Source organism: Marinobacterium maritimum (genome assembly GCF_039523155.1).
In the GTDB taxonomy this organism is placed as follows: Bacteria; Pseudomonadota; Gammaproteobacteria; order Pseudomonadales; family Balneatricaceae; genus Marinobacterium; species Marinobacterium maritimum.
This window is the reverse complement of record NZ_BAAAET010000002.1, coordinates 755,405-813,075: the sequence shown is the minus strand read 5'-3', so window position 1 is coordinate 813,075 and position 57,671 is coordinate 755,405. Positions and strand designations below refer to the sequence as shown.

The 57,671-nt window shown below is 59.9% G+C and carries 21 protein-coding genes (2 of these 21 running past the window's edge); 3 read left to right on the top strand and 18 right to left on the bottom strand.

The genetic code is table 11. From position 1 onward, the window contains the following. From ABD013_RS09980 to benA, 17 genes are all read right to left on the bottom strand, one after another. A protein-coding gene (locus ABD013_RS09980; RefSeq protein ID WP_343805400.1) for a two-partner secretion domain-containing protein crosses the window boundary here: on the bottom strand, positions 1 to 4,482 show its 5' end (the start). The gene continues 6,795 nt to the left of window position 1, outside the view; only the first 4,482 of its 11,277 coding nucleotides appear in the window; its start codon is at positions 4,480 to 4,482; the stop codon falls past the left edge of the window. A 14-nt stretch (positions 4,483 to 4,496) separates the two neighbouring features. After that, positions 4,497 to 6,584, bottom strand: a complete 2,088-nt coding sequence (locus ABD013_RS09975; protein WP_343805398.1) for a ShlB/FhaC/HecB family hemolysin secretion/activation protein — start codon at positions 6,582 to 6,584, stop codon at positions 4,497 to 4,499. 100 nt (positions 6,585 to 6,684) lie between these two features. Next, positions 6,685 to 39,342 carry a VCBS domain-containing protein gene (locus tag ABD013_RS09970; RefSeq protein WP_343805396.1) on the bottom strand — a complete coding sequence of 10,886 codons (32,658 nt, stop codon included), beginning with the start codon at positions 39,340 to 39,342 and terminating at the stop codon, positions 6,685 to 6,687. A gap of 29 nt (positions 39,343 to 39,371) precedes the next feature. Beyond that, positions 39,372 to 41,987, bottom strand: a complete 2,616-nt coding sequence (locus ABD013_RS09965; RefSeq protein WP_343805394.1) for a TolC family outer membrane protein — start codon at positions 41,985 to 41,987, stop codon at positions 39,372 to 39,374. 30 nt (positions 41,988 to 42,017) lie between these two features. After that, positions 42,018 to 42,521, bottom strand: coding sequence for an invasion associated locus B family protein (locus ABD013_RS09960; RefSeq protein WP_343805392.1), 504 nt, complete (start codon positions 42,519 to 42,521; stop codon positions 42,018 to 42,020). A gap of 257 nt (positions 42,522 to 42,778) precedes the next feature. Next, positions 42,779 to 42,994: a 2-hydroxymuconate tautomerase gene (locus ABD013_RS09955; protein WP_343805793.1), complete on the bottom strand. Its 216-nt coding sequence runs from the start codon at positions 42,992 to 42,994 to the stop codon at positions 42,779 to 42,781. Positions 42,995 to 42,996: 2 nt separating this feature from the next. Further along, complete coding sequence (gene dmpH / locus ABD013_RS09950; protein WP_343805389.1) at positions 42,997 to 43,803, bottom strand: 2-oxo-3-hexenedioate decarboxylase; 807 nt, start codon at positions 43,801 to 43,803, stop codon at positions 42,997 to 42,999. Continuing rightward, positions 43,803 to 44,831: a 4-hydroxy-2-oxovalerate aldolase gene (gene dmpG, locus ABD013_RS09945; protein WP_343805387.1), complete on the bottom strand. Its 1,029-nt coding sequence runs from the start codon at positions 44,829 to 44,831 to the stop codon at positions 43,803 to 43,805. The genes dmpH and dmpG overlap by 1 nt, the downstream gene beginning before the upstream one ends. A gap of 14 nt (positions 44,832 to 44,845) precedes the next feature. Next, positions 44,846 to 45,757 carry an acetaldehyde dehydrogenase (acetylating) gene (locus tag ABD013_RS09940; RefSeq protein WP_343805385.1) on the bottom strand — a complete coding sequence of 304 codons (912 nt, stop codon included), beginning with the start codon at positions 45,755 to 45,757 and terminating at the stop codon, positions 44,846 to 44,848. Between the two features lie 30 nt (positions 45,758 to 45,787). Beyond that, positions 45,788 to 46,573 (bottom strand): 2-oxopent-4-enoate hydratase, encoded by a 786-nt coding sequence (gene dmpE / locus ABD013_RS09935; protein ID WP_343805383.1) that lies wholly within the window; start codon positions 46,571 to 46,573, stop codon positions 45,788 to 45,790. A gap of 9 nt (positions 46,574 to 46,582) precedes the next feature. Further along, positions 46,583 to 48,043, bottom strand: a complete 1,461-nt coding sequence (locus tag ABD013_RS09930) for a 2-hydroxymuconic semialdehyde dehydrogenase (RefSeq protein ID WP_343805381.1) — start codon at positions 48,041 to 48,043, stop codon at positions 46,583 to 46,585. A 175-nt stretch (positions 48,044 to 48,218) separates the two neighbouring features. Further along, positions 48,219 to 49,430, bottom strand: a complete 1,212-nt coding sequence (locus ABD013_RS09925) for a benzoate/H(+) symporter BenE family transporter (RefSeq protein ID WP_343805379.1) — start codon at positions 49,428 to 49,430, stop codon at positions 48,219 to 48,221. Positions 49,431 to 49,442: 12 nt separating this feature from the next. Beyond that, the gene (locus ABD013_RS09920) at positions 49,443 to 49,835 is read right to left on the bottom strand and encodes a RidA family protein (protein WP_343805377.1); all 393 of its coding nucleotides are present in this window, start codon (positions 49,833 to 49,835) and stop codon (positions 49,443 to 49,445) included. 142 nt (positions 49,836 to 49,977) lie between these two features. Next, on the bottom strand, positions 49,978 to 50,763 hold the full coding sequence (locus tag ABD013_RS09915) for a 1,6-dihydroxycyclohexa-2,4-diene-1-carboxylate dehydrogenase (RefSeq protein ID WP_343805375.1): 786 nt from the start codon (positions 50,761 to 50,763) through the stop codon (positions 49,978 to 49,980). Between the two features lie 9 nt (positions 50,764 to 50,772). Beyond that, positions 50,773 to 51,786, bottom strand: coding sequence for a benzoate 1,2-dioxygenase electron transfer component BenC (benC, locus tag ABD013_RS09910; RefSeq protein ID WP_343805373.1), 1,014 nt, complete (start codon positions 51,784 to 51,786; stop codon positions 50,773 to 50,775). Positions 51,787 to 51,871: 85 nt separating this feature from the next. Beyond that, positions 51,872 to 52,366 carry an aromatic-ring-hydroxylating dioxygenase subunit beta gene (locus ABD013_RS09905; protein WP_343805370.1) on the bottom strand — a complete coding sequence of 165 codons (495 nt, stop codon included), beginning with the start codon at positions 52,364 to 52,366 and terminating at the stop codon, positions 51,872 to 51,874. Positions 52,367 to 52,369: 3 nt separating this feature from the next. Then, the gene (gene benA / locus ABD013_RS09900; protein WP_343805368.1) at positions 52,370 to 53,719 is read right to left on the bottom strand and encodes a benzoate 1,2-dioxygenase large subunit; all 1,350 of its coding nucleotides are present in this window, start codon (positions 53,717 to 53,719) and stop codon (positions 52,370 to 52,372) included. Positions 53,720 to 54,101: 382 nt separating this feature from the next. Here benA and ABD013_RS09895 point away from each other — a divergent pair, with 382 nt between their 5' ends. Both ABD013_RS09895 and ABD013_RS09890 read left to right on the top strand, forming a co-directional pair. Continuing rightward, positions 54,102 to 54,494: a MarR family winged helix-turn-helix transcriptional regulator gene (locus tag ABD013_RS09895; RefSeq protein ID WP_343805365.1), complete on the top strand. Its 393-nt coding sequence runs from the start codon at positions 54,102 to 54,104 to the stop codon at positions 54,492 to 54,494. Further along, positions 54,494 to 55,651 (top strand): FUSC family protein, encoded by a 1,158-nt coding sequence (locus ABD013_RS09890; protein WP_343805363.1) that lies wholly within the window; start codon positions 54,494 to 54,496, stop codon positions 55,649 to 55,651. Before ABD013_RS09895 ends, ABD013_RS09890 begins: the two co-directional genes overlap by 1 nt. Before the next feature lie 195 nt (positions 55,652 to 55,846). Here ABD013_RS09890 and ABD013_RS09885 read toward each other — a convergent pair whose 3' ends face one another. Beyond that, entirely contained in the window at positions 55,847 to 56,770 is a 924-nt protein-coding gene (locus ABD013_RS09885; RefSeq protein ID WP_343805361.1) for a catechol 2,3-dioxygenase, read from the bottom strand. A 272-nt stretch (positions 56,771 to 57,042) separates the two neighbouring features. On the opposite strand from ABD013_RS09885, the gene ABD013_RS09880 reads away from it, so the two are divergent. Further along, positions 57,043 to 57,671 carry the 5' portion of an ABC transporter substrate-binding protein gene (locus tag ABD013_RS09880; protein ID WP_343805359.1) on the top strand. The gene runs 544 nt beyond the window's last position, so 629 of the gene's 1,173 nt are visible here — the first part of the coding sequence; the start codon lies at positions 57,043 to 57,045; its stop codon lies off the right edge, out of view.

Genomic DNA, 57,671 nt, shown 5'->3' with positions numbered 1-57,671 from the left:
GGTCAGGGCGCCTGCCGTTTTCAGCACGATCTGCGCATTCGGGGCCTGGATGCCATCACGATTGACGGTGGTCTGGCTGATCAGGCCGAGATCACTGGCCGCATCCGCTGTTTTGCCGGACAGGGACACACGACTGATCTCCAGCGCGCGGGTGTTGTTCAGTTCCAGCCCGGAATCAGCGGTGAAGGCACCGGCAAAGGTACCTATGACATTGTCATTATGCAGCTTGGCCGTGCCCTCACCGGTACTCAGATAGAGAGCCGTCGCGGTGTTTGCATCCATATCGCCATCGGCGATAACCGCTGCGCCTGTCTGCAGGAAGGTGCCGTCTTCGACCTGGACGCTCAGGGTATTGGCGGTGATGTTCTCAGACTGAGTCACATCGGCAACAACACCCGGTGAGGTGCTGATAGCGCGCAGATCGATCTGGTCGGCAGTCAGGCCAGTGGTGGTATCGGTTACCTCAGCGGCAATGTCAACCTGACCGGTCGCCGTATCAGAGGTATAGCCCTCGACGCGTGTACTGCTAACCTGGCCGATATTCAGTGCCTGACCATTGGTCAGTACCAGATCACCCAGCACGTCGGCCGCCAGTGTACCGATACGGTTGATTGCCGTCGCTACGAAGTCACCACCGCCTTCAAGGCGCAGCTCATCAACGCTGATCACGCCCTTGGCCACCAGGCCTTCCGACGTAGTCAATCCGCTGTCCGTAATCACGGTCAGGCTGCCGGCGTCAGTGGTATTGGGCTGACGGGCCAGCGTCAGGGCCGAGTTGATGATCACCTTCGCCGCATAGGCATCGTTGTTGACGCCAGCCAAGAGGGTCAGGTCATCACGGAAGGTGGTCGGCGCGCTGACAGTGATATTGCCGCTCAGATCGGTACGACCGATGGTGATATCGGCAAAGCCGGTGCGGCCGGTATCAGCCGTCACCAGATCGCTCATCACCACCGGAGTAGCGGAGCCATCCTTGAACGTCACCAGGTAACTGCCGCTGCCCTGGTTCAGTACGGTGGTACCCTCGTAGCCCGCTATCCCCTGGATGGCCGCCTGGATATTACCGCCCAGCACGGCAGAATCGGTCGAGTAGGCAATGTCACCGGTCTGGCTGCCGCCGATATTCAGTTTAAAGTTGCCGCCGGCGTTGCCGTTAACCAGCAGATTCTGCTGCGAATCCAGGCCTCCGGCCGTAGCGGTTACCTGAGGTGCACTGAGGAAGACCGCATTGGCACTGCCGTTGAACCAGTCTTCGCCCAGGTAAAGAATCTTGTTGACGCCGTTTTCCGGGCGCGAGCCGGCGTTGCCGAACACGATCCGGGTATCGGCGCTTTCCGGACGGATCACCAGGTGGCCGTCACTGGAGACCTGCAGGCGCGAAGAGGAGCTGTTAACGAACTCCATGGAGTCGGCAACAAAGATGATATCGCCGGTGGCCGCACTCTTGTCAGCATCACGGCCGACATAGATGCTGTTACCGGTGGCGTAGATACCGAAGCTGTTCTCACCCGCGTCATCCAGACGGCCACCGGAGGTACCCTGCAGCAGAATGTCACCACTGCTGCTGAGGATACTGGTGCCGTTGTCCTGCAGGCGGATACCATGGTTCTGTTCCACTGAGTTCTGGTTGCCGCCACCACCCTGGCCACGTACCAGGATATCGCCGCTGTCACTTTGTACCAGCGCACTGTTGGCCAGCAGCACACCGATATAGCGGTTGCCACCGGTGACGCTGTCACCCACGGCACTGGCGTCACCGTCGATCAGGATATTGCCGCTGGTGGTCGTCAGCGTAGCCTGGCCGGAGACGCCTTCGCCGATAACGATCGCATCCTTGTTGCCACTGTCGGTCTGGTTCTCAACACGACCACGCACGCTGAGCTGACCGCTGTCAGTGCTCAGGTAGGTGGCGGCACCGGTGATGCGCACACCTGCACCGGAGGAGTCGGACGCCTGGGTGTTATCCGCGGCACGACCGAAGATCGACAGGTCGCCGCCCGCCGTCTCAATGCGGGTATTGTGGAGTCGTACACCGTCACTGCCATCGGTATCACCGGCCACGCCCTCGGCATAGTTGCCGGCGCTGCCCAGGCTGACATCACCGCCGGTAGAGGTAATCGCGACATCGGACATGATCACGGCACCCTGACCGGAGCCTGTGGCCACGTTCGGGTTGAACAGCAGGTTGAACGCATTGGTGCCGTCAGAATCGATGCTGACACCGGACAGCTTGATCGACTGATCGGAGTTGATGGTCAGGGTCTGCGCACCCGTCGCGGCCGCATAGATGTCGAAGCTGTCCTGCAGATAACTGGTGTAACCCGCTGTCAGCCCCGGCACGGCTCCGCCGGTGATATTGATGGTGACATCATTACTGAGCAGGTTAAGTACCGGGTTGTCGGCAAAGTTGGTGCTCGCGGTGATCACCGGACCGGCAGTGTTACTCAGGTTGATGCTCGACGCGTTGAAGTCGATGTTGGTGGCGCCGTTGAAGGTCAGGCTGCGCAGCGGGTTGGCCGCGCTGCCGATATCACCGTTGAAGATGATCTTGCCAGCAACAGAGGGATCAGCACCGGTCAGACCGGTGGTATCCAGGATCAGATTCTGCGGCGACTGGGTCTGGGCCGTGGTGTTGGTCGATGAGATCACCGGCGCGGCGCTGAGCACCTGACCGTCAAACTGGATATCGCCGCCGATATTGTTGTAAACGCCACCGGAATCGGACCCCTGGGTGTTGATGGTGACGCTGTAGCCATCATCGGCCAGGTACACATCCTTGACGAACAGGACATCACCGGACGGGGTATTGCTGCCGACGCTCTGGGTTATCTTGGTGCTGACCGGCGTTTCATGACGCAGGTGGGTGACCTTGTTGAAGGTGATATCACCACCGTTGGTCGCCAACTGGCCGAAAATGGAGATGATACCTGTGTCGCTCGGAGCGCTGCCGAACACCAGGTTGAGCGCGTTACCGTTGCCGCTGGAGGTGATATCCACGCCGGTATGCAGCGTAATATCGTTTCCGGCATCGAACGTCAGAGTCGCCTCCGCGCCAGTGGTCTTGGCGATCGATGCTTCGATGCTGATATCCTGATCCGCCTGCAGGGTGACATTGGCACCGCCGTTCAGGCTGGACTCGATGGACACGTTACTGACCGTATCCGCGGTTCCACCGGTGGTGTTGACGGTCAGGTTGGTCGGGTCAAGCAACCAGCTGCCGCCTTCACCTGACTCGGCGGAGACATCGACACTGCCACTGACACCCAAGGCACCCCGGCTGGAGGTTTCAACCCGGCCGCCTTTTCCTTCTCCGGCACCGCGTGCGGAGATGCTGCCGTCATGACGGGTCTGATCAGCTGACCAGAGCACCACTTCGCCACCATCACCCTCAACAGTAGCATCGGCGCTGATATCGGCGTCTTCAGAAACGGTAACTCGGCCTGCCTCGGCGATTTCGCTTTGATCCCCCTGCCAGCCGCCGCCGACATGGATGACGCCGCCACCGACTGTGCCCTCTGTATTCAAAGAGCCATTGATCTCGACATCACTGCCAGTAATCTGGATGCGACCGCCCATTTCACCAGCATCATCGCCCCGCGCCTCGACCGTACCCGCGATCATCGCCCGGCCCTCGCCGGCATCGATACGGATACTGCCGTCACCGGCCACCGCCAGTGTGTTGGCACGAATGATACCGGTCTGGTTAATCGCAGCGGACAAGGCCCCACCGGCATTGCGGCTTTGAATCAACACCTTGCCGCCATCGGCAATGATGGCGCCACTGTTGGCAATCGCCGCTTCAGCACTAACGCCGTCCATTTCGACGCCGATCAGGCCATCAGCAGTCAGTTCAAGGCGCGCCTTGTCACCTGACAGCAGGGCCACCTGACCGGCTTCGGCCGTGATGGTGCCGCTGTTCTCGACGGTCTTGCCCGCCAGAACCACGAAGCCGCCGGTGCGGGTCGTAATCTGCCCCTGGTTGATCACGTTACCGCCCGCTGCCAGATCTTCCAGCAACAGTTGGCCATTGATAAGTTCGTCACTGTCCGGCATCTGGCCCATTACCGCCAGGCTGCCGACATCGATACGTGCACTGCTGCCGAACAGCACACCCGCCGGGTTGGCGATGATCACGGTACCCTGAGCGTTAAGCTGTCCCAGAATCTGAGAGGGATCGCCCGACAGCACCCTGTTCAGCGCCAGGTCGGAACGCTGCTGCAGGAAGTTGACGATCGCGTCCGAGCCGATATTGAACGTATTCCAGTCGGTGACCAGCCGGGAGCTGTTCTGCTGGATGTTCATCACGTTATCGGTCTGAGTGATTACCGCCTGCCCCTGCTGAATCACGGCACCGGAAGGCAGTTCATCAACTGCAGGCGCCGCCTGCAGTTTCATGGACAGGCATATCGAAGCCACGGCCAGGGAAAGAAGTCTGGGCTTGAAGTTGGGCGCTGAGTTCACCCGATGGTTGTTCTTGGTCATTCCGGACCCCTTCCTTAAAACAGAATCTTGCCAACCAACCAGAGACGTCCCTGGTCGTTCTTGCCGTCGCTATCGGTCCCTTCAGGCGTGGGATTCGGATTATCACCAGCCTTGTGGGCGTAAACGAGCTGCAGATTGCCGCTTTCGCCGTAGGTCAGGCTCAAGCCCGCACCGTATCCCTTGAGGGTGTAACTGTTGGGTCCGTCATAGACGATGCCTGAATTCAGGTCGGCATACTGGGTAATGCCACCGGCATCGTAGAAGCCGAACGCCTCAACACGCCCCCAGTCCGGTTGCGCCAGGATCTGGCGCAGTTCCAGGTTGGCCACCCAGCCATTGTCGCCAATGCCTTCGCCCACCGGCCAGGCGCGCACGCCGTCAGGCCCGCCCAACTGGAACTTCTCGGCACTGTCCAGGTTGCCGCTGGCCCACTGGCCATTGACTGACGCGTTGAAGAACAGCCCGTCCAGCAGCAGCGACTGGTAGCGCTGCAGCGAGTAGTTGATCTTGGTAAAGCTGCCTTCGGTCTGCGGTCCGTTGGCATCGTTGAACTGGTAACTGCTGCCCTCTTCCAGCCCCACACTGCCCTGGGTCAGCGTCAGGCCCCAACGGGTCTGGCCACTGAAACGGTCGATATGGTCACCGCTGAAGCCCAAACTGGCCGAGGTGATATCACGATCGTTTTCAACCGCGCCATAGAGGATCGAGTTCTGGTAGTTCTTGAAGTCCAGGCTGGCGTACAGATCCATATTGGTCTGAGCACTGCGCTGCAGCGGATAACTGGCAAATATGGACGTGGCCGAGGAGTCGCTGGCGATATTGATCGGCACCGAGAACCCCTGCTCCAGATCGAAATCCACATTCATCGCCGCATAGGACAGGCCCAGTCTCAGCCCGGAGTGGCCGACCGGCACATGCCCGCCAATCTTGTAACTGCTGGAGTCATCCGACTCGGTCAGGTTCAGGAAGATCTGTTCACCATGACCGCTCGGGCTGTTCAGGTTGATATTGGCTCCCAGGCGCTCGGCACCTGAATAGGTGCTGCCATGGTTATCCGCTGTCAACAACACATTAACGAGGTCATCATCCTCGACCTGCGCCATAACCTGGGTCGTACCCGGCTGGGAACCCGGTTTGAGGTCGGTCTGGACGCGTTTGACACCCGGCAGGTCGTTCAACAGCCGGACCTGCTCTTCCAGTGCCGCCACATCCAGAGGCTCACCCGGCTTCACCGCCTCGGCCAGATAGGCCTGCGCCACATCGGTCTTGAGACGGGCATCTGCGCTGGCGACTGTCAGGCCGTTTTCACCGGACATTTCATCCACGACACCTTCAAGCACATCCACTTTTACGATGCCATTACGGATCTCCTGCGGCGGCAACCAGGCCTGTGCCAGCGCATAGCCGCGGTCGCGCAGCAGGCGTGCCAGCGACTCGGCGGCTTCGCCCAGCTCTTCAACGGTCAATTCGCGATCAGACCACTGCGCCATGTGCTCGGCCACTTCGGCTTCGGTCAACAGTGTCACACCGTTGATCTCGAACCCTGCCACCTGAATTTTGGGGGTCGCATCCTGGTAGGGAGCAACAGGCTTGAGCCCTTCGATCGCCACGGCCACCTGCTGGTTTTCCATGAACTGCATCTGGGAGAAGCGCAGCACCGCATCAGGATGACCGTTTTCGCGCAGGAACTTGAGCAAGTCGCTGGCGGCCAGCTGGAACTCGTCAAAGCTCAGCGCCTTGCCATGCCAGGGCTCCATCACCTGAGCCAGGTGCTCGACATTGACATCGGCCCCATCCAGTACCGGGATCGCTTCTACCGCAAAGGATCTCTGCGTCAGATCGACCGGTGGCGGCTCGATGGCCGGGGCGATCTTCGGCGCGGCCGAAGGTGCACGCAGCACCACCTTGCCCTTCATGCGCTCGGGAATGCGCATGGGGTCTGAAGCCGGATTGGTCACACTGGCGTCACCCGACTGGGCAAACAGGCTCACCAGCTGAGGTTCGGTGTCAGCCTCCTGTGCCAGAAGCAACATGGGGGCTGCGGCCAGCACGGTAGTGGTCAGGGTAACGAGCGGTTTAATGCCTGCTCTGACGGACTTCATTGCATTACCTCGCAGGCCTTGCCAAACGCTGTCTCAAGTTTCAGTTTCAAGGTGTCGTTCCTGTCTGCTTTGTACATCACATCAGCAATCATTCTTGTTTTCAGGCCTCCGCCCGCCCCCAGTTCCATCGAATCCGTCCCTTTCCGCTCACCGCTTCAGAGCGGGCAACGGCCAGACCGGATGCAAGGCTCACCCCTTCGATAGCGGCCAGGCCAGCACTTTCCGGTTGGGCGTCATCAGTTGTCGGTGTAGCGCCGTCCTCAGCCGGAGCGTCCTCAGGCGGCACCTCTGGGCTGGCATCCTGCGCTTCAGCTTCGGTCGCGTCCTCGGCAGATTCTTCTGCCGCGGCTCCGCCAGCCGCCTCTCTTACTTCCGCCTCATCTGCAGGTACGGTTTCTTCACGGGCACCCTCATCAGACTCTGCCGCCCGCTTACGCTTGTCCTCTTCGTCTTCATCCTGAGTCAGGGACATATCGAAACCGGTTGCGGTCTGAGCAGCATCGGCTGCAGCTTCAGCAGCGGCCTGACCCGATGTCTGACCTGCTGGCAGGGTATCCCCGGCAGCCTCGCTGCCACTGGCACCGTTCACGCCAGCCTCATTGCTACCGGAAGTTTCGACCGGTGCGTCTGCCGTCGGCACCGGCATACTGGCTGCAGTACCCGAGCTCAAATTCACTCCTGACTCCAGCAGCCCTGGCGCCTCGTCAACACTCTCTCCGAGACTCGACCCGGACACGACAGGAACAGAGCCTTCTGTCGGCGAGAAGAGACTATCACCTAGCGTGGCTGCACTGAATACAACTGTTTGAATTTCTGTAGAAGATTCATCCGGTGTCTCAGGCGTACCGCCACTTTGCATCTGCTCCAGCAGGCTGCCGGTTGCAGATATCGAACCGCTGCTACCCGGTGTCCCAGTAGCAAAAGTGCCGCCAGTCACTGGCGTCTGCTCCAGCTCGAAGCCGGCCTGGTTCTGGATCACGTTGAGGTAGCCGCTGATCCGAACCGAAACTACAAACTCGGAACCATCAAGCGAGGTCAGCGTGAACTGCTCCTCCACGCTTTCATCCCGTGCCAGCTCAGCCAGAGCCGTGCTGGCCGGATCCAGCTGGTAGCTCCAGTGGCCGGAGGTACTGACCGTCAGGGTGCCATAGGCCGTGGTCCGGTTCAGAGCCTGGAAGGCGGACTCGCCGGCATCGGCATCCACAATCTCAAGACGGCCGTTCTGGGACATCACCAGGCTCTCGACGAGGCTGGCGATCGGCCCGGTCATCGGATCTGGTGTTACCACCGGCGCGTCATCCCGCCCGTTGATGGTGAAACTGAACTGCTCAAGGCTGCCGTCTGCGGTTTCAACCGCGAAGCTGTCGGTCACGCTGACACCTTCGCCCAGGCCCTGAACCGCTGCCGAGGCGTTATCCAGCAGGTAACTCCAGCTGCCATCGCTGCTCAGTACGAAACGGCCGTAGGCCGACTGGCTGTCCTGAGCGACAAACTGAGACTGGCCAGCGTCGGCATCGACGATGCTCAGACTGCCGCTGGCCTGCAACTGCTGGTCTTCGCTCAACACGGCCAGCGCACCATCACCTGCATTCGGGGTGACGACCGGCTGGTCGTCGCTGCCCTGAACGGTGAAGCTGAAGGTCTTGGTGTTGCCATCAGCCGTCACGACCGTAAACTGGTCGCTGACCTGCTGGCCCGTTACCAGTCCCTGAACCGCAGCCGCCGTGTTGTCCAGCGTGTAGTTCCAGCTGCCATCGGCACTCAGTACGAAGCGGCCATACGCTGAGCTGCTGTCCTGAGCCTGGAACTGGGCTTGACCGGTATCGGCATCGCTGATCGCCAGCACACCGCTGGCCAGCAGCTGCTGGTCTTCGCTCAGCACTGCCAGCGCACCGTCACCGGCATCCGGCGTGATCACCGGCTGGTCGTCCTGGCCCTGGATGGTAAAGCTGAAGGTCTCGGGGGTGCCATCGGCCGTCACAACAGTGAACTGGTCGCTGACCTGTTGGCCTGTTACCAGCCCCTGCACGGCAGCACCGCTGTTATCCAGCGTGTAACTCCAGCTGCCGTCGGTGTTCAGCACGAAGCGACCGTAGGCGCTGTTGCTGTCCTGGGCGACAAACGCCGCCTGCCCCGCATCGACATCGCTGATCGCCAGGGTACCGCTGGCCAGCAACTGCTGGTCTTCACTCAGTACCGCCAGCGCACCGTCACCGGCATCTGGCGTGATCACCGGCTGGTCATCCTGCCCCTGAATGGTGAAGCTGAAGGTCTCGGTGGTGCCATCAGCGGTCACGACCGCGAACTGGTCGCTGACCTGCTGGCCGGATACCAGTCCCTGTACGGCAGCACCGGTGTTGTCCAGCGTATAACTCCAGCTACCGTCGGTATTCAGTACGAAGCGGCCGTACGCACTGCTGTTGTCCTGAGCCACAAACGATGACTGGCCAGCATCGGCGTCGCTGATCGCCAGCACACCGCTGGCCAGCAACTGCTGATCTTCACTCAGCACCGCAAGGGCACCATCGGCGGCCTCCGGGGTGATCACCGGCTGGTCATCAGCGCCCTGAATATCGAAGTTGAAGGTACGGCTGGAGCCGTCTGCCGTCACAACCGTGAAGCTGTCGGTCAGACGATCAGCCGAGGTCAGCTGCTGTACCGCTGCGGATGCATTCTCCAGGGTGTAGGACCAGCTGCCATCCGTCGCCAGCACGAAACGGCCGTAGGCCGAACTGCTGTCCTGAGCCACGAACAGAGACTGGCCGGCATCGGCGTCGGTCACCGTCAACACGCCATTCAGCTGTGTCTGCTGGTCCTCGACCACCTGCAGACTGCCCGGATCGGAAATCACGGCCGTGTTGTTGCGGCCTTCGATGCGGATTTCCAGGGTCCGGGTAGCACTGCCGTCGGCACTGCTTACCTGGAAGCGCTCGATACGCACCTCACCGGCATTAAGGTACTGGATATCGCCGTTGCGCACGACGTAGTTCCAGCCGCCATCCGCCGCAATGCTCAGTTCGCCCAGCGCGTCCGCAGACAGTATGTTGACCGCGCCATCAAACAAGGCCTCGCCGGCATCGGCATCGCTGATCGACAACTGACCGTTAGCCGTCAGCAGCTGATCGGCGGCGGCATTGTCCGCCTCTTCCACCACTGTTGCCTGAGTCGGCTCGGCACCCGAGATGACGGCGCCATCATTGGTACCGATCAGCTCGACGGCAACGGTTGCCGTACTGCCGTCCAGGGTGGTAACCACCAGAGTATCGGTGACGCGCTCACCGGCACGCAGCGCCTGCACTGCCGCAGCGCTGTTGTTGATCAGATACTGCCACTGGCCATCCGCCGTCAGCGTGAAGCGGCCAAAGGCGGTCTGGGTATCCATATCGAAGTAGCGCGTGTTCAGCTCTACATCCGCCGCGTCCACCAGACGACCGGACGCCGCATCCATCAGCACATCATCTTCGGTCAGCGTGGCGGTGACGTCCGCCGGCGCATCAGTACTGCCGAACACATCGATCGTAATCGTCGTGGTGCTACCGTCGGTGGTGGTCACGGTGAAGTACTCCACCCGCTGATCGCCATCCTTCAGGGCCTGAACCTGCGCATTGACGGCTTCGCTGAAACCGCTGGCATCCTGGCCCAGGTCATAACGCCAGCCACCGTTCTCGAACAGGGTCAGGTAACCATACTGCCCCTGCTGGCTGTTACTGGCCGGGTTGAAGGTAGCAAAGCCGCCGGTCAGAGCCGGATAGGCGATACGACCGGACACACTGTCGGCGCGATCCTCGGTTACGCTGCCTACTCCATAATAGGTGTAGCTGTCGCCACCGCCGGAACCACCGCCGGTATCGCCCTGAACCAGGGTTGCGCCGGAAATGAGCAGTTCGTCACTGGCGCCGGAGGCATATTCGCGGTCAGCGAAGATGCCCATTTCACCGGCTTCACCCAGCACCACTACGCTCACGACCTTGCTCAGCAGGTTGATGGAGCCGGTACCCGGCAGCAGACGATGGCTGTCACCAATGCTGCCAACCAGGGTATCGATCGACAGACCGCCGATCAGGAAATTGGTGCCGGCATCCGGCAGGATGAACTGGTTGCCCGGCAAACCGGTCGCCACGGCGCTGCTGTCGGTGCTTTGCATCAGCACCGGAACGCCCAGATCGTAGTTAACCTGTGCTTCATCACCGGCGACCAGACGGCGGTTATCATCGGTCGAGCTGATGCGGATCTGATCAGCCCCGCCGCCGCCAAAGACGGCGGCATCGCCACTGCCCAGCACGACGCTGTCAGCATCGCCGGACAGGGCCGAGGTGGTCATCAGCTGCTGCAGGCGGGTCCGCTCGAAGCCATTGCCATCCAGGTACTGCTCGTAAACCGCATCACCGGCATCACCGAACACGACGGACGCATCGGCAGAGCCGGTAAAGGCGGTCAGGCTGTCGCTGCCGGCACCGCCAAAGATCAGCTTGTTGCCACCTGCCGTGACGATCTGATCAGCACCGCCCAGCGTCGGCTGGATCACACCGGCAAACAGATGCTGACGCTCGCCGTCGGCGGCGATCAGGCGACGGTAATCCAGGTTATCGCCGGAGATCACGTCTTCGGTTCTGACACCGGACTGCACCCGGATGTTATCATCGGCCACACCTCCGGCAATGACCTGGTACTCGGCGATCCCGCCCGCATTCTGGTCATCACCGGACAGTGTCAGCGTGATGCTGTCGTTGCCGCCGGTTGAGAGATCGCCATCCAGCGTGGCAAAGCTGAGCAGGCGCCCCTGAACATCAAAGGCGATGTTGGCGTTATCACCGGCCAGGGTGCGCTCACGCGTTTCGCCTGCGTTCGCCACGTCGGCACTCAGCGTAATGGTGTCGGCACCGAAACCGCCGATGACCACCTTGTCGCCATCGTCGAGGGTCAGATCACCGCCACCGATCTGGATGCTGTCGTTGCCGCCGATGCTGGTCCCCAGGCTGGTGATCAGCTCAGCGGCACCGGTCGCACCGAACAGCATGCGCGCGTGATCACCGGCCACCAGGGTATTGCCGCGCCCTGCCCGGATCTCATCACTGCCGCTGCCACCGATGATGACGGCATCACCCGCCACGGTGGTCAGGATGTCATCGGCCCCCAGTGTGAAGTCATAACTGCTGACGGATTCGCGCTGCGCACCGCCGTTTTCGGCAAGGCCCGCCTGGCGAAGGATCTCGCCATTGTCACCCACCAGCGTGGTACGTGCACGGGCACCATTGATATTGATGCGGTCGGCGCCAATTCCGCCAATCGCGACAACCTCGCCCATGACGCCAGTGATCGAGCCGGCCAGGCCGACACGAATCTGATCATCCCCGCCGGTCGCTGCCTGCAGGTCGGTCGAGACCATGCGCGTCAGGCTTTCAACCTGATCAGTGGCCTGGTCGGTCGGCGCAAACTCGAAGCGAGCGTTATCACCGGCCAGCGCCCGGAAGGCGGTGCTGTTGGCATTGATACTGATCAGATCGCGACCGAAACCGCCGATCAGCGCCAGATCACCTTCCAGCACGGTCAGGGTGTCATCGCCACCACTGTTGTTGGCCAGGCTGGCCATGCTGACCAGCGCATCAGAGCTGAATATCATCTCGGCCGAGTCGCCAGCCACCAGCAGGCGGTTGCTGCCACCATCCTGGGCCGCACGGGCATCGCTGGAGCGAATATCGACCGTGTCAGCGCCGTGGCCGGCGATAACCAGATGCTCACCGGATCCCAACAGGATGGAATCGCTGCCACCGGAGCCGGTCACTGTCGACTGAACCTTGCTGAGCAGATAGCTCTGTGGCTGCCGGATGTATTCACCGTTATCACCCAGCACCACGCTCTCGCTCAGAGAACCGGTTTCCACGGTTACAGAATCGGCGCCCATGCCCGCCATCACCAGGTTGAAGCCCAGGCTGGCGGTGGTGTTGTCGGCACCGATGACGATGCTGTCATCACCACCGGTCGCGGCGATCTGATCCAGCGTACGCTGGGTAGTCAGGCCACCGCGGTTGTCGAACAGGAACTCGGCGTTGTCACCGGCGATGAAGCGACCGCTACGTCCCCGATTTTCGATCTGGGCCGATGTTGTGGTCGGAGACGGCAGTACCGCTGCGATACCGACCACACCCGCCAGATAGCTGGTACCACCGACATATTCGCCACCGGTGCTCCAGCCTTCACCACTGGCATCAGCCGTAGTGGTGGCATCGATGCTGATGGTATCGGCACCGATACCGCCGGCAACCAGCTTGTAGCCTTCCCGCAGGGTGATGCTGTCCGCACCACCCAGCACGGTGCTGATAGTCGTGGCTGAGCGCAACACGCCGTTTTCAGCCACAGCGTCGAATGCGAAGCTGGCGTTGTCCCCCATCACCAGATGAGTACCGTCGAACAGGTTGACGGTATCGGCACCGAAACCGCCAATGACCAGCTTGTTGCCGTTGGCGGATACGATCTGGTCGTTGCCGCCCTTGTCAGTCTCGGTGCTGTTGACCGCCAGCATGACGTTAGGACGCGTGGCGGTAGAGTCAGCACGCAGAATCTCGCCATTGTCGCCCAGAATCACGTCTTCGCTGGTTGCTTCACCGCGAACCAGGCGGCCATCGGTATCCACATGAGCCGCGACCAGAATGCGGTCGTTGCCCAGACCACCGATGATGAAGTTGCGTCCCAGGTTACGCGCCAGAACGTCATTGCCACTGCCAATACTGATCTGATCGGCACCGGTCGTCACGGCGGTTGTGTCGGTAGAACGGAACGACGTCATCAGACCGTAGCTATCGAACAGGATATCGGCATGGTCTCCGGCGATCAGGCGCTCGGAATTGCCGGTTGTGCTGCTGCCGGTAGCGGCCAGGGTGATGCTGTCTGCACCACGGCCGCCAATCACTACCGCATCGCCGGTGCCCAGGGTGATGATATCGTCACCGCCGGTCGCTACATCGGTTTGCGACGTCAGGCTGCTGAGACGGTGATCGTCCACCTCGGCCAGCGAGAACTGGATGCGGCCGTGATCGCCGATCACGATGTTACGCTCGCCGTCGCCATCGGTCGCGGTGATGCTGTCGCCACCGGCACCACCCAGCACGATGTTGCTGCCGCTGCCCAGGGTGACCGTATCACCGGCACCATAGCCGCTGGTCAGGGTGCGTACATCCAGCACACGACCGGTGACCGGATCCAGTGCCAGATAGCCTTCATCGGCCAGCACCAGGTTGTCACCGTTACCCAGCCGGATATCATCGGCGCCAGCACCACCGATCACCACGTGATCGCCGTTGAGGCCTTCGATATAGTCGGCATCACCGAAACCGGCATCGAGGGTTTCATCCACCTCGGCACGGACCAGCGCGCCAGTGGAATCGAACGTCATCCGGGCCAGGTCACCAGCCACAGTATCGTTACCGGCACCAGTATACAGGCGGTCGAGACCCAGTGAGCCCAGAAGGACATCATCGCCCTGACCGCCGATCAGCACCTCGCCGGTACCGTTGAGGTCAGTGCTGTGAATGCTGGTATCGAACCAGGTCCATTCACGTGACGGCAATTGCGTCCAGGCCGGACGGTCGACCAGCGCCGTGCTCAGGGATTCGATGGTTTTGCCCGTATCTTCAACAATCAGCGTATCGGCGACCAGCAGATCGCCGCCCTGTGTACTGATCAGGGTATCGTTGCCCTGCATGCCGAAGATCTGGTTCTGGCGCTTGTCACCCACCAGTACGTCGTTACCCTTGCCACCGATGATGTTGTGGAAGCCACGAATGGTGACGTTGGTCGCACTGGTGTTGATGCGGCTGCCGGACGCGACCGTCGCAGCCCCTGCAACCGTGGTGAAACCAGCCGGCAGGGTATATTCACTGCCGCTGGTATTGATGCTCACCGCCGTGGTGTAGTCGGAGAAATCAATGGTGTTGCGAACTCCTTCACGCTCGAAGGTGGTATTCAGACCCACACCACTGGCGGCACCGCCATAGAGGCTGCCGGTAATGGCGGCCTTGTCCTCGAACGCGAAGATATCGCTCTTCACACCACCGATCAGGTTTTCAAAGCCGGTAAAGCGCAGCACACGATCGCCATAAGAGGAGACAGGTGCATCCTCATTGTTCACGGCCCCACTGGACAGTCCGGTGATGACACCGTCGTTCAGCGCATCAGCGTCCGTATCCGTCAGGCGCGACTGAGCCTCGCTGCTCAGTGACGCTTCAATCTGCGCCGTGGCGACATGGATATCAGCCACCTGAACATGCAACTTGTTCGACTCGTAGGACATGTCGACGGTATCGTCGCCGCTGCCGCCGGCAATCAGGCCGATCTCGGTCTTGCTGTCCCAGGACACCTTGCTGCTGCCCTGAGTGACCTTGCCGTTGTAGGTATCCAGTACCAGCGCACCGGTCTGATCGGAGAAGTCGAGGACATTGGCGCTGCCGCGCACATCCTTGTCATTGATGCTGGCCGTGCCCCAGTTGCCCAGGAAACGGTAGGTATCGGCGCCATCACTGCCCTCCATCGCCGTGGTGCCGGCACGGGCCATAAGCAGGTCATCGCCGTCGCCGCCGATCAGGCTTGAAGTGCCGCTGCCACCGATGAGCACATCGTCTTTGGCACTGCCGGTCAGGGTATCGGTGCCGTCACCGGCCAGCAGCACGACGTCGATGTCATTCAGACCCGAAGCATCGACCGTATCGTTGCCTCGACCGGTAAAGCCGACGATCTTCTTCACGCCGGTATAGGTGACGGTGTATTCGGACCCGTTCAGCGTGGCGGTAATCTCGACCTCACCGTTGCCGATCTGCTTGAGTACGAACTTCTCGTCACCATCCTCGATGTTGCGGTACTGACGATCGACGGCGCCCTTGCCTTCCATCATCGCGGCGATATTGAAGTCCACCGCGCTGTCGGACGGCAGCAGACTGTTGTCACCCATGTGCAGCACGAAGGTACCGTCGCCGTTGTCATCGGAGGCCAGAATCGGCATGCAGGGCTTGGGCTTCCAAACAATCTCGAACAGCTCGATATCAAACAGTGTCTGCTTGTAAACGCTTTTCCAGCCCGCCAGCAATGTGTTGATATCAACATAAACACGGCCATAGGCACTGGCCTTGAGGTTGGCTTCGACCAGGTTGAGCGGGTTGAACGGCTCACACAGCAGCTGGTTGTAGATCTCCAGCGCACGGAACTTGCCGTCGTTGGCGCCGGGGCCGTTCTCGTCCCAGAAGTCCAGCTCACCGGTCAGCTTGATACCACCGGCGGCACCGGCGCGCGCCAGACCGATGTTCAGCTCGGCATAGACCTCCAGGAATGCATTCAGCACGATTTCCGGGTTATCGATACCGTTGACCACGTTATCGCTGACGTAGAAACCTTCCAGAATATGCAGCGGGTTCTCACTGTCGAAGAACTTGATGATGCCGAAGGTATCGAAGCCCAGCGTCAGTGCCACATCGATCTCAACCCCCCCGCGGATACCGGCCTTGACGCCCGGATAGACGTAAGAGCCCGCATCAATCTGGACGTCCACGCCCAGGTTCGGCGGAGTGAACGTCACCAGATCCACCGGTTTGCCCATGATCAGGTCCAGCACCAGCGACAGGTCGGTCAGGATCGGGATCTTGAACGCGTTGTTCGGGTTCTTCAGCTTGTCCATGAAGGACTGGGTGCCGGAAGTTGAGCCCGAGGTGCTCTGGCTCATCGCGCTGTTGGTGGAGTTGACATTGCCACCCAGGGACGAGCTCTTGCGACTGCTGCTGTCCTGCAGGTTGCCCCCGAAGGTGAACACCCGTCCGACCGGGATGATCAGGCCATCGGCGTCGGTCGGGATCGCATTGAACAGATCCAGCATGTAGACAAACGACTTGATGAACTGGATGCGCTTGTCGCCCTTGCCCAGCTGTTCTGCCAGATCGAGCACGGAATAGTCACGACCGGCCAGCTCGGACAGCCCCGGAATCGGCATGGTCAGACCGTCGATCACCGGCTGCAGCGGCTGGGTGACTTTCTGCACTTCCGCCACGATCGGCTTGAGGAAGTCAGAGAACAGGCTGCCCACGTCAATCGCCAGATCGGTGATCCAGACCTGCGGCTGGGTGGAGAACATGTCGCCATAGCCGACCGGAATGGACGCGGTATTCAGCGCCCAGGTCATGTGGAAGTCACCGATGATGCGCGGCAACGGCGTATCGGCGATGGACAGTTCCATATGGAAGTTGGCCTGGGCCGCACCGGTGAACTGCTTGCGGAAGTTGTCGCTGAACTTGCCGGTAGTCATCTCGGCATAGGTCAGGCGACCATCTGAGTTGCGATCGGTCATGTTGATGGCAAACTCGCCGTGGAAGAAGGTGCGCGCACCGACTGCGTCACCGAACGGCGAGTAGTTGCTGACATCGTTGCCGTTCTGGTCAACGAGCACATCATTGGCGAAATAATCGGTCAGCGTACCGGCAACAAAGAAGATATTGGCCGAAACGGAAGCCGGATTACCCGCCAGATAGGCATCGAACACGATGCTCAGTTCGTTCACCGCCGGGTTGTCACTCGGCAGCTCCCAGGGGTTGTCGATCAGCGGGTTCAGGTCAGGGTCCTGAACGGCTTCAAAGCTGCCGCTCAGCGTCACGTCCTGTCCCAGCAGTGAGGTGCCGGCAAAGCTGATCAGCCAGCTGTCACCCTGTTCAGTCACGGTGATGCCGGTGTAGTCAGCCGCCACCGCCTTGTTCAGCAGCGTCTGCAGCTGAGAGGCCGTGGTGCTGTTGCTGACATCGGTCAGATCCCAGCTGTTGCCACCTGCCGAGAAGCTCAGATCGAAGGTGCCCTGAGAGGATACCGGACGGGTCACGAAGATTTCGGAGGCGACCGTGTTCGGATCGGTCGGCGTGCTCAGCGTAGTAACCGCCAGGCCTGCGGTGTTGGTCAGGGTCACGGTCTTGCCGGCAAGCGAGCTGCCACCAAAATCGATGACCCACTTGCCGCTGCTTTCAGTCACGGTAATACCGGTATAGCCCGATGCAACCGCGGCATTGAGTTCCTGCTGCAGAATGGACGCCGTCAGGGTACTGCTGTCCAGCCCCGACACCGTCCAGTTGCTGCCCCCGGCAGCAAAGGTCAGATCAAAGAGGCCGGCAGAGCTGTCCGGCTTGGCCAGACTCACCTGAGTGGTTTCCTTGAGACTGTCGGACGGCAGGGTCTTGTTCTGGGTAATCAGGTCGTAAACGCTCTGGGTCAGGGCCGCATCATCCAGACCGGCATTGCCCGGCATTTCGGACACCAGGTAGAGACCTTCCTGAACGTTCACACCGAAACCGAAGAAGAAGTCCCAGCCCAGATTCAGGCCAATGCCGCCATCCACATCCAGGTTCAGGCCCGGCAGGCCGATATCGAAGGACAGATCGACTTCACGAGACAGCAGGCTCTGGCCCAGATTCATACGGAACTGCAAGGCTCCGGCTTCACCCAGCGGGTCATAACCATCCACAGCGACGATATCACCGCCAACATACTCGCCACGCTCATCGGAGGTACGGCCCGCCAGGGTATAGCCCAAACGGGTACCGGCGGCCACGCCGGCCGGTGACAGCGAGCCGAACGCCAGGTACTCGACCACAATATCGTCGGCCGTAATCACGCCGTCGCCGTTGTAGTCCTTCAGATAGTTCAGGAAGGGGTTGTCACCGCCACGATCGGCAATCGCCACCTCATCGATTTCGGCCTCGATCCACTGATCCATGCTCAGCGGGTTGATGATGCCGTCGTTGTTGCTGTCGTTGGTAAAGACACCGTACAGCGTCATGCGCAGGGCATTTTCCATGCCACCGTATTCTTCCAGCGCGCTGTCGATGAAGTTCTGAATCTCGGTGATCACGCTGCCACGGAAATCAGCGATGAACTGGGCACCCTTGGCCAACTGGTCACCGATCAGCGGCAACGGCAGGGAGGCAATGGCATCCAGCGACTGCTGAATTCCCTTGAGCGCATAGTCGATACCATCGACGATCACGGACGGGTCACGAATCAGGCGGATCAACGGGTTGTTCAGTTTGAACAGGTCAAACATGCCGCCCAGGTCGGGCAGACGGTAGTTGATCGTATAGGCGTCATCGTAGACACCGGCCTCGCTGATCAGGATGGAGCTGACCGTGTCACCGTCCATCAGACCGGTCATCAGATCGTTCAGGCTGTTGACCTGCAACTCGAGATCGCCGATGTAGATCGGGTTTCTGAGGCTGGAATCGAGCAGTCCCAGCTCGCGTCCCAACGAGAATATTTCATTCGGCAGGGTCACATAGCCCGGTAGCAGTACGTTGGCCGTACCGTCGAAGTCGACGCTCAGATCACGGTACAGCGCCCCAAACGGAGAAGCCACCAGATTGGTGCCATCCACCGTGACCGTGACGCCCTTGCCGGTCAGGGTATTGCCATCGAAGCTGATCAGGAAACCGCCATTATCGGCATCTTCCGCCACCAGAATATCGCTATAACCGCCACCCATGGCCGTATTCAGCGCCGTTTGCAGCTCTTCGGCGGTAATATCCCAGGCCAGGTTGGTCAGGCTCTTGGTGGTCGAGCCATAACTGAAGCTGAGATCGAAGGTGCCACCGGTGGCGGCGACCAGCATCACGCGAGACTGGTTCACTACACCCGTGGAATTACTGACCACCACGGGCACCGCAACCACGGCGCCTTCATGGGTCAGAGTGCTGTCATCGGCTTCCAGCAGTGCGATGCCGCGACCGGCCAGGCTGCCGGTAAACTCGATATGCCAGCCATCCTGAGGCTTGGCATCGTTATGCAGGCTAACGCTGACATCCGCATCGGCAATCGCATGGGCACCGCTGGTCAGGGCGGCACGCAGGGCAGCGGCCACCGTCGCGGCATCCGCATTCCAGGCGATATTGGCCGTGGTATAGCGCTGGCCATCGATATCGGCGGTCAGCGTAAAGGAGCCACCGGAACCAGAGGGAATGCTGACCCACTGGATCTCGTTCAGTTCGCCCAGCGGGCCGCCATCGGCCTCGGCGCGCAGCTGCTGTACATCCAGCGCCAGCGTCTTGCCGTCGAAGCCGGCGCCGCTGACGACGATTTTCCAGCCTGCAGAGGGATCATCGGCATCGATCTGCTCGATGCTGACAGCCCCCTTGAGGGCGGCAGAACCGTGCAGCAGCGCTTCTTCCACGTACGCTTCAACGGTCGCGGCATCATAGCCTCGCGCCAGCGACTGGGTATAGTAATCCACCCCGGCCACGGTGAAGTGAAGTCGGAAGGCTTCGTCATTGTCGGCGGTGAGGGTCCAGGCATCTGCCGTGGTGCCCTGGCCACTGATGGTGAAGCCGGCCGGCACTGTGGTTTCATCCCAGATCAGGGCAACGCTTTCACCGTCCTGCAGGGTCTGCACAGAGATGGCAGAACCCAGATAGTGACGACCATCGCCCTGCCCGGCCGCGCCATCGGGATCATCGCCGAGATAGAGTCCGGCCTGGCCGACGATATCAGCCGTACCGTCTTTCACGTCGAGCGAGAACAGCCCCAGGGAGGCGTTAAAGGCCAGGTTGGTACCATTGACCACCATGCCCAGGCGGGCAAAGGTGCCGGTATCGTCATCCAGATTATCGGCGGTGCCACCATCAAAGTAGTCGTAGACGAACATGGCGCCGGATGCGAGATCCAGACCCAGAGCGATATTGAGCATCGCGGTGGACTGCAGGTTGACCAGCGCGCTGCCGCCCACATCGACGATGCTGCCAACGGAACCCATCAGATCTTCCAGCGTCGAGCCCCCGATCAGCTCACCCAGGGTCGCCAGGTCCAGCGAGATCGGGTAGCTCTTGTCGAGCAGATCGATCTCGTACGGAATGTTCAGCATTACCGCATTGGACGCCGCATCGTAGTCGAGGCTGACCCCGAACACATCGGGGCGTGCCGGATCATAGATCGGCAGACCAAAGCTGTCGGCCAGCACTTCCTGCAACTGCCCCACCCCGGTGGCCGGGTTGTTGCCCACCTCTTCGACCGCTCTAGCCAGCTCGACGGCAATGTCGAACATGTCATTGACGCTGAGGTCGATGACCGGGATATCCTGATCCAGGAAGCTGAACGTCTCGAACTGGCTCAGCAGGTTGGAGGCCATGCGCAGACCTTCGATGACCTGTACCCAGGACAGATCGCCGAAGCCGGTCAGCGCATCGGCCCCGATGACACGGACATCGACCGCCTCGGCCAGCGAGACGGCGCCCTTCCATACGTCAATGATCGGTACGCTGATCTCGATCCGCGGATCCACATCCGGCGGCAGCAGGCTCAGGCCACCGGCATCCAGGTTGATGCCGTCGATAATCAGGTTGGCCATCGGCTGGCTGCCGATGGTGTAGTCGCTGTCGCTGAAGGTTACCGGACTCAGGTATTCGCCGAGCAGGCGACGGCCTTCAACGCGCACGCTGGCCACGGCCGGCGCCAGGAACTGAAGCGCACCGGCGGCAATGGTTTCCGTGGTTTTAGTCGTGACGTTGTAGAGCAGCAGATCATCCGACTGAACCCAGGTATGAGACTTGAGGTCGGCCAGCTGCGCACTGGTCAATTTGCCGCTGTTCTCGCTGTTCCACTGGTCGATAGCCGTATCGATGGCCGCATTCAGATCGGCCGCCAGATCGGCCACATCGGTGTTGGTCAGCGTGGACGACGCCAGCAGCTTCACATCCAGCTTGATGGGACGACCTTCATTGAGACTGTCGCTGTCGAGGGTGATGGTCAGGCCCACATCCTCGGACAACACCCCCGTTGCATCGCCATCGGGCGCCGCAATCAGGGTACTGCTGCCGCCAGCTGTCAGGGCAAGGTTACCACGCATGCCCAGCAAGCTGTCCTTCAGCGTAGCGGCATCGATCAGTTCATCCAGATACACCCGGCCACCCGGATTGCCATCCGGCCCGTCCAGCAGGCGTACATTTACGCCGGCATCGATCTGGGCCAGCATGTTATCCATCGACAGGTCGACGAAACCGATGGAGGCACTGCCCTCGAACTGTTCGACGCCCGCTATCAGGCGCGCGCCAATCAGGGCGTCTTCGAGATAGACGGAAACGCCACCCGCCTTGTTCAGCTCATCCGCCACAAAACCGAAATGGCGCACCAGCGGGTCGTGATCCTGGGCGGCAAACTTCAGCGAGGCGACATGCTGACCCAGCGTATTGAGGATCAGTACGGGCTTGCCATCGGCGGCGGTGCCGAGATCAAAGCTCAGCGCCTCGCCCAGATGACTGACCTTGCCCTGCAGCGGTCCCAGTGCGGTGCCGGAAATATCGGCCAGCGCCGCATTGAGCGCATCCTTCAGCGCCTGCGGGCTGTAGGTACCGGCCGCGATACCGACCGTGATGCGGTTATCCCTGGTTGCGGCAGTGGTACCACCGCTGGCCAGGTCATCCGCACCGTCAATGATCAGATCAAAGGCACTGCCATTACTCAGCGTCAGCGAGTTCGGCAGGCTCAGAGGCGACATTTCGATCGGCGTGGTCAGCGAGCCGATGCCCAACCGCGACGCGAACTCGCCGCTGGCGGACACACCGGCTTCAGTGATGGTCTTGCCGTAGAGGGTGAAGGCCAGCTGGTCGTTGTTGCTGTCATCCTGGCCAAGTGCCACATCCACCGCCTGACCCAGGTTCTGGTAGCCGAGACGGCTCAGCGCCGAGTTGGCATGCACGCTCACGCCGCTCAGCGCGGTACGGATATCGGCCAGCAAATCGTTCAGGCTGGTGTTGTCGTTCTGTGATGCGGCACTGACGGTGACGGTATAGCTGTCGCCATCGAAGGTGACCGTGAAGCTGGCGTCGACGGTCGGATTGTAGTCCGGGTTGGCCTCCATGATGGGATCGCCGGTATCCGGATCCGTACCGGTCTGAATTTCGGTATTGGGGTCGTAAGGCTTGGCCGGATCCTGCAGGAACTGGCCGAACGCGGTATCGACGCCGCCAGCCTTGTTACCCAGCACCTCACCGGACATCAGCACGCCGCTGTTGATCTGGAAGTTTTCCGGACGGTTGAAATCCAGGCCAATGGTAGTGGTCAGGTCGACCCCGCCATTGATCGCCAGCAGGCCGGACAGATCCAGCGAGGCCAGCGGATCCAGGTCATCGATATCCAGGCCGATCGGCAGTTCCAGAGCCGGCAGCGACGGTGACAGGCTGACATCGAACATGAAGTCCATCGCCACCGGGTCGAAGCGCGCCGCGATGTTGAAGGTCTCGCCACTGGGCAGCAGTTCGTTGATCGCATCGGCCAGTACCGAGGCGAAATCTTCCAGGGTGTTGAACTTGGGCCCGATTTCGGTTTCGGCTTCACGGCCGCCGAGGCCAAAGCCCAGCGCATCACTGCCGTTGCCGTAATCGGTGGTCGTATCGACCGCCTGCAGGCGATGGAACACCAGCAGGGTCGGCAGGTTGCGCTCGCCCAGGGCTCCGGAGAACTGGATGTCATAGCTGAACGCACTGGCGGTTTCGCCCGGCACAGCGACAACGCTGACCTCGGCGCCGGCGATGGCGCGGTCGCCGGTACTGAAGGCCAGATTCAAGGCCTGCTCCAGTTCCAGCGCCCGTTTTTCGTGCAGGCTGAGGCCGGTGATATCGACACCCAGACCGGTCAGCCAGGTATCCAGTGCCGCCTCATCCGGCAGCACTTCCAGCGGCTCCTGCAGGTTGTAGTAGCTGCCATCCAGCTGCATCACCAGCGAGTAGAGACCACCACTGACATTGTTGAAGGTCAGTCGCTGAACTTCATCCCGCCCGACGGTTTCATCACTTTCCGCACGACCTTCCTGCAGGGTGTAGCTCACCGCCTCGGCACCAGCATAGGCGCGCAGGCCACCGAAGTCAGCGGTCAGCAGCGGGATAGCGGTCTTCGCAAGGGCACCGCTGAAGGTAATTTCGAAAACATTGTTCTGCTGGTCGCTTTCCAGCGCGACCGTCACGCTGCCGGCTGTATCCAGGGCCGTATTGATCGCCTCCTGGATCGTGGCCGCATCGGCATTCGCCGCGATTGCCGCCGTGGTGTAGCTGTCGCCGCTGTCAAACGCCAGTGTCAGGGTATAGCTGCCGGAGACGGCATCATTGACCGTGAGGCGCTGAACAGCATTCAGTCCGGTCGCCTCGCTGCCGACCTGTATGGACTCGGTCAGCACGCCGGTACTCGGAATGATCGCTACATAGGTGAAGTCGTCGACGTTGACCGGACGGATGTTGAGCTTGCCCCAAGTCAGACCGCCGGACATCGGACGCAGCTCGGATGTCCCCACCTGGATCAGACTGGCACGAATCTCCTGCCCTTCGATCTGGCTGGTGGTGGTCGTGGTTACCCCACCAGTGGTCAGGTTCAGCGTTACATTCAGGTTGAGTGCATGAATGGTCTTGCCGGCCAGCTCACCGGTAAAGAGCACATCCCAAAGCTGGCTTTCGCCTTCCGGCGTATCCGCCGCCACCAGACTGACATTGCCGGCACCGACGCCATCAAGCTGCTCCAGCGCGGCCAGCAGCGCCTGCTGGGCCTCGGCAACCGTCATGTTGGCAATATCGACGCTGACGGCGTAAGCGCTGTCATTGGCAAACTTGATCTCAACCAGCTGGCTGACAGTTTCACCGGCGGCGGCAATGACCGGCTCCAGCGCAATCGACTGCAGCGGACTCAGCTGCAGTTCGGCCAGATCCTGGCCCGCCAGGCGCCCGGTAAACTCGATGCTCCAGCGCTGAGGCTCACCGGTAACCTTGACATTGCCCACACCGATCTCGGGCAGGGCTTCCAGAACAGCCTGGAGTTCGGCCGCCGAGGCGGTGGCAGCAAAGCGGTCCGACAGGGTGCCATCGGCACCGAGCTGAACGCGGTAATCGCCCACCGAAGCCCCCAGCAGAATCTCCTGCACCTCATTGCGCAGGTAGGCTTCGCGGATGGTGCCCAGCGACACATCAGGGGTAGTGGCATTGGACAGGTTGGTCACCGACAGTTCGGCCACATCCTGGCCCGCCAGGATGCCGCCAAAGCTGACTTCCCAGCTGCCGGTGCCCACCTGCCTGACGTTGATGTCGAGCCCGTCGATATCGCCCAGACGATCGGCACCGGAGGTGGCGTTCAGCAACGCGGCGCGCAGTGCCGACGCCGACATGTCACTGGACAGGCTACCCGGTGTGATCCAGGTCTTGCCGCCGTAACTCCAGCTCAGATCGAAGCTCGCCGGGTTGGACGGATCGGCATTGACGCTCAGCGTCTGCACCTCACCGGAGGCATTCTGCCCCGGAGTCAGTTCAAACAGCGTCACACCACGAGTTTCCCCTGCCGGCACATAGGTGCTGTTCTTCAGGTTACCGTAGTACACCGTCATGTCCGGGATATCCTGATTGGCCAGGTCACCCTGGAACTCAATCAGGAATTTGGGCGCTGAGCCGTAGTTCGCCTTCTTGCCGGTCGGATCCAGCGGATCTTTCTGCGGGAAGGTCACTTTCACGTTGCCGACGCCGGCAATTTTTTCCAGCGCCTGACGAATCATCTTGGCCTGCAGCGAACCGGTCGGATCCGCAATGTAGCGAATCGGGTCCGTAGTCTGCCCCATCAGCTGCAGTTCGAAAGTGCCAGCAGCATAGCCACTGAAGGCCAGCACCTTGACCTCACTGCCACCGGTAGTACTGAGTTCGGTTTCCGTTACCGACGATGTCGCTGTCGACGGCACGTTCATGCTGTAGCTGAAGTCTTCCGAGGTATAGGCACGGCCGGACACAGCCCCGGCAAATTCGATGCGGAAGCCTTCACCACGACTGCCCGTGATCTGGATATTTTCCGCGACAGTGCCGGTTGCGGTGGCGAAGGTCTGAGCCAGCGCATCAGCAATTTCGATATCGCTCATGTCGGCGGTGATCGCCAGGTTCTGGGTCGCCCCGCCCTTGTAGGACAGCGACAGGGTGCCGGTTGCGGTACCCAGTTCGAAACGCAGTTCAGCGTTGACCGCTTCGCCGCCGGCCTGCTCTTCGCTGACATTGGCGGCGGTTCCGGTTACCGCGGCGCTGCTGGTGCTGCCGGTATCGGTATTGGTGGTATCCGTCGTTGTGGTGTCACTGACCCACTGCGGCAGGCTGTCCTGCAGCTGCAGGGCGCCATTGGTCGCTTCGGAAATGCGGCCACTGATGTAATCCGCCAGCTCGTTGATATGGGTGAAGCCGGCGGTATCCGACTGCAACAGGGTGACGGTATACAGGCTGGGCACCAGGTCGCCCGGGCGCTGCAGCACCAGGTCAAAGGCCAGATCATCGCTCAGGCGCGGAGAAACGATCTCCTCACTGGTCAGGTCAAAACTCAGTACACCCTGCAGTTTCTCGTTCAGCACCTGAGTCCAGCCGTAGGCGAAGTCAAACGCATCACCCAGATCGGTCCCGGTAAACGGAATCGGGATCTGGAACACTTCGGAGTCGCGGAACTGATTCAGGAAGTCACCGATATTGACCAGCATCTGCACCATCATGGCCGGCGTCATATTGGACAGGCTGGCCAGATTGGTCAGGTTCTTCTTCACGATCACCGGGTCGGTGTCCGCAATCAGGTTCATGTCGATCGGCAGGGCTTCACTGCCCCAGTAGACCTCAATGCTCGGATTCTCACCGCCGGTCAGCTTGGTCAGGTCGCCACCGAACAGGTTGGCCTTGAGCGGGAAGTCCGCTTCCGCCCAGATGGTTGCCTCTGCATCGATCAGATCGGAGAAGTTGGCCGCATTTGAGACGTCGCTCAGCGTGACCTTCTGACCAACCGCATCGGCATTGACGCTGTCCTTGAGGTTAACACCAGCATCCGCCACGAAGTGAACGCTGCCGTTATCGATTTCGGCATCCAGTACGCCGAGGGAAACACCGGCATTGAAACTGTCGGTACCCGCGATCACCTGCGCGGAAATATCGCGGGCCTGGAAGAAATAGCTGCTGCCGGCCGTCAGATCCGACAGGCTATCAAAGGCAAGACCGAACGACAGATCCAGATTAACCAGCGCATCCAGATCAATAGTTCCGTCACCCTTGAGCGCAAAACCCAGTTCGTCGAGCCCTGTTCCAAGATTGAACGGCAGGGACAGCATCTTGCCCAGATTCAGTCCCAGATCCAGCGACAGGCCACGCCCCCCACCCTGCTGAGCAGTGGTGACGCGGGCCTGACCGCCGGTCAGGTTGGTGCTGTCGGTGCGCAACTGGGATACGTTGGTAGCGGCCCACTGGCCGGCGAAGGCGATCGCCAGAATGCCGTTATCATCGGTGACTGTCAGGTTTGTTACGTCGGTAAAGAGTGCTCCCAAGGCTGCCCGCAACGCCGTCTGAACATCGGTCGCTGTCGCATCATGTGCGATGCTGGCAGTGGTGTAGTCAACCCCACCCTGAGAGAAGCTCAGAGTATAGCTGCCGCCAGTGGCATCAATGTTCAGGTGCTGAATTTCGTTCTGATCATTAATGAACAAACCACCACCGATGGTAAACGGCCCCTGCTCGGACTCGCCGTACTGGCTGGGCAGCAGTGCTTCCAGATCAGAGTAGACCCCGGTCGCACCAAGGAAGTCACGCAGCCAAGTGATCAAGCCGCTGTAGGTATGATCGCCCGCGCTGGCGTAATAGTCCTCAAGTACCGTGGTGCGGGTTTCATTGCCGCTGGCGTCGACGCTGACCCGCTGGAAGGACAGCACATCACCGAGGGTACGGCCATCTTCGCTCTGGAGCATGTCGCCCAGGCTCTTGTCCAGGAACGGCAGGATAGAATCCAGGAAGCTGGAACCGTCGAGCGCGCCACCAACGGAGGCCACCTTGGCAAAGAGGTCTTCCAGGTTGGCCTTGACCGTGGCCGAGTCGATGCTGACATCGAAGAAGTAGTCCGGCGCAAAGGTGCCGTTGACGATGTTGGACGTGATGGTCAGGACCGGGTTGCCCCAATCACTCACATTGAAACCACCCAGATTCCCGCCCAGCACAAAACGACCCGCCAAAGACATGGCCGGGGTCAGATCGAAAACCCCGTCGAACCCGGCAGCACTCAGATCGCTGAGGGTAATGCGCCCCTTGCCATCGCTGTTATCAGGGTCTTCCGCGGTAATACTGGCGGCTACACGAACGCTGAACTCGCCTTCGGTAATACCGGCATTGGCAAAGTCAGCCGCGCTGAGGATCGCCTCAATATTGAACAGATCCAGCGCCACACCGGTGTCGAAGCGATTCAGGTTGAAGAAGATATCCGAGTCACCCGGCTTCGGCAGCGGGATATCACCGACCGGTGTCGTACCGGTGCGGGTGGCAACAGCAATGCCGGCATCCAGATCCAGCGCCAGTACGAAGCGCCCCAGACCGTCAGCGCCAAGGGTCAGCACATCACCCAGCGCAAAATCGAAACCAAAGTTGAACAACTGATCGATGTTGCTGATCAGGTTGAAGCCCAGAATCACCTCGCTGCCGCTGGTATCGAACATCGGGCTGATGGCGATGCGCGGGCCATCCAACGGCTCATCAAACACATTGTCCAGGACTGCCTGATCCATATTCAGGCTGGTAATGAACTCGGCAGTTGCTGCGCCAAAGCTGGTCAGCGCGTCATAGAAGGCACCGGCGGCAGATCCGATATAACTGCCGATATCCAGTGCCGCCCCCAACAGGCGGGCACCGTCCAGATTGAGCTTGTAAGTACCGTCAATGGTCAATCCATCCCAGTTGCCCAGGGACAGATCCAGACCCGAGAAATTCCAGTCCATGCCGATATTGGGCAGTTTCATGCCACTGAAATCAGCACCTCGGAAGCTGCCGAACTGGAACAGGTCGGCACTCAGACTGGTCAGTGCGGACAGATCCAGGCCAGAGAAATCGACCCAGCCAAAATCCAGCGGCGTCGAGCTGCCACCAGAGGTCCAGGCACTCCTGATATTGGTGAGGAAATTACCGATACCGCTGACACCGGTCAGGTCGATGCCGACAAAATCGGCCCCGCCCAGCGACCAGGTAATATTGCTGTTGAAGCTGAAGTTACCGAAATCGACATTGCGGAAAATACCCGACAGCACGCCGCTCGGCAGCGTCACGTCAGACCAGCGTGAACCGGTCCAGTCCACCGCGCCAAAGGTCGCGCCGGTGAAGTTGACGCTGCTCAGGGTCGACCAGCCCAGCTTCAGGTTGCCAAGGTTGATGCCGCTGAAATCCAGCCCACTCAGGTCCCAGCCGGAGAAGTCGAAGCCGCTCAGGTCGATGCCGCTGGCCCAGGTGGTTGCGCTTCCGGTCGTGGCGCTCGGCAAGGAACCCAGCGAAATGCGTGACAGCATGCCGGTGATATTGGCAAGCGTGCCGGTTACATTGCTCCAGTCCACATCCAGCGCCAGCGCCTTGGACAGGTTAACGCCCGTCAGGTTGCTGCCGTCGAATACCACACCCCGCAGGTTGACACCGGATAGATCGAAGCCGCTCAGATTGACGCCGGAGAAGTCGAGACCGGACAGGTCCCAGCCGCTCCAGTCCTTCACACTCCAGCCGGACAGATCCAGACCGCTGCTCAAACGACTGGCGCTGGACGCCTTTGAGCCGAACAGGCTGCGCAGATCAACATCCACGATCATGCCGGTCAGGTTGGTGTCGATATCGAAACGCAGGTCGCTGCTGAACCAGCTGGACCAGTTCACATCCAGCGCCAGCGCGTACGACAGGTTGGCTCCGGACAGGTTGGAGCCCACCAGATCCGCCCAGCGCAGGTTGGCGCCGCTGAAGTTCACGCCACTCAGGTTGGCGCCACGCAGGTTGATGCGGGACAGATCGAAGCCGCTGAAGTCGGTACCGCTCAGGTCCACACCGGAGAAGTCGACGCCGCGCAGGTCGATGCTGCTCCAGTCGATGCCGGTCAGGATGGCACCGTCGAAGATCGCCTTGCGCAACAGGCTGGCACCGTCAAACAGCGCACCGGTCAGATTGGCACCGCTGAAGTCCACGCCCGACAGGTCGAGGCCACGGAAGTTCGCGCCCGCCAGATTGGCACCGCTGAAATCGAAGTTACGCAGGGCGTCAATGCCCAGCTTGCTGAAATCAAAGCCGGACAGGTCATAGCCGCTCCAGTCCGTCTGACTGGTTGTGAACGGAATGGTCAGATCACGGGAGAGCGCCAGATTCAGCGCTTCGACCAGCCCGGACAGAGACGGGAATTCAGTGGTATAGCTGAAGTCATTCAGGTACACCGCTGCGGCATCACGCAGATTGAACACATCGATGCTGGCCGCCTCACTGCTGTCGCTGTCAAAGCCCAGCAGTTCGTTGACACTCTTGTCCAACCCCGGAATCTTGCCGTTCAGAACCGCATTATCCAGCGCGGAATTGCCGCTGTCGTCGATGCTGCCCAGCAGCTCAAGAATGCTGTCTCTGAGGGTTTCGGTGATACGAACATCCAGGAACAGATCAGGTGACGCCACCTCCCAGTCGCCGGTTTCGGCATTCTGCGAGATCAGTTCAGGCGCACGGAAAATCAGCGTCGGCAAACCAAAGTCATTCAGGTTGAAGCCGGCACCTTCAGCGTTGAGCAGCAAGTTGCCCCGCAGGTTTGAGGTGGTCTGCAGTTCAACCAGATCCGCCCAGGCGGTGCTGCCTCTTTCGGTGCTGGTAATACGGTTCAAGCCGTCATCATTATTTGGATCTGTCAGCGTCAGCTGTGCTGCTGCACGCAGGTCGATCACGCCTTCGCTGACCGACACATTCGCCAGTCCGGCTACGGAGAGGCTGGCATCCAGCTCGCTGACCGCCAGACGCACCCCCGCATCAAAGCGGTTCAGGCGCAGCCAGCTCTCGGAGTCGAGGCTGAACGTGCCTTCGCTGCCACTGGCGATATCGACGCCCAGGTCAGCATTGAGCGCGGCGACCAGACGTGCACTGGCCATCGCCGAGAGGTTGAACTCGGGAGCCAGCTGCTGTGCCTCAGCCGGCAAATCAGCCGTATCGAGCATAAACTCGCGGCTGACTTCTGTATCGATATTGACCTGAAGGTTCAGCCCCAGCGTGATGCCATCAGCATTGATCTGCAGACCGCCCAGGAAACTGAACAGCGGCCCTTCGGCACCCTCGGTGAATACATCATCCAGCGCGAACGGCGCCATGGCCGCTTTCAGCGTTTCAGCGGAAGCCGCATTGAGCCGTGTCAGTTCATCGTAGACGGCACCGCTCAGTGCGCTGGTCAGCGCATCAAGCTGGGCCGCCGCATCGGCTCCTGCCGCTTCAATGTCGGCCAGCACGGCTCCGCGCAGGTTGGCCAGGGTCAGGCTCGCATCGGTCAGAATGGCCCCGGTCAGATCCGCACCCGCCAGGTTCAGGCTATCCAGCACCTTGCCCGTCAGGTCGGCACCTGCCAGATTCGCACGTTCAAAATTGCCTTTCAGTACATCCGGCAGCCCCTGCACATCGGCCAGAGAGGCGGCAATGAAACTGGTCGTGTCATCCAGAATGGCGGTCGCCAGATTGGCACCGGCAAACTCGGTACCGTTCAGGCGAGCACCGGCCAGGTTCAGGTTGCTGAAGTCGATACCGGACAGGTCAAAACCGGACAGATCAAATCCGGACAGGTCAGCCCCCAATGAGCCGGCTGAAGCACCGACGCTCTTCAGCTGATTCAGCAACGATGCCGGATCGGAGAAGTCCAGACCGGACAGTTCCGTCCCGAAAGCAATGGCGTCATCCAACAACGCCTGCACATCAGCCGCGGCGTTCTCAAACTGCGCCTTGTAGATCAAAGCCTGGTCCAGCGTCGCGTTCCCCAGTCGGGTCACATCCAGTACAGCTTCACGCAGACTGGCGCCAGCCAGACTGGCGTTGGTGAAGTCGACTTTCGACAGGTCGAGTCCGCTCAGATCGAAGCCGTCCAGCATATAACCGGACAGATCCGCCAAACCGCTGGTCGGGTCCAGACGGACCGCCGCCAGGTAATCCCCCGCCGCTTTCAGCTCCTTGGCCAGCTCTCCGGTAAACAGGGCTCCGGCCACGCGCGTGGTATTGCTGACAGTGGCACGACTGAAGTTGGCCGCAACCAATGAGGCAGCACTGAGGTCAACACCACTGAGATCGGTATCGGCGAAGACGGCACCGCGCAGGTCCAGTCCGGCCAACAGCAGGCCGGACAGTGTTGCCCCCCTCAGGTTGGCATCGCGCAATACGGCACCGGATGTCACCTTGCCATCGGCACCATAGGTGGCGAATGTCGCTCCGGTCAGGTTGGCGCCGGCGAAGTTAACGCCGGTCAGGTCTGCACCGGTGAAGTTGGCGCCACGCAGGTCCGCTCCAACAAAACTGAAGCCCCGCAGGTCCATGCCGCTGAAGTCGGTCCAGGCCAGCTGGGCACCGGACCAGTCCGATTGCTCCGGGCTGAACGGCATTGCCGAGGCCTTCACCAGCGCTTCATTCAGTGCGGCCGCCAGGCCTCTGATGGTGGCGGTTCCGGTTCCTGTGGTACCGCCAAAGCCCAGCGTACTGCTCTGAAAGTACTGTTCAGCCGCTGTCTGCAGGTTGAACAAGGCCGACAACACACTCTGGTCACCGCTTACGGTGAACAGTTCAGACAGGGTCTTGTTCAACCCCGGGATCACGGTATTGAGGAAGTCGCTGTCAAGTGCACTGTCGCCCACCGACTTGAACTGCTGCAAGACGGACAACAGCTGATCACGGTGTGTTGTGGTCAAAGCGACATCCAGCGTCACAGCAGGCGAGTTGAAACGCGCATTGCCATTGTCGTCGGTGATGAACAACTGATCGGAGTTCACGTTGACAATCAGATTGCCCAGCATGTCGGTGAAGCTGGAACCACCGATAGTGATACCGGGATCTACCTCAACCCGGAAACCGGCATCGAAACGTGCCGCCGGTGTCAGCGTAATGACATTCTTGTACCAGCCGGTCGGATCGGCCGCCTTGAGCGCCGACACTTCAGACAGGCTCAGCTTGCCATCACCACTGGGGTCAGCCAGTCCAACGCGCCCGGCTACGGACAACGCCAACTCACCATCCAGAACCGATACGGTCCCCAGATTGACGACCTCCAGTGTCGCGGTAAAGCCGTAAAGCCCTGCACTCGCACCGACATCAAAGCGGTTCAGTCCCACCAGCACTTCGGTATCGCTGAAAGCCGGAACCGGCAGGTCGCCCACGAGCGTTCCCTGCTTGACCAGCGGCACTTCGACCATTGCTTCGAGATCAAGTGCCACAACCAGTCGAGCCATGGCAGTACCGGACACGTCAAAGCTGCCGAGCGCCGTCAGCGCTTCCATGCCCAGGTCATCCAGGCCAATGGCAAACTCCAGGCGCGACATCAGGTCCTGATTGACCTGAATCCGGAAGCCCAAAGAGACGCTCTCCGTGCCATTGGGTGTAAAACTCGGGGTAAAGGCAAATGCCGGCCCTGACAGCGGTGTGCCGAACACATCGTCGAGCACCACCTCGTTCATGCCCAGGCTGGTCAGGAAACTTGCGCTGAAACCGTCAAAAGCCGTCAGCGCGTTGTAGAAAGCCCCGGCGGCCGATGCCACCAGATTCAGTGCGCCGGCGATATCGGCACCGGACAGATTCGACAGACCGAAATCCAGCTTCGTACTGCCGCTGCCATCCCCGATACTGAAACCGGACCAGTCACCCAGCGACAGGTCCAGGCCGGTGAAGTCCCAATTGCCCGTCAGCAGAGTCGGCAGCGTCATGTTACTGAACGACACGCCCTTGAAGCTGCCGAACTGGAAGGTGTCATTCTCGGCCCCTGACCAGCCGGACAAGTCCAGACCAGAGAAATCGGCCCAGTCAAAGCTGAGTTTGGGCGCATCCGGCAGACTGTCCCAGGCCGACTTCAGGTTGGCAAAGAAGCTGCTGCCACCGCTGACACCGGTCAGGTCGATGCCGACAAAATCGGCCCCGCTCAGCGACCAGGTAATATTGCTGTTGAAATTGAAATTACCGAAATCGACATTGCGGAAAATACCCGACAGCACGCCGCTCGGCAGCGTCACGTCAGACCAGCGTGAACCGGTCCAGTCCACCGCGCCAAAGGTCGCGCCGGTGAAGTTGACGCTGCTCAGGGTCGACCAGCCCAGCTTCAGGTTGCCCAGGTTGATGCCGCTGAAATCCAGACCACTCAGGTCCCAGCCGGAGAAGTCGAAGCCGCTCAGGTCGATGCCGCTGGCCCAGGTGGTTGCGCTTCCGGTCGTGGCGCTCGGCAGGGAACCCAGCGAAATGCGTGACAGCATGCCGGTGATATTGGCCAGCGTGCCGGTTACATTGCTCCAGTCCACATCCAGCGCCAGCGCCTTGGACAGGTTAACGCCCGTCAGGTTGCTGCCGTCGAATACCACACCCCGCAGGTTGGCACCGGACAGATCGAAGCCGCTCAGATTGACGCCGGAGAAGTCGAGACCGGACAGGTCCCAGCCGCTCCAGTCCTTCACACTCCAGCCGGACAGATCAAGACCGCTGCTCAAACGACTGGCGCTGGACGCCTTTGAGCCGAACAGGCTGCGCAGATCAACATCCACGATCATGCCGGTCAGGTTGGTGTCGAGATCGAAACGCAGGTCGCTGCTGAACCAGCTGGACCAGTTCACATCCAGCGCCAACGCGTTCGACAGGTTGGCTCCGGACAGGTTGGAGCCCACCAGATCCGCCCAGCGCAGGTTGGCGCCGCTGAAGTTCACGCCACTCAGGTTGGCGCCACGCAGGTTGATGCGAGACAGATCGAAGCCGCTGAAGTCGGTACCGCTCAGATCCACACCGGAGAAGTCGACGCCGCGCAGGTCGATGCCGCTCCAGTCGATGCCGGTCAGGGTCGCGCCGTCGAAGATCGCCTTGCGCAACAGGCTGGCTCCGTCAAACAGCGCACCGGTCAGATTGGCACCGCTGAAGTCCACGCCCGACAGATCGAGGCCACGGAAATTCGCGCCCGCCAGATTGGCACCACTGAAATCGAAGTTACGCAGGGCGTCCCGGCCAAAGCCGCTGAAGTCATAGCCGGCGAAATCGAATCCACTCCAGTCCTGACGACTGGCATCGAAGGGGATCGAGAAATCCTTGGCAAACAGCTGCTGCAGGGCTTCGCCGAGCCCGGACAGAGTTGGAAACTCGGGATTGATCTCTCGGGTGAAGCGCGCTTCATTCAGATAGGCCTCAGCCGCCTGCTTGAGCTTGAATACTTCGATGCTGGTGGCATCACTGCTGTCGCTGTCAAAGCCCAGCAGTTCGTTAACGCTCTTGTCCAGACCCGGAAGCTTGCTGTTCAACGCATCGGCTGACAACGCGGAGTTACCGGACTCATCAACCGTCTGCAACAGGTCGAGAATCTGCTGTTTCAGGTTGTCGGTAATGCGGACGTCCAGATACATTTCGGGCGTGGCTATCTCCCACTCCCCGGTATCCGCATTTTGCGTGATCAGCTCAGGCGCCCTGAAGATCAGGGTTGGCAAGCCAAAATCATTGAGATTAAAGCCCGCGCCCTCTGCATCCAGCAGCAGGCTGCCGCGCAGGTTGGAAGTCGCGGTCAGCTCAGCCAGCCCGGCCAAGCCACCGGCATTAGTGATTTCAGTGGCCGTCAGTCGGTTCAGGCCATCGTCATTATTCGGATCAGCCAAGGCCACCTGAGCAGCCGCACGCAGGTCGATGACCCCTTCATGTACCTTGATATCGGCCAGCCCGGCAAGCGAAAGGCTGGCATCCAGACCGGTCAGCGCCAGGCGCGCGCCCGCATCCAGGCGATTGAGACGCAGCCATGACTCAGTGTCGAAACTGCCGCCATTGGCAGTCATGTCGACACCGAGATCCGTGTTCAATGCGGCAACAAGGCGTGCCACGGCTGTTGCGGCAAACTCGAACTCCGGCGCGAGTTCACCGGCTTCCACCGGCAGGTTTGTGTGATTCAGCGCGAAGTCCTGTGCCACCTGCTTGTCGATATTGACCTGCAGGTTGAACAGCAGCCCCATACCATCAGCCGAGAAACTCAAGCCGCCCTGGAAGGCAAACAGGGGGCCAGAAGCACCTTCGGTAAAGACCTCGTCCAGTGCGAACGGCGCCATGGCCGCTTCATAGGCGGCACGAGAGGCTTCATTCATGGCTGTCAGGCTGTCGTAAAGAGCACCACTCAGAGCCGATGTCACAGCATCGAGAATCGCGGCCGCATCGGCCCCGGCGGCGGTAACATCGTTGATGACGGCAGCACGCAGGTCTGCACCTGCAAGGCTGGCACCGGTCAACACGGCACCGGTCAGATCGGCGCCGGCCAGGTTCAGGCCATCCAGCACCGTATCGGTCAGGTCTACGCCGGCCAGTGAGGCACGGGCGAAGATGCCCTTGAGCTCGGACGGCAGATCCGCCACACCGGCCAGCGAAGCCCCTGTGAAGTCGGTCGTATCACTGAGAGTGGCTCCGGCCAAAGACGTCCCGTTCAAGTTGGCCCCAGCCAGGCAGGCGCCACTGAGATCGACACCGGTAAAATCGAGACCGCTCAGGTCGGCACCGGACAGGTCATAACCGGCCAGGCTGACGCCTTCCGCCAGCAGCAGTGCCGCGCTGCTCAGGTCGTTGGTGGTCAGATCCGAGGTGTCCACGCTGTCGGCAAACACCAGGGCATCCGCCGCCACGCCCAGCGCTGCATCGAGCTGGGCACCCTGAATGAACGCCTGATCCAGTACCGCATTGGCCAGCTCGGCGCCCTGCAGGTCAGTCCCCTGCAGATTGGCGCCCGCCAGGTTGGCACCGGTGAGGATGGCATCGGTCAGGTCCAGCTGCGACAGGTCAAATCCGGACAGATCGGCACCGGAAAGATCCACCGCCGCACCGGCCAGGTTGAGGGCGTCGGCATAGCCATCGGCACCTTCAAGTTCGGCGAGGGTGCTGGACAGAATTGCACCCTGCACCCGCGTCGTGCTGCTGACCAGGGAACGGCTAAAGTTGGCCGCCACCAGCGACGCAGCCGCCAGATCAGCCCCCGACAGATCGGCCGAGGTAAACAACGCGCCTCTCAGGTCCAGGCCTGACAGGATCGCATCGACCAGGCTGGCCGAGCTGAAATTGGCATCGCGTGCCACGGCCTTGCCGTTGGCATCGCTGAACACCGCCCCTTCGAGGTTGGCACCGGCGAAATTGGCGCCACTCAGATCAGCCCCGACGAAGTTGGCGCCACGCAGGTCGGCACCGGTGAAGTCAAAACCGCTCAGGTCCAGACCACTGAAATCGGTATAGGCCAGCAGTGCTCCGCTCCAATCCGCCTGGGCCGGGTCGAAAGGCATGGCTGCTGCAGACAGCAGGTAATGGTTCAGGGCATCGACCAGGCCGCCCACGGTGGCCGTCTCGCTGCCCGTGTTCAGCGTGGTGGTATCGAAGTATGCCTGCGCCGCTGCCTTCAGGTTGAAGATACGGTTCAGTGTACTCGTGCTGCCATCATCGACGGAGAACAGGTCGGCAAGGGACGCACCCAGCCCAGGCAGTTCGGTGGTGAAGAAATCGTTGTTCAGGACGAAGTCGCCGCTATCCTTGAGGCGATCCAGCGCTGCCAGGATATCATCGGCCAGCGTCTGGCTGAGCTCGATATCGAAGCTGATATCGGGAATGTTCACCAGCAGGATGTCCTGCTGATAGACGAACAGCTGGTCCGTTTCCAGTACCAGTCGCGGCGTACCCAGCGAGGACAGGTCGTAGCTGCCCAGGGTTGCACTCAGCGGCAACTCGGCATTGAGTGAGCCGGAGCCCCAGCTGTCCAGTACCGGAGTCGAGCCCACAGCGGCACGCTGCTCGCTGTCCAGCGAGGATTGATTGATGACAAAGCCGGCTTCGGCTTCCAGCAACAGGGAGCCCTCTGTCACGCCGACGGTGGCAGCGGAACCGAAAACAGCATCACTCAAGCCGACGCTCAGATCCAGACTGTCGGCACTGGCTTCTACACCCAGGGTAAAGGGCTGCATGCGGATAAAACCGCTGCCGGCGGCGTCCGCCGGGCTCAGCGTGGTAAAGTCTTCCAGCTCGACACCGACCGACACAGCCCCGGCAATACGGGCTTCCACATCGACATCGGAGAAGGCGGTCAACTCCAGGCCAGCCTGGGCCAGATCGGCGCTCAGGCTTTCATCCAGCTGCGGCGTGGCAGTCAGTGTTTGTACGGCATCAAAGGAGAGGTCCAGGCGCAGTTCTGACCAGTCATGGAGACCGGCGTCAACACTGAACAGGTCACCGGATACCAAGCCATTCAGTTCCAGCGCCACGGCATCGGCCAGGGCGCCCAGATCCGTGACCCCAGACAGGGTGTCATTGCTGATGGTCAGCAGATCATTGAGGAAGCTGGTGGCCGCCCCTTCAGCGGTCGACAGCGGATCCTGGCTGAAGCCCTCGGCCAGCAGGTCAACCACCGACATGCCCAGCAGCGGCAACTCGGCCGACAGTACAGAGTCGTTGAGCAGATCATCGATCAGGTCGCTCCAGCTGCCCAAGCTTTGGGTCAGCTCGGCCACCATGCTGTTGCCCAGTGAAATATGGCCGGTCAGGCTTTCAACCCCGGACAGGTCATAGCTGCCCTGGTTGCTGACACTGGTCGTGCGATCGGCGTTGCGGGTAAGGGTCACCGGCGCAACGGCATTGAGGAATACGGCCTTGTCCTGGCCCTCGGCATCCGTCACGGATACCAGGCCGGCGCCATCCGTCAGGCGGTATTCGTCACTGCCCTGACCACCGATAATGCTGTAGCTGCCTCCGGTGGCATCGAAGGTGAAGCTGTCCGTTTCCGAACCATCAGCATAATTGACGGTGACCGTATCACCATCCACGGTAAACACCAGGTCCCGGGTCACCGCCGAGAAATCGAGGGTATCCTGCCCCCCGGCACTGGCCGCGGTATCCACCCCCCAATCATCGCCGAACACGAAGCGGTCATCAGCTGCCGTGCCGGTGAATGCCTGGTCAGTGGCATCAGACGTGAAATCCGCCAGCACACCCTGCCAATTGCCTCCATTAAGCAGCATTGCGGCGTCAATAAGGCCGGCCTGCTGCTCCAGATCCCAGTCACCGCCAAGAGCTTCGGAGCCTGTCACATCGTCGGAGGCGGCCACATCGGCGCCGGTCAGATCCGCCAACGCCTGCACCAGCTGTTCGCCCTCGGGAACACCCGCCACGGAACAGCCGTACACCAGAATATCACCCTGCTCTGACAGGGCATTACCCCAGGCGCTCAGCTCATCTCGGTACTGCTCAAGTGAGGACAGGTCGAGTACTGAATCCCCTAAACTGATCTGGCCTGCGCTGCCATGTGAAATCAGGTGAACCGCATCCAGATCCTGATAGCGGCTCAGCCACTGGGCAACCTGCTCCACGCCGTCACTCTGAGCATCCAGATAGACCACTTCGAAACGACTGGTATCAACTGAGGAACCTGCCAGCGCCTGCTGGATCAGCATTTCGGAGTTTTCGACACCTGAATCGACAAAGATGACCTGGTCAACCGACCGGGTCGCTGCCTGATCTTCCGCCGGACTTTGCATGCTGGGTGCGGAGGCCAGGGCCTGCTCGGCTTCCCGGCTCAGATCGATCACGGACTCCTGCTGCTGATCAGGTGTCGGCGGAACCACCATCAGGTCGCCCGACAACAGGTAGCGCGGCTCCATCGGCTCGATAACACTGGTCGGGGTGCGCTGAGTCACCACAACCTGAGTTTCCAGGGACTTGCGAATCATGCCCTGCCACTGTTTCAGTGCCAGCGTACGCAGGTGTCCTTTCCTAAAGCCCTTGAGTGCACTACCCATAGTATTCTCCGTGCGAATGTGTCAGTCGCTTATTTCGGTTCCAGCATCATGTCCAGGTCAGCCACGTCATTACGGGCCAGGGTGCCAACCGCCTGCTTCAGCGTGAGTCGGTTCTTCAGGTATTCATAACGGGACTGCATGAAATCACGCCGTGCCGCGTAATAGCTCTGATAGGCATCGAGTACGGAAACGGAGGTTTCCACCCCGGACTCGAACCCCTTGAGGCGTGTCGCCAGTCGAATTTCCTGCGCCAGCACGCCTTCGCGCAGCGCCGCCAGCATGGCCGTACTGGATACCAGACTGGAGTAGGCCGAGCGCACGATACGTTCGGTCTTGCGGTATTCGCGTTCCATCTCCTGCTGGGTCTTGTCCAGGCGAGCCGTCGCTTCACGCACCAGCGAGGAGGTGCGCCCACCACTGAAGATCGGCACATTCAGGCGCAGGCCGACTTCGTAATCACTGACATCCTGGCGAGAGTCAGCAAAGAGGGTGCTTTCGGAGACCTGCTGACCAGCCGTGACAAAGAGGTCCACTGTGGGCAGATGCTCGGCACTGCGACGACTGATTTCTTTCTGCGCAATGGTGGTTGACAGACGCTGCGCCTGAAGCGACAGGTTCTGGTCCAGCGCGGCTCCCACCCAACGGTCAACCCGCTCAGGGAAAGGCGGTGCGGCACGGAAGTCGGCATTGAAGCCGTGCAGGCTTTCAACCTCCTGGCCCACGATCTCCTTAACGCTCAGACGGGCATCGTCGTACTTGAACTCCGCCTTCATCAGACGCGCGCGCGTCAGGGCTTCAAGGCTGCGAGATTCGTTGTAGTCGGCACGGCTCAGCAAGCCGCTGTTGAAACGGATCTGGGCCTGCTCAAGCTGCGCCACGATGGCGTTGTGCTCGGCCTGCGCCAGGTCACGCTCATCCCGTGCCGCCAGCACATCCAGATAGGCAGTGGTCAGACGCATGATCAGGTCCTGTTCGGCCGCCAGCAGTGCCAGTTTGGCCTGCTCGACCGCCACTTCGGCCTGATCGATCGCAATCAGGCTGGCCCGACGATAAACCGGCTGAGTCAGGTTCAGCGACAGGTTGTATCCCGGCACATCATAGTTACCCGTCGGGATGGAGCCCGATTCATGTACGGTCTGGTACTTGCTGGAGTACTGATAGCTGAAGCTGACCTGGGGCAGATAGTCAGCCTTGGCCTGAGGCAAAACTTCGCCACGCGCCCTGAACTCGGCCTTGGCCGCCTGATAGGTGGGATCCTGTTCCAGCGCCTGATCCACCAGGTCCAGCAACTTGAATCGTTCGCCCTGCAGAATCGGTGTCTCTGCCGCATAGTGGGCATCGTCCAGGGTGACCGAGCCGATACTCAATATTGGCTGACGCGTAAAATCGAATGAGGGTACATGGCGCAGAGTGTCCATCTCAAACCCGGCAATACCTTTCAGGTCCTCCGGAAAACCGCCCTGGGGCTGAATGGCAGCCTGCGGCATCGCAACCGTCAAAGCGCCCGCATAACGATCGATGAAAGGCGTCACTTGAGATGACAGACCGGCAGCATAGGAGGGCTCCAGTGTCAGCTCCACACGCGCCGACCCCAGTCCGGAAGTACCATAACGAACCCGTTCAATGAAGCGTGAATCAGCCTCGAATGCACCGATCTGGCTGGCCACAGCCTCGACCGGGACCCCCGGAAAGTCGACGATCAGACGGCCTGGCGCCGTCAAGTAATAGCCACGCGCCTGCAGCGCATCGGATCCTTTCAACTCAACACCGAAACCGGATCGCAGGGCAGCCATCTCAATGGCTGCCGGCGACGTATAATCTTCCTGTACCGGTGCATCGGGCACCAGCAGCAGGTGAATGAAACTGGCTTCGTTTTCGGGGTCAGACCCCACCTGGGCGTCCAGCAGATCTACCGGAAGCTCGGGCGTAAACGTCAGGACAGAACCGCCGCCCCTGCGGGAAGTGATCTGGGGCTCACCCAGAAACTCAGGCATGGCTGGCAAGTCGACCGAGTTCGCGGCTACTCCTGGCAGCTCAACGATCAGCTGCTTGCCCTGCTCCGCCATGGACACTTCAACCACCATTTCCGCGTGGCCGGCGAAGGAAAGATCAAACAGGTTGCCCCGCTTCTCGATCTTCACCTGGTTCAGCAGGCGGATGGAGGCATCAGCGGGCCGCTCACGCAGCAGCAATTCCCAGCTCAGACGACTGTCACCATTCAGCGCAACAGTCTCGTCAATCAGGTCCACAGGACGCATGAACTCGACCACCAGGTGGTTACGTTCGCCGAGCGTCTGGACATAAGCCTTATGGAAAATGGACGGCTGTGACAACAATTGCTCGGCCTTGCGGCGCCACTGGTCCAGATCCGCTGATGGCGACAGGGTCACGAACAACCGCTGACCGTTGGCCTGCAGGTGGGTAGACAGGAGTTCACCCGGTTGTGCGGTAATGAGCAGACGGTGCTCGCCGGTAGCCACTTCATTCTGGACATCACCCTGCACTGTTTCGGTTGTAGAAACAGCTTCGGCTGCAAGCAGGTCACGCCCACTCGCCAGACCCAAAACGCAAACTCCACTGATCATCAATGCCAGCGGCTTGAATCTGTTCTTGCCTGGAAACCCTGTTGCCATTCTTGTTTTCACAAAGACCCCTTAGTTCGCCTGCCGGCCTGATTAACGTACTTTGGAACTGGCTTTGGTGAACCCAGACAGTGAAAGCTCTACCACCAGCGTCTGCTCTGAGTTGAAAGGCCTGAAGCCTGCTTTCATGGTCTTGCCCGCTTTCATGCCTGCATAGAGGCGGTCATTCAGGGAAATCAGGACCACACAGCCATCCTTCACACAAGTGGTGTAGGCAAAATGCTGCTCTTCAGATTCATCGATGCGAATGACAACTCCCGGCCGCAGGTCCACCCCCAACGGCAGTACCATCTGAAGCACCCGCTGCTCCTTGATCTTGAGCACCGATGCCGAGAGTACACGTGACCGCTGTTCGCCTTCGCCGACAAACAACTGCTGTACGGCCTGGCACTGCTCGCCCTGGCAGTCCACGCGCCAGTCACCGAAAGTTTCTGCCTGCGCCGCCTGAGGCATCAAGATGGCAGCAGTGAGTAGCGCAGCCGTTGCAAGGCGCTGACGGGCATCCCGTATGGTTTGTTTTAGGCGTGTTGTATGCATCCTGATTCCACAACTCAAAACTTCAGACCTGGTATTTCGGAATTTTCCGAGTCCCTTTTTTACCACAAATGTGATAACTAAACCTGACACTGACTGACATTTTGTTAAGTTTATGTTCACTTTGTGGGTGTATCTCAAAAATAGCGTTTCATCTCCTTGACACCAGAAACAAAAAAACCCCGCCAAATGGCGGGGTAAGGAGACTGACAACGAAAGTTGAAACGCTACTGCTGCCCTTGCATCAAGGGCTGCCGGGGCTAACGCCCCAGCGTCTTGGCCGACTGACCGCCGATACCAAAATGCTGCTTGGGCATCTCGGTAATGATGACGCGGACATTGGCCTCGGGCGAGTCGAGCGAGCGAGCAATGGCGCTGGTCACTTCCGCGATCAACATCTCCTTCTGCTCGTCACTGCGCCCTTCCATGATGTGGATCTGTGCAACTGGCATGCTTGTTCTCCTTACTTGAGCCAGCCTCAGACGAACTTGCCGCCGATGGTGCCCAAGCCCTGGTAACGTACGGTGAAGGCATCACCCTTGTTAACCTGCACTGCTGCCGTGATGGCACCGATCATGATGAAGCTGCCAGCCGGCAGGCTTTCGCCACGCTCACCCATCATATTGGCCAGCATGGCCACAGATGCCGCCGGATGACCCAGTACGGCCGCACCGGCACCGGTCTGTACCACTTCACCGTTGATCTCCATCACCACACCGATGTTTTTCAGGTCAATATCGGCAATATCGGCCATGTTGCCACCGGTAACAAAGCGACTGGAGGAAGAGTTGTCAGCGATGACGCTCTTGAGGTCGAATTTAAAGTCCTTGTAGCGGGAGTCGATCACTTCCACCGCCGGCATCACGAAGTCAGTGGCACGCAGCACATCACCGATATGTACGCCCGGTCCCTTGAGTTCATCCTTCAGCACGAAGGCCAGCTCGGCTTCGATCTTCGGGTGGATCAGCTCATCATGCTTGATCTCGCCACCTTCAGGCACGCTGAAGTAGTCGGCCAGGAAGCCGTAGCACGGCTGCTCAACACCCATCTGTGCCATCTTGGCCCAGGAGGTCAGGCCCATTTTCATGCCGACAATCTTGTGACCACGCTCTTCCTTGCGGCGACGGATCTCCCACTGGATGTCGAAGGCATCCTTGTAGGTCATCTGCGGGAAGTCATCGGTGATCTTGGTGATCTCGTAGGCTTCCAGTTCGGCGTTTTCGCAGTGGATCGCCAGCTCTTCAATCTGGGATTGTGTCAGCTTGTTCTCGTATGCTTCAGCCATTAGATCAGCCCCTTTTCTTTCGCCATGGTCAGTGCCAGGTCTTCAATCATGTCTTCCTGACCACCGACGGTACCGCGGCGACCAAGCTCTACCAGAATGTCACGGGCCTGGATGCCGTACTTCTTCTCCGCGCGCTGGGCAAACAGCAGGAAGGAGGAGTAGACACCGGCGTAGCCCAGGGTCAGCGCATCGCGGTCAACGCGGATCGGCTGGTCCATGATCGGGAACACCCGGTCTTCGGCCACATCCATGATCTTGTACAGGTCGATGCCGGTCTCGACACCCATACGGTCCAGCACGGCACAGAATACTTCCAGCGGGGTGTTGCCGGCACCGGCCCCCAGGCCTGCGACGGAACCATCGACACGGGACGCACCGGCTTCAATCGCAGCCAGGGAGTTGGCGATTGCCATACCCATGTTGTGGTGACCATGGAAACCGACCTCGACGCTGCTCGGCAGTTCGGCGCGCAGCAGGCCGATCTTGGCAGTGACTTCATCCGGCAGCATGTAACCGGCAGAGTCAGTGGCGTAGATGCAGTTGGCGCCGTAGCTGACCATCAGTTTGGCCTGCTCCAGGATCTTCTCCGGGCTGACCATGTGCGCCATCATCAGGAAGCCAACGGTGTCCATTTCCATCTTGGCCGCCATGCCGATGTGCTGTTCAGACACATCCGCTTCGGTGCAGTGCGTTGCTACGCGGATGGTGGAAACGCCGCAGTCCTTGGCCATTTTCAGGTGATCGACGGTACCGATACCCGGCAACAGCAGTGCAGATACCTTGGCGTTCTTCATCTTCGGCACGACTGCGTTGAGGTATTCCTCATCGCTGTGGGCCGGGAAACCGTAGTTGACGGAGGCACCACCAAGGCCGTCACCGTGGGTGACTTCGATCAGCGGCATGCCCGCTTCATCAAGACCGGTGGCGATGTTGACCATCTCGTCCAGGCTGATCTGGTGACGCTTGGCGTGCATACCGTCACGCAGGCTCATGTCGTGCAGCGTGACTTTTTTACCGTTCAGGTTCATATCGTAATCCTCCGTTAGCCACGCTCAGGCAGGGTGATGGCGCCATTGGCCGCTTCTTCAGCGAACATCTCGGCGGTGCGCAGACCGGCCGCGGTCATGATGTCCAGGTTGCCGGCGTACTTGGGCAGGAAGTCACCCAGGCCTTCCACTTCCATGAAGCAGGAGACGCGGTTGCCGTCGAAGATCGGGCCGTTCACCAGGCGGTAGCCCGGTACGTATTTCTGCACTTCCTTCACCATGGCCTGCACGGATTCGGTGATGGCGGCCTGATCCGGCTCGCCTTCGGTCAGGCAGTGGATGGTGTCACGCATGATCAGCGGCGGCTCAGCCGGGTTGATGATAATGATCGCCTTGCCTTTTTTGGCACCACCCACCTTCTCAACGGCACCGGCAGTGGTACGGGTGAATTCGTCGATGTTCTGGCGTGTGCCCGGACCTACTGAACGCGAAGAAACAGTGGCGATGATTTCACCGTACTCCACCGGCTGTACGCGGGAGACTGCCGCGACCATCGGGATGGTCGCCTGGCCACCGCAGGTGACCATGTTGACGTTCATTTCCAGGTTCTTGGCATGGTCAGCCAGGTTCACCGGCGGTACGCAGTAGGGGCCGATGGCGGCCGGCGTCAGGTCGACCATGATCACGCCCAGTTCGTTCAGCTTCCGGCTGTTCTCGGCATGGACGTAGGCGGAAGTGGCGTCGAAGGCAACGCGGATATCGTCTTCAAGTACGTGCGGCAGCAGGCCGTCCACGCCGGTAGCGCAGGTCTTGATGCCCATCTCTTCGGCACGCTTGAGGCCTTCGGAGGTCGGGTCGATACCGACCATCCAGACCGGCTCGATCCACTCGGAGCGCTTCATCTTCATCAGCAGGTCAGTGCCGATGTTACCCGGGCCGATAATGGCCGCTTTCAGTTTTTTGCTCATTATTCTTATCCTGTAATCAACTCTGGCTGATCAGACAAAACGGACAGACGCGCTGCCGATGCCACCGATACTGACGCTCATGAAGTCACCGGCCTGGACAGGTTCCAACGGCACCAGTGAACCGGACAGAATCACTTCGCCGGCCTTCAGCGGGATACCGAACTGGCCCAGGGTGTTGGCCAGCCAGGTGACGCAGTTGACCGGGCTGCCCAGGGCCGCAGCGCCAGCACCGGTGCTGATGATGGAACCGTTCTTCTCGACCACCATGCCGCAGGTCGCCAGATCAACCTTGCGCGGGTCAACGGCACGGTCGCCCAGTACGAACAGACCGCAGGAAGCGTTGTCTGCTACGGTGTCCTGAATCTTGATCTGCCAGTTTTCGACGCGGGAATCGACCACTTCGAAGCAAGGCAGGACGCAATCAGTCGCAGCCAAAACGTCAGCAGCGGTGATACCAGGCCCCATCAGGTCCTTTTTAAGGATGAAGGCGATCTCGCCTTCCGCCTTCGGCTGCATCAGGCGCTCGGAGATCGGCATCTCTTCGCCCTGGCTGAACGCCATCTTGTCGGTCAGGTAACCGAAGTCCGGCTGCCCCACGCCGAGCATGTTCTGCACCGCCTTGGAGGTCAGGCCGATTTTCTTGCCGATGATCTTTTCACCAGACTCGATGCGACGCTCCAGCATGCGCAGGGAGATGTTGTAGGCATCTTCGATGGTGATGTCGCTGAAACGCTCAGTCAGCGGACGCACCGGCGTGCGTTCGAGCATCGCCTGGTAGAGTTCGTCACCGCATTGTTGAATCAGTTGCTTGTCCATCGTCTGTCCTCAGAGCTTGATGCAGATATTCTTGGTTTCGGTGTAGAACTCGAGACCGTGTACGCCGCCTTCACGACCGATGCCGGACTGCTTGGCACCACCGAAGGAAGTACGCAGGTCACGCAGGAACCAGGAGTTCACCCAGGCCAGACCTACTTCCATCTGCTCGGCGACACGAACGGCACGGGCAGAGTTTTCGGTCCAGATGGCGCACGCCAGGCCGTAATCGGTGTCGTTAGCCAGCTCGATCACTTCCTCTTCGGTATCGAACGGACGGATGTGGCAGCAGGGACCAAAGATCTCTTCGCGGATGACGCGGGCATCATCGGACAGGCCAGTCCAGATAGTCGGTTCGATCCAGGCACCGTCATTCAGCTCGGCGCCCATATCCGGGATACCGCCGCCGATCTCAACGGTCGCACCCTCTTCACGGGCCAGATCGTAGTAGTACTTGACCTTCTCGCGATGCTCGAGGCTGACCAGCGGGCCGAAGTTGGCTTCCTTGTCTTCCGGGCGACCCAGCTTCAGCTTGGCCACCTCTTCCTTCATGCGGGACAGGAATTTCTCGAAGATCGGACGCTCGACGTAAACACGTTCGGTACCCAGGCAGACCTGACCACAGTTGACGAAAGCGGAACGCATGGTGCCTTCAACCGCCTTTTCGATATCGCAGTCTGCAAAGACGATGCCCGGGTTCTTGCCGCCACACTCCATGGAGATGTTGCGCAGCCCCACGGACGCGGCGCGCATGATCGCTTCACCGGTACGGGTTTCACCGGTAAAGGTGATCGCATTCACCAGCGGGTGAGTGGTCAGGAACTCACCGGCAGAGTTCGGGCCGAAGCCATGCACCACGTTGAACACGCCAGCCGGCACGCCACATTCGTTCATCACTTCGCCCAGCAGCGTCGTAGTCGCCGGAGTTTCCTCGGACGGCTTGACCACCACGGTGTTGCCGCAGGCCAGTGCCGGGCCGACCTTGAAGGTCATCAGCAGCAGCGGCAGGTTCCACGGGGAGATAACGGCGATCACGCCCTTGGGTGTACGGTGACCCACGTTCAGCGCACCCTTGCCATCCGGCGTATCCATGCGGAAGCCTTCGGTCGGGTGGTTGGCCAGGGTTTCGGAAAACGCCTTGAAATTGGCGGCACCACGGGGAATATCGATATGGCTGGCGATGGAGCGCGGCTTGCCGGTGTCACGACACTCGGCTTCGAGGAACTCTTCGAAGCGCTCGTTGATGCGGTCTGCAACCTTGTTCAACATCTCGGTACGCTGGGCCTGGGTCAGCTTGCCCCAAGGACCTTTCAGCGCTGCCTTGGCCGCACGAACCGCCGCATCCACTTCAGCTTCGCCGGCCTCATGAACAGGGCCAATCAGGCTGTTGTCCACCGGGCAACGATTTTCGAAGGTCTTGCCGCTGGCAGAGGCCACGTACTCGCCGTTGATAAAATGCTTGAACTCTTTCATGGCTCACCTTGATCAGTTTCGGCCGCTAGCTATGTCAGGCCGATCATTTTATTGTTGGATCACACTGCAACAGTCCCTGCCGCGAGGGCTGCCAGCCAGGTTGAAATCCAGTATAGCGTTGCAAAAACGGGATAGAAGCGGCAAAAACGGGGGCATGAAATCCCGTTTATGGTAGTCATGCCTCAGTTTCAGCACAGGTTTCCGGCATAGACTGACGTCTTTCACGACGCCCCCTCAACGCCTGATTCAATCCATACACGGCCGCCCCCAACACCACACCCCAGAAGGCAGATCCTATGCCCCAGATGCTCACACCCGAGGCTGTCGCCATAAATGTCACCAGGGACGCATCCAGGTGCTCCTTGTCTTCCAGCGCGGCGCTCAGGCTGTTGCTGATCGCACCGAGCAGCGCCAGCCCGGCGATGATGGCGATCATCTCGGTGGGGAAGCTGGTGAAGAAGAGCACTATGCTGCCGGCAAAGATTCCACCAATGAGATAGAAAACCCCATTGGCGACACCGGCAATGTAGCGCTTGCCCGGATCTTCATGGGCATCGGGGCTGGTGCAGATGGAGGCGGTGATCGCGGCGATCACCGTGGTAATCCCGCCGAAAAAAGCGGTAGGAATGGAAACCAGCGATAGCAGGCTGATGATCGGCCGGGATGAGAAGGCGTAGCCCGATGCCTTGAGAATGGCAAAGCCCGGCAGGAACTGCCCGGTCAGGCTGACAATCACCAGTGGCAGCGCCAGCCCCAGTGTCGAGCTCCAGCTCCATTCCGGCACAATCAATGCCGGCGAGGCCAGCTGCCACTCCAGCTGGCCGAGATGGGTATCCATCAGGGTCAGCGAAAGTACTACGCCCAGCAGCACCATCAATACCAGGAAATAGGCCCGACTGAGGTACTTGAACAGCACGAAGCCGAGGATCATCACCGTGGTCACCAGCGGCACAGCCTCCAGTGAGCGGAAGGCGCCCAGACCGAAATCGAACAGGATCCCGGCCATCATCGCCGCCGCCACACCGCGTGGAATCAGGTGCACCACCCGGTCGAACAGCCCGGTGATGCCGACCAGGAAGATGATCACCGCCGCCGTGATGTAGGCCGCCACGGCTTCATTGATCGACAGCTCGGGAAACAGCGTCACCAGCAGCACCGTGCCCGGCGCCGACCAGGCGGTGATCACCGGGATCCTGAACCAGACACTGAGCAGGATACCGGTCACCGCTGCACCGATGGAGATCGCCCAGACCCAAGAGGTCATCATCTCCATGGAAATACCCGCGTTATGCGCCGCCTGGAAGAAGATTGCCAATGGTCCTGAATAGGACACCAGTACCGCCATCAGGCCTGCGATAACAGTGGAGATCGATATATCCTTCAACATGCGCTGCACTCCTCACTCCAGTTCTGCGATCCCTTTCACCTCAAGAAAATAGCCCGGCGCTCCGCAGAGAGAGGCCGCACCGATAGCGGTCCAGGCCGGATAACAGCCCTTCATGTAACGGTTGCGCACCTCCATGTACAACGGCAGGTCACGCATGTCGGTGTGGTAGCTGGTCACTTCGACCAGGTCGGCAAAAGAGCCTCCGGCCTCCTCCAGAATCCGCTTCAGGTTTTCGAATACCTGGACGAACTGGGCTTCCTTGTCGGCAACCAGCTCACGCTGATCATTGCGCCCGATCTGGCCAGCGATGTAGAGACGCTTGTCGACCAGCACCGCCGGTGCATAGCCGATCTCGTCGCGGATGAATTCCATTCCTTCAGGCACGATTATTGTTTTTGTTGCCATGATCATTTCCTCAGCATAGAAAGAGGCCGCAGTGGCACGGGGTGCACACCTGGCCCTTGTTTTACAAATACGGTTTTACAAAGGCGGGATGTCTCAAACGCAAAAAAGCAGGGCTGAGCCCTGCTTGCTGCGAATGCTTGTGTTATCCCAGATCACCTCCGCCAACCGGCAGCACCGTTCCGGTGATATAGGAGGCCTCGTCCGAGGCCAGGAACAGGATTGCACTGGCCTGCTCGTCCGGCGTGCTGTAGCGCTTCATGAACGTGGAATCGATGGTCTGGTCCACGATCGTCTGGTACCAGGCCTTTTCCCTGTCATTCATGGTTTCGGTGTTGCGGGGGATACGGCGCTCGCCCACATCGGTGCCACCCGGCGCCACGGCGTTGACTCGAATGCCATGCTGCGCATTCTCAAATGCCATGCAGACGGTCATTGCATTGACCCCGCCCTTGGCAGCGGCATAGGGCACCCGGTTCAGGCCACGGGTCGCAATGGAGGAGACGTTGACGATCACCCCACTCTGCTGTGCCTGCATCGGCTTGAGCACCGCATGGCAGCACCAGAGGGTAGGGAACAGGGAGCGACGCACTTCCGCTTCAATCTGCTCCTCTTCGTAGGCCTCATAGGGTTTGGCCCAGATGGTGCCGCCCACGTTGTTGACCAGAATATCGATACGCCCGAAGTAGTCGATGCAGGCATCGGCCACGCGACAACATTCGGGATATTTCTCCAGATCCGCCGTTACCACCCGGACCTGTACCGCCCCGGCGCTTTCGGCTTCCTGGGCCACTTCATGCACGATTTCGGAACGGTCCACCAGCAGCAGGCTGGCGTTTTCGGCAGCCATCTGCAGCGCAACCGCACGCCCGATGCCCTGGGCCGCGCCGGTCACGATGACCACCTTGTTGTCAAAACGATCAGGTCTCATGCCCACTCCTTACTTGCTGGCGGCAAACTTTTCATAATGGAAGCTGGTGGGTTGAATACCCTTTTCCTGCATGAAGGCGTTGACCGCTTCAACCATCGGCGGCGGGCCGCAGAGGTAAATATCCACATCACCGTCGTTCAGCTGGCCCGGCTCGATATGGTGGGTCACATAGCCCTTGTGCGGCCAGTTGCTCTCTTCTGACGCCACGCAGGCGGTAAAGGTGAAGTTGTCGATGGCGGCAGCAAAGGCATCCAGCTTCTCCAGCTCGACCAGGTCCACATCATTTGTAACGCCGTAGATCAGGTGAACCGGGTACTCGCTGCCCTCTTGCTGGATCTTCTCCAGCATCGCCATGAACGGCGCCAGACCGGTGCCACCGGCCAGCATCAGCACGGGACGCTTCACATCGCGCAGATAGAAGCTGCCGTAAGGGCCACGAAGTACCAGCTCGTCGCCGATCTGGGCCTTGCCGGCCATAAAAGTACTCATCAGACCTTCCGGCACCACGCGGATCAGGAAGGACACCGACTCATCGGCTTCATTGATCATGGAGCTGAAAGAATAGGCACGGGACTGGTCGGTACCCGGCACCTGCACATTGACGTATTGCCCCGGCAGAAAGTGCATGGCACGCACCTGGTCGCTGGCGACCGTAAAGGAAAGGGTGGAGTCGGACAGAAGGTTGATATCGGTCAGTTTGGCATGAACATCAGCCTGCTGGCTGCGTACGCAGACTTCGGAAGAAGCCGGTACGGTCACGACACAGTCAGATTCCGGAATCATGCAGCAGGTCAGCACGAACTGCTGCTCGGCTTCGTGATCTGACAGGGCATCATCGATGTAGCCATCCATCTCGTACTGGCCGGATTCGCAGTGACACTTGCAGGTGCCACAGGCACCGTCACGGCAATCCAGCGGGATATTCAGGCCGGAGCGATAGGCCGCATCGGCGACCGTCTCCATCGGCAGAGTGGTGACGAACCGAGTCACACCATCTTCGAAATTCAGAGCTACTTTATACATTGCGTGCTACCTCGGCCCCTTGAAGGGGTATCGGCGATACCCATCACCTATACCCCAGGGACACTTGTTATTAGGTGTGGGTCGATCAGAGGTGGTAGATATCCACTACGTGATGGATGTAGTCGTTCTTCAGCACGATCTTCTTGCGCTTGATCTTCAACGAGCCGTCTTCGCCACGCACCAGCGTCACAAAAGCGGTGCCGAAATAGGTGTCCACGCTGTTGTAGCGCACACTGTTGGTCAGCCAGCTGTAGCGAACTTCAGCATCACCTGCCGAGGCATTCAGTACCTCCAGGTTGCTCAACATGTGCTGGGTACGCGGCTCCGGCAAGGAGCTGGCACTGGAGCGGTCGGTCTTGATGCGGAACACGCGGTCTTCCAGGCCATCGCGGCGAGCATAGTAGATCAGCGAGATCTCGGACTGGGGATCGACGGTCAGCTCGCCATCCACATCCCAGCTCGGCACCCAGTATTCGGCTTCCTTGTCGTAGTGCTCAAGCCAGTTGTCATAATCCTTATCATCCAGTGCGCGCTGCTCGGAGTGCAAAAAATCACGGATCTCTTCGTAACTGATAGTCATGGCTTACTCCCCCTTCTCTTCCTGTTGCTTGCGCGCTGCCTGGTCCAGCACTTTCTGCCAGTAGTGATGCTGGACGATGTACAAGCCTTCGTCCTCGACCTTCTCACCACTCATGACCGGGTGGATATCGAGCTTTTTGGCATCCTCGTCCTGACCATCAATCCAGTGCTCAGCACCACGACACATGTCGTTCCACGGCAGCTTGATGCCCTTGAAGCCTTCCTGGCAGGCACGGAACTCTTCCAGATCGTCCGGGGTTGCCATACCGGAGGCGTTGAAGAAATCCTCGTACTGGCGGATACGGTGGGCACGGGCCTCGGCGCTTTCGCCCTTGGGCGCAATGCAGTAGATGGTGACCTCGGTCTTGTCCACAGCAATCGGACGGAAATGACGGATCTGCGAACTGAACTGGTCCATCAGGAATACGTTCGGGTAGAGGCAGAGGTTGCGCAGGTTGCCGATCATCCAGTCGGCACGGTCTTCTCCAAACTTGCCCACCAGCTCATCGCGGCGCTCATACAGCGGGCGATCCTGAGGGTTGGGCCAGTTCATCCACAGCAAAATGTGGCCGTGCTCAAAGGCGTAGAAACCACCCTTCTGCTTGTTCCAGGTAGAGGCATCCATCGCCTTGACGTCATCGGCTGACATGCCTGCCTTGCGGCGAGCGGTAGTGGCCACGTAGTTCCAGTGAGTAGCGGAAACGTGGTAACCGTCAGCACCGTTCTCGGCCTGCAGCTTCCAGTTGGCGTCGTAGACATAGGTAGAGGAGCCGCGCACCACTTCCAGCCCTTCCGGCGACTGATCCACGATCATGTCGATGATCTTGGCCGCTTCGCCCAAATGCTCGGTCAGCGGCTTGACGTCGTCATTCAGCGAGCCGAACAGGAAGCCGCGGTAGTTCTCCATGCGCACCTTTTTCAGGTTGTGGGAACCATCGCAGTCAAAGGAAGACGGGTAGCCGGCATCATTGGGATCCTTGACCTTGACCAGCTTGCCGGAGTTGTTGAAACTCCAGCCGTGGAACGGGCAGGTAAAGACGGCCTTGTTGTCTTTCTTCTTGCGGCAGAGCACAGCACCACGGTGGCTGCAGGCGTTGATGAAGCAGTTAAGTTCATCGTCCTTGTTGCGGGTAATCACCACCGGCTGACGGCCAATATAGGTAGTGAAATAATCGTTCCTGTTGGCGACCTGGCTTTCATGGGCCAGGTAGATCCAGTTGCCCTCGAAGATGTGCTCCATCTCCAGCTCGAACAGTTCCGGATCAGTAAACATGTCACGACGGCCGCGATAAAGACCCTGCTCTTTATCCACCTCCATCATGCCACCCACTTTGGCGATCAGATTGTCTTGCATTGCTATGCCCTCCTTATTGTTTGATCTCAGAGTAGAGGGCGGTGACAAGGCTCACTATCCAGCCTTTGCCATTCTTTATCCCATATGTGCAGAGGGTGTATTGGCAGTTTGTGGGCAGGTGCTTCTCACCCGGGGAAGGCCCCATCCGGTGAGGAAGCGCCTGGGCTGAACGCGTTAAAAACCATCAGACCAAATCGCAGAGACTCACCAGGAAGACTGGCGCCCGACAACGATATCCAGGGTGCCAGCTATTCAGAAAATATAATTTGATTTGCAATTCAAACTATATTTTTCTACCCTTATTTACATGAATACTCCAACCTCCCTTCGCTCCAGATTCGGTATTACCTTTTCTCTGCTCGCTCGACGTTGGCGCCGCGCCATGCAAACACAGCTTGCAGCAGCCGGGCTGACAGATTCAATCTGGGCTCCCCTGGTGCACCTGCGCGAGAGCGGGGGCGGTCTGGTGCAGAAAGAACTGGCCTTCCTGGTCGGTGTGGACGGTTCAAGCCTTGTCAGAGTGCTCGACATACTCGAGCGTGAAGGCTTGATCGAGCGCAGGCGCGATGCCGGTGACGGACGTGCCAAGCGGATCTACCTGACGCAGCCCGGTGAGGCGCGCGTGAACGAGATCCTGCAAGAGATCGGCAAGGCCGAAGCCGCCATGTTGTCAGAGCTGACCGATGATGAAATAGCAGCGATGTTCATATCGTTCGAGAAAATAAATTGTCGAATGTCGGAGCTGGAGGCCGAGAGGACAGAGGAGCCAGCATAATGAGCCACACCCCCAATACTCTGCCCGAGACAACCGGCTCCGCACCATCCACGCGCCGCCGCGATGCTGCCCTTCATCTGCTGCATCGAGATCAGCTCAAGGAGAGCATGAGCCTGTCGCGCCAACCCTTCTTGCGCAACTCAACGCTGGCAGGACTGCAGGCCGCGATCACCTCTGTTATTGCACTACCTCTCACTTACCTGTCCCCATGGTCACACCTGATCGGCTTTGCGGCTCTGGGTACCCTGGTCGCATTACTCGGCCGCTTTGCGCCGGGCAAAAAACGCCATCTGACCCTATTCCAGGCAGGGCTTTGCCAGGTCCTGGTTGTTCTGATCATGTCCAGTGCTGCCTGGCTGGGCGCACCCGAACTCCTCGAACTCTCCTTGCTGGCCCTGCTATGCGGTGTTCTGCTGTTCATTTGTGTGACCGGCAATTTCGGCCCGCCCGGCGCACTGATATTCATTTTTGCCGCCGGAGCCTCAATGACCACGGAAATCAGCCTGGAACAGGTAGTGCAGCGAACCCTGATGACCGCGGTGGTGGCTGTTCTTGCATGGGCTGTCTGCGCGCTAACGGAGCCATTGCGCCAGCTTCCGGGGCCGGAAAGCAACTTCCCCGAGGAACCTCAACGTCCGCTGACTCACAGGCTGATTGCAGCAGCCAGAATTTCCGTTGGTGCCGGGTTTGCGATCTTTATCGCCTCCTACGCTCTGGAAGCGAATTATCCCGCCTGGGCCGCAATGGGGGCACTGGCCATCATGCAGGGCACACATCTGCATATCAGCATGAATCGAGCTCTGCAGCGCATGGCCGGGACCGTTGCAGGCGCCGTTCTGGCGTGGATTCTGTTACAGCAAGCTCCGTCAATCTGGTTCCTGATTCTCATAGTCGCGGTACTTCAGTTGCTCACGGAGTTCGTGATCGGATTCAATTACGCCCTCGGCCTGTTGTTTGTAACCCCAATGGCCCTGCTGATGACCTACCTCGGTGCCAATGGCAATGTCGGTATGGAGATCGTAACCGAGCGGCTACTCGACACCCTGCTGGGCGCAGGCATCGGTATTGCTGTGGCGGTACTCCTGTCGACACTGGACGACAGACGCTACCTGGCCAAACTTCGCCAGCCGCCCGCTTTAGACAACAGGAAGTCTTAACAACTATCATTTCGAGCCGGTAACAATCCTCACCCTATTCACACCGGTTCCAGGCGGCAGGCTTCGGGGCGTGGCAACCCGATGACGCCCAGACACGATGAAGCTATGCATCCACACATAAAAAACGCCGTCGGATGACGGCGTGAAATATTCGACTGTGGAACTCAAACAGTCGAGTGCAGCACAACAACGGAATCAGGTCAGCGCCGTCAGGAAACGCTCATTAAGCTGGCGGTCATGATAGAAGATCGCCTTGCCCAGCTTGTCCGCATCCCAGGTGATCGGCTCGTGGTCTGGATAGAAATAGTCACCACCACAGAACACCTCGTTGCGGTTGCCGGACGGGTCGAAGAAGTAGATCGTCTGGCCGTGGGTGATGCCGTGACGCGTGGGGCCGATATCGATGGAGGTATCGGTCATCGAGATCAGGTCACCGGCGCGCAGCACATCTTCCCAGGTTTCCAGGAAGAAGGAAGCATGGTGGAACTTGCCCGGCTCGGGGTGATCGATGAAGGCGATATCGTGCGCCTTCATACTGGTGGTCAGGAACTGCGCCACCCGCTTGCCGTCCGGCGTCATCACCTGCTCACACAGATCAAAGCCGAGCACTTCACGGAAGAGGTCATAGGTCTCATCCAGGCTCGGGCCGTAGAGCAGACAGTGGTCGAAGCGCTGCGCCTTCATGCCCTTGAGATCACGCGGCCAGGCTTCCGGGTTGTGGTTGCCGACACCGTAGCGGCCGGTCTGCTCCTTGGTGGCAAACAGCTCGAACTGGTGGCCTGTCGGTGCCTGGAAACGGATACGGCGACCGCAATCCTTGAGCTCGCCTGCAGGAATCTCGTCAACCTCAACCCCGTAGTCGGTCAACGCTCGCTGCAGTTCATCAAGGGTGGCTTCGTCCAGGCACTTGAAGCCCATGAAATCCATGCCCGGCTGGTCCGCTTCACGCAGTACCACCGAGAACTTGTCCACTTCGGTCCAGCCTTTGAGGTAGACACGGCCCTGGTCGTCACGGTCCATCTCGATCAGGCCCAGCAGGTCCACGTAGTGCTTCAGCGCATCATCCATATCCAGCACACGGATCTGCACATGCCCGGGACGCATTACACCCTTTTTCATAAGCCACCTCTTGTTGTTATAGGTGTTGTTATCGGTTGCGGCGGATCCTTGTCCAGCCGGTGATTGTTCGACTATTACAGCCCGGCATGCCGGGTTAAATCCGGTGGGTGCAAGCTTTATCCATTCAGTGCATCCCTTGCGCACCTTCTTCCTTGCAGCCAGGCCCATTGCAGTTTTTGGACAGAGGTCTGCATCTGGCGGCTATTGATGCCGAGCAGGGTTCTTTCTAATCAGTGGACCATAAAAATAACGCACTCCATGAGAGGTCCAACATGTTCAAGTCCCACTCGCTGCGCACTGCCGTGGTTGCCGGTCTGGCAACGCTTACTCTCAGCACGTCTGTTACCGCAAACAATGAACCGATCAAGGTCGGCATGATGCTGCCGTTCAGCGGCGTTTACGGTGCCCTGGGCGATGCCACTCGCAATGGTCTTAAAATGGCCCTGCAGGAACAGATGTCCAAGCTGCACGGTCGCAAGATCGAATACATCGAGATCGATACCGAGGCCCGCCCCGAGCGTGCACCGGAAATCGCATCCTCTCTGCTCAACAACAGCGAGGCGGACTTCATTATCGGGCCGGTTCATTCCGGCGTTGCCATGGGCATGCTGAAGGTGCTGCGCGGCAAGGATACGGTGATGATCGTGCCCAATGCCGGTGCCGGCCCGGTAACCGGTCCGCTGTGCTCACCGAACGTGTTCCGCACCTCCTTTTCCTCCTGGCAGCCGTCCTACCCGATGGGCAATGTGGCACTGGACAAGGGCTACAAGAAGGTCGTCACCATGAGCTGGAACTACGGCATGGGCAAGGAAAGCCTGGATGCCTTTGAAGAGTCATTCACTGCCGGAGGTGGCGAAATCGTCAAGAAAATTCTGGTGCCCTTCCCCAAAACCGAGTTCCA

Excerpts from the sequence above, each read along its gene's own strand:
- ABD013_RS09975 (WP_343805398.1), bottom strand. The coding sequence starts at position 6,584 with ATGAAGTCCGTCAGAGCAGGCATTAAACCGCTCGTTACCCTGACCACT.
- ABD013_RS09970 (WP_343805396.1), bottom strand. The coding sequence starts at position 39,342 with ATGGGTAGTGCACTCAAGGGCTTTAGGAAAGGACACCTGCGTACGCTG.
- ABD013_RS09960 (WP_343805392.1), bottom strand. The coding sequence starts at position 42,521 with ATGCATACAACACGCCTAAAACAAACCATACGGGATGCCCGTCAGCGC.
- dmpH (WP_343805389.1), bottom strand. The coding sequence starts at position 43,803 with ATGGCTGAAGCATACGAGAACAAGCTGACACAATCCCAGATTGAAGAG.
- dmpG (WP_343805387.1), bottom strand. The coding sequence starts at position 44,831 with ATGAACCTGAACGGTAAAAAAGTCACGCTGCACGACATGAGCCTGCGT.
- ABD013_RS09940 (WP_343805385.1), bottom strand. The coding sequence starts at position 45,757 with ATGAGCAAAAAACTGAAAGCGGCCATTATCGGCCCGGGTAACATCGGC.
- dmpE (WP_343805383.1), bottom strand. The coding sequence starts at position 46,573 with ATGGACAAGCAACTGATTCAACAATGCGGTGACGAACTCTACCAGGCG.
- ABD013_RS09930 (WP_343805381.1), bottom strand. The coding sequence starts at position 48,043 with ATGAAAGAGTTCAAGCATTTTATCAACGGCGAGTACGTGGCCTCTGCC.
- ABD013_RS09925 (WP_343805379.1), bottom strand. The coding sequence starts at position 49,430 with ATGTTGAAGGATATATCGATCTCCACTGTTATCGCAGGCCTGATGGCG.
- ABD013_RS09920 (WP_343805377.1), bottom strand. The coding sequence starts at position 49,835 with ATGGCAACAAAAACAATAATCGTGCCTGAAGGAATGGAATTCATCCGC.
- ABD013_RS09915 (WP_343805375.1), bottom strand. The coding sequence starts at position 50,763 with ATGAGACCTGATCGTTTTGACAACAAGGTGGTCATCGTGACCGGCGCG.
- benC (WP_343805373.1), bottom strand. The coding sequence starts at position 51,786 with ATGTATAAAGTAGCTCTGAATTTCGAAGATGGTGTGACTCGGTTCGTC.
- ABD013_RS09905 (WP_343805370.1), bottom strand. The coding sequence starts at position 52,366 with ATGACTATCAGTTACGAAGAGATCCGTGATTTTTTGCACTCCGAGCAG.
- benA (WP_343805368.1), bottom strand. The coding sequence starts at position 53,719 with ATGCAAGACAATCTGATCGCCAAAGTGGGTGGCATGATGGAGGTGGAT.
- ABD013_RS09895 (WP_343805365.1), top strand. The coding sequence starts at position 54,102 with ATGCAAACACAGCTTGCAGCAGCCGGGCTGACAGATTCAATCTGGGCT.
- ABD013_RS09890 (WP_343805363.1), top strand. The coding sequence starts at position 54,494 with ATGAGCCACACCCCCAATACTCTGCCCGAGACAACCGGCTCCGCACCA.
- ABD013_RS09885 (WP_343805361.1), bottom strand. The coding sequence starts at position 56,770 with ATGAAAAAGGGTGTAATGCGTCCCGGGCATGTGCAGATCCGTGTGCTG.